This is a genomic window from Streptomyces sp. NPDC006510, assembly GCF_040611955.1.
GTDB lineage: Bacteria > Actinomycetota > Actinomycetes > Streptomycetales > Streptomycetaceae > Streptomyces.
This window is the reverse complement of sequence record NZ_JBEXPH010000039.1, coordinates 1-50,390: the sequence shown is the minus strand read 5'-3', so window position 1 is coordinate 50,390 and position 50,390 is coordinate 1. Positions and strand designations below refer to the sequence as shown.

Here is a 50,390-nt window from a genome sequence, read left to right as displayed (position 1 = left end):
TCCGCCGGTGCTGAATTCGTAGGGATCGGCCACGAGACCGAAGACAATCATGAGTTCGTAGTCCGGTAGCGCGTAGGAACGCTCGCACTGCACAGGCGCCCTCACATACCGGTCCAAGGATCCGACCTGGTTGAAGCTGGTGAACAGCCAGAACAGGTAGTCGTACATCAGCGTGGAGCGCGCATCGGCGTGCAGGGCGAAGAACCCCTTGTCGTGCACGACGGCCTCCGCGAGGATCCGCATTCGCCGGTCCGCGTCGGGCAGTACCTCAGCGACCTCGCGGAAAGCACGCAGCAGCACCGGGGAGAAACTGCCGTCGCGCACCGTGGCCAGGGCGGCGATCCGGTCCTGCTCCGAGGTGTCGTAGACGGACTCGTCGACCAGACCGGTGACGAAAGCCTCGAAGTTCTCCGCGACCGAGGTGATCGCGAAGTCGTCCTCCTGGTCGACGTGCACCACGGTCGGCTCGCCGTGCCTGCCGCACGCGCGGTAGTCGAGGGCGAGCATGTCGTGGCCGGCCGACGGTGTGTCGGCGAAGTAGACACCGATGTCGGGGTACTCCCACATGTCGATCCAGAACCGACTGCCGAACTCACCGCCGAGCGATTGCGGCCTTGTCCGTCCGATGCCTCGGATGCCGGTGATCACGATGTGGTCGTCGGCCCAGGAGGTCGGCTCGGTCATGGGGAAGTGGTCCCGATTCGGAACGCCGCCGTTGTGCGCGGTCATCAGCGCGATGTAGGAGTCGGGCAGTCGGTATCCGCCGAGCTCCTCCTCCATCGACGCGATCAGCTCCTGCGTGGGTGGGGTCTCCTCCACGTACTCCTTCAGCGCGTACGTCGAGTCGTCCCAGAACCCGGCCACGTCGAAGCCCTCGAAATGTCCCACTGTGCCCTCCCAGGCCCGCTCGCCCGACGATCGTACGTTCCGCGCCCAAACGCGATCACAACGGGGCGCCGGCGGTTGCCGCAGTGGCTCATGGGAGACACAGTTGAAGAGGAGCACGCACGAGATCGGAGTGTGCCGTTGTGTCGTTGTCGTTCCGACCGGCTCCGGCCTGTGGACGATCGGGAACACGGTCGCCCGGCGAAGGCGCTGCCGGTAGAGCGACCGGGCAATCGCTCGTGGCCACCGAAGACCACCCGGCGTCACCCATCCGTGGATTCCGCTGGAAGATCCGGTGGAAGCGGTGACAGGGAAACGGCGTGGCCGGGGGCGGCCACAGGAACATCTCCGGCAGTTCTTCGTTTCTCGGCAAATCTGCGAGCGGAGGAGCCATGTCGACCGGAACCCTCATAGCGATCATCGTTGCTGTAGTGGTCGTGCTGTTGGTGTGCGCACTCGTGGCATGGCAGATCGCGCGCAGACGCCATCTGAAGAAACAGTTCGGCCCGGAGTACGAGCGGCTCGTTGAGGAGAAGCAGAGCCGCCCGGCCGCGGAAAACGAACTGCGGGAACGTGAACACCGCCATGACGCGCTGGAGATCAAGCCGCTCTCGGCGGCGGATCAGGAGAAGTACGCCCAGGGCTGGAGCCAGGCGCAGGAGCGGTTCGTCGACCACCCCGACGACGCGGTCCACGAAGCCGACCGCCTCGTGACCGCGCTGATGAGCGAGCGCGGCTATCCGACCAAGGGGTTCGAGCAGCAGGTCAGCGATCTGTCGGTCGAGCACGGCCGCACTCTGCAGAACTACCGGACCGCCCACGAGGTCAGCGACCGCAGCAGCCGTCACCAGGCGTCCACGGAAGAACTACGGGGCGCGATGGTCCACTACCGGGCTCTGTTCGACGAGCTGCTTCACAACGGCGGGCGGCCGCGGGAGTAACGGATGGAGGAAGAGCCATGGCGACGGGACACCGGGACCCCCTCGGGTCCGATGCAGGCAACCTGTCCACAGACGATCTACGCGGCGGGGGCACCTCGGCCCCAGAGGCCCGCGAGGCCGACGAGGCCGCGACCGAAGTTCCACCGACCTTCCCGGGCGAAGCCACCACGCCCGACTCGAGCCAAGGTCCGGGCGGCGAGAACGAGACGCGGCAGGCACCGGCGCCCGCCGCCGCAGGCGAAGAAGGGGATGGGAACGCGCCCCTTCTCGGCGAGGAGCAGGAGGGGTTCCGCAGCCGGTGGCAGCGGATCCAGGGCAACTTCGTGGATGACCCCCGGGAAGCGGTCAGTGCTGCGGACACACTGGTCGCGGAGGTGATGCAGGCACTCGCCCGGACCTTCTCCGACCACAAGCAGGGGCTCGAAGGCCAGTGGCAGCGGGGCGAGGAAGTACCGACCGAGGAATTGCGTGTCGCTCTGCAACGCTACCGGTCGTTCTTCAACCGGTTGCTGAACGCCTGAGCGAACTGCCTGTCCGGCACCTCCCGGGCATCGGCCCGGCCCGATGCCCGGGAACCCGAGAACCTCAGTCGGACCTGACGGTTGGCACTGTCGACCGCCCGCGCTCCCTGTCGCAGCCGCTGTCACAAACTGCCGGGGCATGACGTCCTCATCTGGAGCCTGATCAAGGTTCGTAGCGCTTGGTGACCACAAACGCCGTCCCCTCAAGCGGCGCTCCCACAGGAGTCCCGACCCACTGGGCAAACAGCAGCCACGCTCTACAGCACCGGGCCCGAGCGCCGGCATCCAGCACCCGAACCCTCCGCAGTGGAGATCAGGCCGCTGGACGCCGGGCCGGGGGTCACAGTGGTCCCACTTCGGGCAGTGTCCTGTGGCTGTGAGGCTTCCAGCGGCGCCTGACCTACTTGGAGCAGATCCGGTCGTGAGCGGGCAGCTTGCCGGTGGCGAGGTAGTGGTTGACCTTGTTGTCGACACATGCGTTTTCGTAGAGGCCGTAGATCGCGTGCCGGTTGGCGCCTTTGAGGGTGATGAGCTTGGAGCTGGGCAGCAGGCCGTGCAGGGCGACGGCGCCCTTGTGCGGTGTGCGCGGGTCACCGGTGGCGGACACGATCAGCGCCTTGGCGTCCTGTTTCACCTGGGTGGGGGCTTCATGGGGCCGGTCCCAGAATGCGCACGGACTGATGTTGTTGGTCACCGCGCCGAAGCGCGGGTATGCGGTACGGCTGCGCTCGATGTCCCGCCAGTAGACCTCGGGGTCGCGCGGGGCAGCCCGGTCTCCGCAGATGATCGCGGACTGCACGCTGCCGTGGGGCGAATGCTCACCGGTCATCGCGAGTCGCAGGGTCGCCGCGAACCTGGGCGACAGCCGGGTCGGCTGCCCGGCCGCGGCCTTGTTCAGCACGGACACCTGCTCGCCCAGCGCCGCCCGGGACGTCTCGGTGTCGCTGTCGACGCCGGCGAGCAGGATGAACGGAAGCTGGGTGTCGTCCAGTTGGAAGGTTTCCGGGGCGGTGCCGACGGTCAGCGGGCCGCGCGCGGACGCCCTGATGACGCGGTCGACGGTGGCGAGGACCTGGGCGCGGGTGCGGCCGAGGCCGTAGGTCTCGTGGCGGGCGGCGGCCCAGGTGGCCCAGTCGGCGAGGGCCCGCTCGTTCTCGCCGACGGCCTCCCGGAGCAGGCGGGGGCCGTACTTGCGCGGGTCGATGGCGCCGTCCAGGACCATGCGGTCGGTGCGGCCGGGGAACATCTGGGTGTAGACGGTGCCGAGGTAAGTGCCGTACGAGTAGCCGAAGTAGGAGATCTTCCTCTCGCCGAGCGCACCGCGGATGACGTCCATGTCACGGGCCGTGTTGCGCGTGTTGATGTGCGGCAGCACGTCGGCGTCGGTGGCGCGGCACTTGGCGGCCAGATCCTTCTGGAGGGCGACCTGTCGTTCGAAACTCGCCCGGCTGAGACCGGCCGAGAAGAGATTGGTGCCGACGGACCAGCCGCAGTCCAGCGGGGTGCTGCGGCCGACGAAGCGCGGGTCGAAACCGACGATGTCGTACCGCGGGCCGGCCTCCTTCATCCACGCATGGAATTCGGGCGGGGATTCGAGGGCGGTGCCTCCGGGACCGCCGTTGTTGAGCAGGATCGAGCCGATGCGATGGCGGGTGTCGGCGGCCTTGAGCCGGGATATCGCGACGGTGATCGTACGGCCTCGGGGGGCGGCATAGTCGAGCGGTACGACGACGTCCGCGCACTGCACGCCGGCCTTGTCCAGGTCGCGGCCCATCGTGTCGCCCGGGTCCTTGGCGCAGCTGCCCCAGCCCAGGTGCTGGTTGTAGTAACGGTCGAGTGCGGGCCCTGAGTTCGGTTCGGCGGGGGCCGCCGCGGCCGTGGCGGTGAGGGCCGCGCCGAGGCAAGCGGCGAGGGCGAGGCAGGCGACCGAAGTGCGGCGCACGGACGGGCTGGGGGTGATCACGAAGTCTCCTTGAGCTGCTGGATGTTGCGGTCGGGAGCACCTTCCGCGTGCACCGCATGCGCCGTTGACACCGCAACCCCCGTCAGGGCAGACGCGGCTGCAAACGCCAGTGCGGACCGGACGGGTCGGCATTCGGCAACGGGGGATCTCTTCGACCTGTTCAATGCGTGTTTCACACCATCAGAAGCTAGACGGCACAGCCATCCCCGTTCACTACTGCTATCCCCCCAGCCCCAATGAGGCCACCCCTACCTCCCGTCGCGGCTAGGGCCTGTCCGGCGGATCAGGGTCGGACAGGGCGCGGCGTCCAGTGCGGTGCATTGCAAGGCGCAGGAGCGTCTTAGCCTCGATCCACCGGGTGGTGGTTCGTCCAGTGCCTGGACATGAAAGTGGAGATGCACTCTGAGCTGGGAAAATAGGAGTTCTCTAGGCTTCTACTCAACCAGTTCGGAGGTGCATCTCCGGGATGCATTCTTCCACGCAGCCACGTGCGGTGTCCGCTGTGTTCGATGACCCGAATCTGATTGCGCATGCCGGGCTCGTCCCCGTGATGCGGCTGGCCGAACGGTGTGGGCTGTCGGACCTGGTGACGCAGAAGGTGAAACTGACCAGGACGACGAACGGCTCGGGGGCTGCGGCGGACGCCAAGATCAGCAGCATCGTGGCTGGCATGGCGGCGGGCGCGGACAGCATCGACGGCCTCCACGTGCTGCGGCACGGGGCGATGCCGGCCCTGTTCGCCGGTATCCGCGCCCCGTCCACCCTGGGCACCTTCCTCCGGGCGTTCACCCACGGTCACGCCCTCCAACTCCACGCTGTGCACCGCAGATTCCTGGTCGCGCTGGCCGCGCGCACTCCACTACTGCCCGACTCTGGAGAGAAGGCGTTCATCGATGTCGACTCCACCCACAAACGCGTCTACGGCCGGACCAAGCAGGGCGCCGAGTACGGCCGGTTCAAGGGCATCCGCACCCTGCACCCCCTGATCGCCACCATCTGCACCCCGCACGCACGGCCGGTGATCGCCGGGGTCCGGATGCGCCGCGGCAAAGCGGCAGACTCCCGAGGCGCCCCGAAATTCGTGAGCGAGGCCCTGGCCACCGCCGTCGAGGCCGGCTGCACCGGCATGCGCATCCTGCGGGCCGACTCACAGTTCTACAACGCCCGCGTGATCGCCGCTTGCTACCGGGCCGGAGCCCACTTCTCGATCACCACCGGCATGAACCCCTCCATCAAACGAGCCGTCCACAACATTCCCGACGACGCCTGGCAGCACATCAGTTACCCGACCGCGGTGCCCGACCCCGAGACCGGTGAACCCGTCTCGGACGCCGAAGTGGCCGAGATACCCCAATACACCGCCTTCGCGAGCCGAAAGAAAGAGGAGCGGGTCACCGCGCGCCTGATCGTGCGCCGGGTCCGTGACCTGGCCAAACCCGCCGTCATGGGTGAACAGGGCGAGCTGTTTCCCGTCTGGCGCTACCACCCCTTCTTCACCGACCAGCCCGCCGAGATGCTCCGGGCCGAGCGGGAACACCGGAACCACGCGGTGGTCGAGCAGGTCATCGCGGACACCAAAGCCGGTGCCCTGGCCCACCTGCCGTCCGGGCACTTCCACGCCAACGCAGCCTGGCTGACCCTGTGGGCGATGACCTACAACCTGCTGCGGGCCGCCGGTGCACTGACCTCGCCCTTTCATACCAAGGCCACCACCGCCACTCTCCGCAGCCACCTGGTTCAGGTCCCGGCCCGGATCGCGCGATCCGCACGACGTATCACCCTGCACCTGCCACACAACTGGCCCTGGCATCAAGCCTGGACACACCTCTTCGACACCGTCCACGACCCACCCACACCGGCCTGATCCCCTGACCACCCAGCCCGCCAGGGCCCGACCGGAACAAAACCCGTGGAAAAGCTGGGCAGACCAGCAGACACCACCTGCCCATCAACGACCACCTACCGAAACCAGCTCACACAACGATCAAGAGAGCATCTTCAGAGCACGTCGGTGGATCGAGGCTTAGGTGGGGTCTCCCCTGCTCGAACGGAGTTGAGAGCTTGGGGAAGGAGCTGTTCGGACGTTTCGGCAACGCCGCGAGGTGCCGTGCCAGACGTCGCGGCCCCGGCCCTGATCTGCCGGAGAGGACCGGACGGGACGCGGCACACGGGACGCGCACGGATCACACGGAGCACCGGGCCGGCCCGATGACACCGTCGGTGCCGGTCACCTTTACCGCCTCCCCCCGGTCCGCGGTACGGGCCTGCGCGGCGGTGCAGATCAGCTGCTGTCGGGCGACCTCGGAGAGCGTGGTGACGGGTGTGTTCACCCGGACCAGGACGCCGCTGGGGCCCAGGGTGATTTTCAACTCGACCCGTCCGTAGGGAAGTTCTGTACGCAGACCGCTCGCGACCTCGCTCTTGTTCGGCCCTTCGAAGAGCAGCGTGACCGCCCTGTCGGCCCCTCGCCAGCCCATTTCCGTACCGCCCCAGGAGCCGCTTCCTTCAGGCGGCAGCTCGTAGGGCCGCACGACGGGCATCAGCCGGTTCGCGGACGACGAGGACACGAAGTAGAGCAGTGCGCCCTGTTCGCGTCCCGGCGCCACGTCGACGGTCGCCGGGTCACCGACCTCGACGACATCCGTGGCCCTTATCCCGCACCCGGTCGCCAGCAGGACGAGCGGCAGCAGGGCGCCGAGGGCGCGTACGCCTCTCACGCCCCCTCCAGCGGCAGTTCCACGGTGAACACCGCCCCGCCCCCGGGCCCGCCCGCGGCGCGCACGGTGCCGCCGTGCAGCCGTACGTTCTCCTGGGTGATCGCCAGCCCGAGCCCGCTGCCCGCCGACCGGGTGCGGGCCGCGTCGGCCTTGTAGAACCGGTCGAAGACATGGGGCAGCACGGCGGGATCGATGCCCGGACCGCTGTCCTCGACCTCGGCCAACAGCCACTCCCCCGCGCCCTTCCACGCGGTCCGCAGCCGTACCGTGACGGGCTCCGCACCGTGCCGCAGGGCGTTGCCGACGAGGTTGGCGACGATCACGTCGAAGCGGCGCGGATCGAGCATCGCCCGTATGCCGTCGGGGAGTTCGGTGCGGACGCGGTCCTCCCAGTGCCTGTTCTGCAGGGTCTTGCGGATCGCTTCGGCGACATCGACCTCGTCGAGGTGGAGATCCGCGGCCTTGGCGTCGAAGCGGGAGATCTCCATCAGGTCCTCGACGAGGGTGGCGAGCTTGCCCGTCTCGGCGCTGATCAGCCGGACGGCCGCCGCGGTGTCGGCGTTCAGCTGGGCCGCGTCCTCGTCGAGCACCTCGGTGACGGCGAGCATTCCGGCGAGCGGGGTGCGCAGCTCGTGCGAGACGTCGGAGGCGAAACGTCTGGCCCGCGCCTCCGCCTGTCGGAGCTCCGCCACCGACTCCTGGAGCTTGGTCGACGAATCGTTGAACGTCCGGGCGAGTCCGGCGAGTTCGTCGGAGCCCCGGACCTCGATGCGGGTGTCGAGTTCACCCCGGCCGATGCCCGCGGCGGCCCGCCGCAGGTCGCGTACCGGGCGCAGCACGCTGCGGGCCGCGAGCAGTGCGGGCACCAGTGCGATCAGGAGGGCGGGCACGGCGCCGTCGCGGGCGGCGGTCACCATGGCGTCGACATTGGCCTCCTCGGTGGAGAGCTGCATCACCGCGTAGAGGACGAGCCCGGTGGGTTGGCGTCCGTCGCCCCGGTCGAAGGCGGCGGGCATCCCGACGGTCAGCCAGGGCTCTCCGTTCCTGACGACCCGCTGGAAGGAGCCGTGCGCGTTGCTGCGGGCGGCGGCGTGCAGTTCGGGCGTGATCACGTTCGAGGTGGGGCGGTCCGAGGAGGAGACCCGGATCTTCCCGTACTCGGCGAAGACGACCCAGGGGTGCGGCTTGCCCTCCCTGGCGAGAATCCGGCAGGCCTGTCGCAGCTGTTCCTCGTCCACCGGCAGGGTCACGGCCTGTGCGCCGATCCGGTCGCGGAACTGGTCGACGGCCGTGTCCTGGGCCTGCTTGAGGATGGCGGAGCGGGCCTCGCGGTAGGTGAGGGTGGCGGTGGTGACGGCGCTGATCGCAGCGACCAGGAGGAAGGCCGCGACGAGACGGGTACGCAGTCCGAACCGGGCGCCGAGGAGTCTCATACGAGTGGCCCGAAGCGGTATCCGAAGCCGCGGACGGTCTGGATGTACCGCGGGCTGCCCGCCACGTCCTCGATCTTCTGTCTCAGCCGCCGCACACACGCGTCGACCAGGCGCGCGTCCCCGTGGTAGCTGTGCTCCCAGACGTATTCGAGGAGCTGCTGTCTGCTGAAGACCTGCTCCGGCGAGGCCGACAGGTGGAGCAGCAGTTTCAGCTCGGAGGGTGCGAGCAGGACGCGCTGCCCGGCCTTGGCGACCGAGAGCCCGGCCCGGTCGACGGCCAGTTCGCCGTGGGTCTCGGTGCCGCCGCGTCCCGCGGGTTCGGCGAGCCTGCGCAGTACGGCCCGGATCCTGGCCTCGATCACCTCGGTACGGGCCGGCTTGACGATGTAGTCGTCGGCTCCGGCCTCCAGCCCGACGACCACGTCGAAGTCGTCGCCCCGGGCCGTCAGCATGATGATCGGCAGCTGACTGGTCTCCCGTATCCGGCGGCAGACCTGGACCCCGTTCATCGCGGGGAGCATCAGATCGAGGAGCACCAGATCGGGCCGGAACTCCGCCAGCGCGGCCAGCCCCGCCTCGCCGCTCTCCACGGCGCGCAGTTCATGGCCGCGTCGTCGCAGCCCCAGCTCGACCCCTTCACGTACGGAGGGGTCGTCTTCGATCAGCAACACGCGCGGCATGGCAGCAGTATCCCAGCGATCAAGAAATGGATTCGAACCGGTGAGCGGGTGTGCGCCCGGCGGTTCACGCCCGGCGCAGCCGCGACCGTCCCGCCGCGATCACGGCGCTGACCTCCCGCAGCCGGAACGGCCGCGCCAGCAGCGCCACCGTGAGCAGGAGCACCAAGGAGCCCGCGCCCACCGCCGCGAAGTCCCCGGACCCCGCGCAGCTCCGAGCGGCCAGGTACCCCAGCAGCCCGGCGGGCACAGCTGCCGCCACCAGCCGGAGCTGCGCCCACAGCGTGGGCGAACGCAGCAGTGAGGTCCCGGCCGCGTCGCTGCGGCCGACCCTGCGGTGCAGCACGTACGCGGTGGCGGCGAAGCCCGCGAACAGCGCCACGGAGTAGGCCCCGGCCATTCCCGTCACGGCCCAGCGGACCGGCAGCAGCAGATACGCGGCGGCCGAGAGCCCGGCGTTGAGCGCCGCGATCACCAGATTGAGGAAGAACGGCGTGCGGGTGTCGCTCATCGCGTAGAACGCCCGGGAGAGCACGTACTGCCCGGAGTAGGCGATGAGTCCGGGCGCGAACGCCATCATCATGCCCGCCATCACGGCGATGTCCGCGTCGTCCGTGCGCCCGTATCCGTAGACGGCTCCCATCACCCACGGTGCCAGCGCGAACAGCAGGGCCACCGCGGGCACCACGACCGCCGCGGAGGTGCGCAGGGCGTACGAGACGTCACGCCGCAGGCCCGGCAGGTCGTTGTCGGCCGCCGCCCGGCTCATCCGGGGCATCAGCGCGGTGACGAGCGAAACGGTCACGATGCCGTGCGGCACCACCCACAGCTGATAGGCGTAGCTGTACGCGGTGTAGCCGGCGCCGCCCGCCAGTTCCATGTCCTCGGCGCGCTGGCCGATGGTGGTGGAGAGCCGGGTCACCACCCAGTAGGCGATCTGGTTGGTGAGCACGAGCGTGACCAGCCAGCCGGCCGCGCGCAGCGGCCGGGTGAGGCCGCTGCCCCGCCAGTCGAACCGGGGCCGCCAGCGGAACCCCGCGGCACGCAGCGCGGGCGCCAGGGCGAGCGTCTGGACGACGATCCCGGCCGTCGTGCCCCAGCCGAGCCACTGGGCCTGCGTCGGGGTGAGCGTGCCGTCGGAGCCCGTCGCGATGCCGAGGTAGATCCCGAACACGGCGATGATGACCACGTTGTTGAGGACCGGGGTCCACATCATCGCGCCGAACCGGCCCCGGGCATTCAGTACTTGCCCGAGGAGGGTGAACAGTCCGTAGAAGAGGATCTGCGGCAGGCAGTAGCGGGCCAGGGCGACGGTCATTTCCGCCTGCGCGCCGTGGTAACCGGGGGCGTAGACCGCGACGATCCACGGGGCGGCGAGGACGGTGATGCCGGTGAGGGCGAGGAGGCCGACGGTGCAGACGGTGAGCAGCCGGTCGGTGTACGCGGCTCCGCCGTCGGCGTGGTTCTTCGCCGCACGCACCAGCTCGGGGACGAAGACGGCGTTGAGCGCGCCGCCGATGAGCAGTGTGTAGAGGATGTTGGGCACGGTGTTGGCGACGTTGTACCCGTCGGCCTGGAGCCCGGTGCCGAGCGCGGCGACGACGACCGCCGAGCGTATGAAGCCGGTCGCCCGGGAGACGATGGAGCCGGCCGCCATGACGGCGCCGTTGCGCAGCACCGAGCGGGGCTTGTGGTCGGCGACCGCGGTGGTGGTCGCTCCGGTGGCGGTCATCGGCGGGCCAGGTACGCCCGGAACGCCCGGTACAGCGTGTTGTTCGTGGCTCCGCCCACCGATGTCTCCCACTCTCCGAGCGTCTCGACGACGTGGCCGCCGGTGCCGAGCTTCCAGCGGAGCAGCCCGAAGGGGCGGTCGTCGGGGTCAAGGGTGGAGGGTACCCCGCGCATGTCGTGCACATCGGCGCCGAGCGCATGGGCATCGAGCATCATCCGCCACTGCAGCGCGTTGCTGGGGCGGACCTCCCGGCGGTGGTCGGCGGAGGCTCCGGTCTGGTACCAGACCCGCCGGCCGGTGCTGATCATGGTGTGGGCGGCCAGGATCTCGCCCTGGTGGACCGCGAGGTAGAGCCGCATCCGGCCGGGCTGTTCGGCGTTGAGTACGGCGTACTGCCGCTGGTAATAGGCGAGTGAGCGGCCGAGCCGGAAGCCGTCGCGTTCCTCGGTGATCCGCAGCAGCCGGTGGAACTCCGCGAGTTCGGACTCGCCGCCGATGACGATCCGCACCCCGGCCTTCTCGGCCTTGCGCACGTTGCGGCGCCATTCCTGGTTGAGCCCGGACCACAGGTCGTCCGGGGTCCGCCCGGCGAGCGGCACGTGGAAGACATGGCGCGGCTGCGCGTCGGCGTCCTCGCCGTCGCCGCCGCAGCGGTGCCAGCCGCGGGCCCGGAGCCGTTCGGCGACGGCCGCGCCGAGCGGGTCGACCTCGCTCGCCAGCACGTCGGAGACCTTCCGTCCCGGCCCGGTGGCCGCTTTGAGACGGCCGGTGTCCCAGCGGCGGTACGCCGGTGAGGGACCGATCCGTACGGCGAAGGCGCCGGCCCTGCGCAGATACGCCATGAGCGGGCCGAGCCAGCGGTCGATGTCCGGGTCGGCCCAGTCGGCCACCGGCCCCTCGGGCAGATAGGCGAAGTACTTGCGCGTGCCGGGGAATTGCCGGTAGAGCACCAGGGCTGCTCCGGTCGGTTCGCCGGAGTCGCCGTGCCAGCCGACCGTTTCGGAGGTCCACCGGTCCTTCACCGCGGCCCAGGACGGGTATTGCAGAAAGCTCGCCCCCGGGCGGGTGGACAGGAATGCCCGGTGCTCGGCGGCGGTCAGTTCGCGTATCCGCAGGTCCTGGTCATGACGGCGGTCTCCGGTCGCGAGCAGCGCTGACATGTTCGTGGCCCTCCCTGGTCCGCCCCGCTGTCGGTTCCGCGAGGCCGCACAGGATGCTCACAGCGGTCCGTGACGGAGCCGAGCGGCGTATGTGACCGGACGATGACCGTTGTGCTGCGGTACATGTCACACAGGGTATTTCCCGGTTTTCGGCCGATTTGCGGAACCTATCGTCGGATGAACGCCTCTCCATCTACGAGAAGCAATGCCTTGGAGGTTTTTCCGTTGATCGCTGCACGCCGGCCCGTACGCCGTACCGCTCCCCTCGGCCGCCCGGTCCGGATCACCCTGGTCGCCGGTACCGCGGTGCTCGGTGCCATGCTCACCGCCTGTTCCGGTGCCGCCGCATCGAACTCGGAGTCGGACAAGGGTCAGGCGGCCGCTCCGGCCTCCGGGGCCGAGATCTCGGTGAACCTCCGCGGCAGCCAGGCCGCCCCGGGTACGCCGGTGAAGGTGACGCTCGGCACCGGAAAGCTGAAGACGGTCACGGTGAGCGCGGACGGGGGCGAGGCGCTCACCGGCCGGATATCCGCCGACGGCAGGACGTGGACGTCGGACCGGCCCGCCGCGCCCGGCACCACGTACGCCGTCGAGGCGAAGAACACCGAGGGCGGCGGCGCCAAGGCCGACTTCACCACCGCCACCGCCGACGAGGTCAACAAGCTGGCGCTGGCTCCCGGCAAGAACACCACGGTCGGTGTCGCCCAGCCGCTCTCGATCGTCTTCGACAACCCGGTCAAGGACAAGGCGGCGGTCGAGAAGGCCCTGAAGGTCTCCACCTCGAACAACACCGAGGGCTCCTGGGGCTGGCTGCAGGACTACTCCGGCAAAGACCGGGTCGACTGGCGGCCCAAGGAGTACTGGAAGTCCGGTACGAAGGTCACGCTCGACGCCGATCTCAACGGCATCGACTCGGGCCCGTCCGGCGGCTGGTTCGTACGCGACTACCGGACCACCTTCACGATCGGCGCCGACCAGGTGGTCAAGGTCGACCTCGACCGCCATCGGCTGGCGCTGAAGCGGGACGGGAAGACCGTCATGGACGTGCCCATGTCGGCCGGCACCCCCGGCGGCGAGAAGGCGTCCTGGCGCGGCACCGCCGTACTGATGGCCAAGGAGGGCACGATCAACATGCGCTCCGAGACGGTCGGTCTCGGCGATGCCTACGACAAGATGGTCGACTCGTCGATGCGGCTGACCTGGTCGGGGATGTACGCCCACGCGGCGCCGTGGAACGCGGCCTACTTCGGGGTGGCCAACCACAGTTCGGGCTGTGTCGGGATGAGCGACGCCAACGCCGCCGCGCTCTACCAGCAGGTGCGGGTCGGCGACCCGTTCGAGATCACCGGCGCGGACGCCAAGGGCACGGTCGCGGAGGGCAACGGGTACGGGGCGTGGAACGTGTCGTGGGCCGACTGGCAGGCGAAGAGCGCGCTGTAGCCGGGCCGGGGAGCCGCCGCCCGCCTCGGCCTCCGCCCCGCTGCTGCCCCGCACCTTCGCCGGGGTCCGGCAGTCCGGGGGCGCCCGGCGGAGCGGCACATCCGCGGTACGGCGAAGCTCCACACCACAGTGACCGGAAACAAGGAGAGCGGCACCTTCGTCGCATATCTCTACGACGAAGGGCCGCTCGGCCTCGGCAAGCTGGTCAGCAACGCCCCCTACCTTCCACGGGCGGACGCCGGGCCGACCGTTCCCCGTAGGCCTGGAGCTGTTCTCCACCACCTACGACGTTCCGGCCGGTCACCGTCTCACCCTGGTGATCGACACCGTCGATCCGCGGTACATCGAGCACAACCCGACCGGATCACAGCTGACCTTCTCCTCGTCACCGGCGGACCCGTCGTACGTGTCCGTGCCGTTGCGCGAGAAGTGATCACCGGCTGCTGCCGGGCGGGCACCGCTCTGCCGGGACCGCCTCGCGGCGGGCCCCGCTACTGCACTCCCGGCAGCAGCGTCCCTGGTTCGGCCGGTGCGATCTTCACGGCCTTCATCTTCGGATTGCGCCGTTCCCGCTTGGCCACCCAGGTCGCGAACCAGGAGAGCAGCATGCACATCCCGATGTAGATCGGCGAGATCACCATCACTACGGGGATGAAGGGAAGATCGTAGTCGAGGTTGGACGCGATGAGCTTGCCCGCGTGGAGGAATTCCTCGTAGGTGATCAGATAGCCGAGCGAGGTGTCCTTCAGCGCCACGACCAGCTGGCTGATGATCGTGGGCAGCATGGCGCGCACCGCCTGCGGGGCCAGTACGAACGTGGTGACCTGCGTCTTGCGCAGCCCCAGGGCGTACGCGGCCTCGGACTGGCCGCGCTCCACCGAGACGATCCCGGTACGGAACACCTCGGCGAGCACCGAACCGTTGTACAGGGTCAGACCGGTGACCAGGGCGGGCAGCGGCTGCACCTTCAGCGCCACGAAGATGAAGAAGATCATCACCAGTACGGGCATGGCCCGGAAGAACTCCACCAGCAGCGTAGCGATCCAGCGCACGGGCCGGTGATCGGAGAGCCGGCCGACGGCGAGGACCGCGCCGAGCAGGAGGGAGAGCACCGCGGCGTACGCGAACGCCTTGAGGGTGTTGCCCAGACCGCGCAGCAGCAGTTCCTGAATGCCCTTGTACGTGAAGGGTGTCCACTTGGCGCTGGTGAACTGTTCGGTGTCGAAGAGCAGATAGACGACCCAGCCGAGCAGGGCGAGGATCAGGGCCGTCGAGACGAACCCGTACAGGAGATGGCGTTTGCGGGTCGCCGGGCCCGGGATGTCGTAGAGCGCGGTGGCGGACGGCGCGGTGCGGGTGGTCATCGGGCGACTCCCCAGCGCTTCTCCATCACGTTGAAGAGCGCACTGATGGACAGGGTGATGATCAGGTAGCCGACGGCGATCCAGACGAAGGTCCAGATGATGCTGTAGCCCAGCTCGTTGAGGGTCTTGTAGGTACCGAGCAGCTCGGTGACGCTGAACGCCCCGGCGATCGCCGAGTTCTTGGCGAGGGCGATGAGCGTGGAGCCGATCGGCGGGATCACCGACCGGAACGCCTGGGGCAGCACCACGGCGTTCAGCGTCTGGCCGAAGGTCATGCCGAGGCTGCGGGCCGCCTCGCCCTGTCCCGTCGGCACGGTGTTGATGCCCGAGCGCAGCACCTCGCAGATGAACGCGGAGGTGTAGCAGCCGAGCGCGACGACCGCGAAGACCTCGAAGGGAAGGACCAGGCCGAAGCGCGGCAGCCCGAGCAGGACCGCGAAGAAGAGCAGCGTCAGCGGGGTGTTGCGCAGCACCGTCACCCAGACCGTGCCCAGTACGCGCAGCGAGCCGACGGGGGCCACCCGGCAGGAGGCCATGAAGAAGCCGAGGAGCAGGGCCAGGATCGAGGAGTAGACGGTCAGTTCGACCGTGCCCAGGAAGCCCTTGCCGTAGAGCGCGAAATTCTCGGTGAGTACGTCCATGGTCGATGTCCGCCCTCTCAGGTCGCCGGGTAGCGGTCGATGGGCGGCGGTGTCGGCGCGGGCACTCCGGAGAGACCGAGAGTGGCCTCGAACGCCTTCTTCCAGTTGCCGTTCTTCTCGTTGGCCGCCAGGGCGTCGTCGAGTGCGAACCGCAGCGCGTTGTCGCTGCGCGGGACTCCGATGCCGTACGGCTCCTGGGAGAACGGCTTGCCCACGACCTTCATCTCCTTGGGCGCCTTGGCCGCGAAGCCGAGCAGGATGGCGTCGTCGGTGGTGACGGCGTCGACCTGGTAGGTCAGCAGGTTGTCGACGCAGATCGAGTACGTGTCATAGGCGACCAGGACGGCTTTCGGGTAGTCGGCGGCGATGCGCTGGTACGGGGTCGATCCCGCGGCCGAGCAGACCGTCTTGCCGGCCAGGTCCTGCGGGCCGTTGATGTCGTTCTCGTCGGTGCGGACGAGCAGGCTCTGTCCGGCCATGTAGTAGGGCCCGGCGAAGCCGACGAGCTTCTTGCGCATGTCGTTGATGGTGTAGGTGCCGACGTAGTAGTCGATCTGCCCGTTCTGCAGCGCCGTCTCGCGGTTGGCGGAGGCGATGGTCTTGAAGCGGATCGTCTTCGGGTCGAAGCCGAGCGAGGCCGACATCATCCTGGCGATCTCGATGTCGAAGCCGGAGTAGACACCGGTGGCCGGGTCCTTCTCGCCCAGGTAGGGCTGGTCCTCCTTGGCCCCGACCCGGAGGTAGCCGCGCTTCTTCGCCTTCTCCCAGGTCGGCGAGGCGGGCAGCTGGAAGTTGGTGTCGACCTTGTACACCGGCAGCTGCTCGGGCTTGGGGCCCTTCACCGGCGGGCTGCCCTCCTTGCCGCACGCGGTGGCGAGTACGGCCAGCAGGAGGCCGGCGCAGGCGGCCAGAACTCTTCTCGTACGCAACACGGAGCCCCCCGTCAGTGCTTGAGGATCTTGGACAGGAAGTCCTTGGCGCGGTCGCTCTCCGGATCGGTGAAGAACGCCTCGGGAGTGCGGTCCTCGACGATGCGTCCGTCGGCCATGAAGACCACGCGGTTGGCGGCGGAGCGGGCGAAGCCCATCTCGTGCGTGACGACGACCATGGTCATGCCGTCCCGGGCGAGCTGCTGCATCACCTCCAGCACCTCGTTGATCATCTCCGGGTCGAGCGCCGAGGTGGGCTCGTCGAAGAGCAATGCCTTGGGGTCCATGGCGAGGGCGCGGGCGATGGCCACGCGCTGCTGCTGGCCGCCGGAGAGCTGGGCGGGGTACTTGTCGGCCTGCGCGGCAAGACCGACCCGCTCCAGCAGCTCACGGGAGCGCCGGTCCGCCTCGTCCTTCTTCCGCTTGCGGACCTTGAGCTGGGCGAGCGAGACATTGGCCAGCACGGTCCGGTGCGCGAACAGGTTGAACGACTGGAAGACCATGCCCACTTCGGCCCGGAGCTGGGCCAGCCCCTTCCCCTCCTCGGGGAGGGGTCTGCCGTCGATCGCGATCCGGCCGGACTCGATCGTCTCCAGCCGGTTGATGGTCCGGCAGAGCGTTGATTTGCCGGAGCCGGAGGGGCCGATGACCACCACCACCTCCCCGCGGCCGACGGTGAGATTGATGTCCTGCAGTACGTGCAACTGTCCGTAGTACTTGTTGACGTCCCGCAGCTCGATCAACGGATCGACGGCCATACGCTGCCCTACCCACTTTTCGCTGTGTCGAGGTCAGCGCAAACTATCCAGCCTGAAAAGGGACTTCGTCACCGACACGCACAAATGGGGCATAAGGCTTCTTATTCGGTTGTAGTGAATTAGTTACCCTTCGGCCGACTCCGAGTACACCTGCGAGAGCTCGGGGCTGCCCGCCATCGCCCAGTCCAGTCCGGCCTCCACCACATCGATCTCGCGTCCGGAGGCGAGCCGCACCACGGGCTGCCCGCTCGGCCAGATGCTCCAGACCGCGCCGGGGACGTTCCGCACCAGGACCGTCCCGAGGTACAGCCCCGCGTCATTACCCAGCCAGGGCAGCTCCTCGGGGTCGTCGCGCCAGCGCGGCGGCAACTGGTCGAGCGCCGCCAACGAGGCCGGGCTGTCGTCGAGTTCGAGCCCGCGCTGCCCCGCCCGGACACGCAGCAGCTCGCACTCGGCGAGGAGCTCGGCCACGCCATCGGGATCGGCCGCGACGGCGGCGGCGAGCCCCGCCCCCCGCTCACCGTCGTGACGCTTACGCCAGTTGTCCAAGAAAGGGATGTTCATACCACTCAGGGTCGCATCCCTCCTGTGTTGTGCACCACAGGGCGCGCGGCCTGTCGTTCGAGTGCTGAACCGGAGGTGGGCGCCCGCTCGCGCGCCGCCGCGTGCGCCGTGCACCACCGCCCCGGGCCCGCGCGCCGGGAGGTCTCACGGTTCCGGCAGAAAGTGGTTCCGGTCGAAAAGGGGTGGAGGCGAGGCGATCGGGCTGGTAGCTTCACGATCATGTCCAGCCCCGAGTCCGACAGAGGCTAGCCACCGGTCCGCCGGTGGCTGATCCGCCGAAGAATCGCTCCCGTCGCGCCGAGTACCGGCCCCGGAGCCGATTCCCATCGGCTGCCGCCGCAGGACCACCGCTGTGTGGGCTGCGCTCTTCCCGTCCGCGCTCGTGCACCGCTCCCGATGCGGCCGTGCGCGGACTCTCCCGCTCCGGCGCCTGCCGCGTTGCCGGGTCACGTCCATGAACTCTCCGGACGTTCTTCCGCGTTGCCGCCCGTCATGCCGGGCGGGCGTGGGCCCACACCCCCTGCCTGGTCCATTCGTCTGCCGTCCATGGGGTTCCTTCATGCCATTCGCTGTCTACGCGCTCGGGCTCGCCGTCTTCGCCCAGGGCACCTCTGAATTCATGCTGTCCGGGCTGGTCTCGGACATCGCCGACGATCTGCATGTGTCCATCCCCGCCGCGGGGCTCCTGACCTCGGCCTTCGCGATCGGAATGATCATCGGGGCGCCGCTGATGGCGCTCTTCAGCCGGAACTGGCCGCGCCGCCGCGCACTGCTGTTCTTCCTCTGTGTCTTCAGCGCCGTCCATGTCATCGGCGCGCTCACTCCCGGCTACGGGGTGCTCCTCGCGACCCGGGTCGTCGCGGCGCTGGCCAATGCGGGGTTCTGGGCGGTGGCCCTGGTGACCGCGGTCTCCATGGTCGGGCCCGAGGCACGGGCACGCGCCACTTCGGTGGTGGTCGGGGGTGTCACCGTCGCCTGTGTGGCCGGGGTGCCCGCCGGTGCGGTGCTGGGCGGGCACTGGGGGTGGCGGTCGGCGTTCTGGGCCGTGGCCCTGGTCTGTGTGCCGGCCGTCATCGTGATCGCCAGGACCGTTCCGGCGGGGCGGCCGGAGTCCACTCCCGCTCCCGCGAGCGTCGAGCTGCGGACCCTGGCCGGCCCGCGGCTGCTGCTGACCCTGCTGACGAGCGCCCTGGTGCAGGGGGCGACGTTCTGCGCGTTCTCCTACGTGGAACCCCTCGCCACCCATGTCACCGGGCTCGCCACCGCCTGGGTTCCCGGTCTGCTGGCGCTGTTCGGACTGGGCTCGTTCATCGGCGTCACGGCCGCCGGCCGGCTCGTCGACGCGCGGCCGGTCTCCTTCACCGCGGCCGGTCTGGTGGCGCTGGTGATCGGCTGGACCGGGTTCGCGCTGACCGCGGGCAGTCCGTCCGCGACCATGGCGCTCGTCCTCGTCCAGGGGATGCTGGCGTTCGGCACCGGTACGGCGCTGATCTCGTGGGTGTTCCGGCTGGCGGCCGACGCACCGACCCTGTCCGGCTCGTTCGCCACGGCCGCGTTCAATGTGGGTGCCGCGCTCGGCCCCTGGCTGGGCGGGCTGGCGATCAGTGCGGGGTTCGGCTTCCGGTCGCCGCTGTGGGTGAGCGCCCTGCTGATGGTCCTGGCCCTGGGCTCCGCCGGGGCGGCGCTGGGAATGAACCGTGCCGCCGATCGCGGCCGGGACCGGGACGGCGTCGCCGCGGTCTGACGGACCGGGGTGGATGGAGCCCCGCCCGGCGCTGAACGGGCGGGGCTGTCCTGGTCACAGCAAGCAGCCAGCAAGCGGGATAAGGACAGCTATCACGCTATCGGCCGCCACTGACAACGGGTCCTCAGATGTCGAGGTCCACGACCACCGGGGCATGGTCGGACGCGCCCTTGCCCTTGCGCTCCTCGCGGTCCACATAGCTGTCCTTGACCGCCGCGGCGAAGGGCGCGTTGCCGTAGACCAGGTCGATCCGCATGCCCTTGTTCTTCGGGAAGCGCAGCTCCCGGTAGTCCCAGAAGGTGTACGGGCGGTCGTACTTGAGCGGGCGCGGCAGGATGTCCGACAGCCCTTCCTCGCGCAGCGCGGCGAGGGCGGCACGCTCGGCGGGGGTGACATGCGTGGCGCCCTCGAACAGGGCCGGATCCCAGACGTCCTCGTCGGTCGGGGCCACGTTGAAGTCGCCCAGGACCGCGAACGGCTGCGAGCCCGCGGCGTCCGCGGCGACGGCCTTCTGCAGGGCCTCGAACCAGCGCAGCTTGTACGCGTAGTGCGCGTGCTCGACCTCGCGGCCGTTGGGCACGTAGACCGACCAGACGCGGACCGGGCCGCAGGTCGCGGAGATCGCCCGCGGCTCCTGCACCCCGTCGTAATCGGGACCGTCGGGCAGTCCCTGGACCACGTCGGACAGGCCGGCCCGGGAGACCAGCGCCACGCCGTTCCACCGGCCGGTGGCGTTGACCGCGGACTCGTAGCCGAGCTCGCGGAGCGCGTCCGCCGGGAACTGTTCGGCGGTGCACTTGGTCTCCTGGATGCACAGCACATCCGTGCCGGTGCTCTCCAGCCAGGTCAGCAGCCTCGGGAGCCGGGCGGTGATCGAATTGACGTTCCAAGTGGCGATGCGCATGTACGTAAACCTAACGTCTGGCACTGACAGTCGCCGGACCGGCGCCGGTCACAGTCCGGTCGAGTCCCCCGGGGACAGCCGGCCGTGGTCGGTGCCGCCGAGGCTGCCGATCTGGTTGTCGTAGATCGGGCGGGCGAGATCGGTGAGCAGCGCGTCGTGGATGTCGATGGCCCGCCGCGGCTTCACCTCGCGTACGTAGTCGATGACCTCGGAGATCTTGTTCCAGGGAGCCATCACCGGGAGCATCAGGGTGTCCACCGGCCGGTCGGGGACGGTGAGCGCGTCGCCCGGGTGGAAGAGCGAACCGTCCACCAGGAAGCCGATGTTGGTGATCCTCGGGATGTCCGGGTGGATCACCGCGTGCAGCTCGCCGTGCACCTGTACGTCGAAGCCCGCCGCGACGAAGGTGTCGCCGTGGCCGACGGTGTGGACACGGCCGGGGAAGGCCGCGGAGAGCCGGTCCGCGACGCTGCGCAGGGTCCAGATCTCGGCGGCCGGATTGGCTTCCATGCCCGCGCGCAGCCGCCCCTCGTCGAAGTGGTCGGGGTGCTCGTGCGTCACCAGCATCGCGTCGGCGCCGACGGCGGCGTCCTGCTCGGAGAAGCCGCCGGGGTCGATGACGAGCGTCCGCCCGTCCTTCTCCAGCCGGATGCAGGAGTGTGTCTTCTTGGTCAGTGTCAGGTGCATGGGGTTCACGGCGTCCATGGCTCCCATCCTGCTACGGGCGGGGCCTCGTTTCCTCCTGGATCACCTTCTGGGCGACCGAGAAGGCTGCACCGGCGGCGGGCACTCCGCAGTACACGGCGGTCTGCATCAGCACCTCCTTGATCTCGGCCGGGGTGAGGCCGTTGCGCAGGGCGGCCCTGACATGTGCGGCCAGGCTCTCCAGATGGCCGGAGACGACCAGCGCGGTGAGCGTGACACAGCTGCGGGTACGGCGGTCCAGGTTCTCCCGGGTCCACACCTCGCCCCAGGCGTAGCGGGTGACCAGCTCCTGGAAGTCCTCGGTGAAGTCGTCGGAGTCGGCCAGGGCCCGGTCCACATGGGCGTCGCCCAGCACCTCGCGGCGCACCTTCAGGCCGGGCTCGTACGGGTCGGGGCGTCCGGTGATCCCGGGCCGGGGCTGCGGGGTGGCGGCGGTGATCTCCGCGACGGGCAGCACGGGCGCGGAGAGCTGCGGGGTGGAGGGCGGGACGGGGATGGCGGCGAGGGTGTCCTGCCAGGCCGTGGAGAAGTGGGTGAGCAGCAGATCGGTGACGGCTCCGGGCTGCTCGACCGGGGCGAGGTGGGAGGCGGCGGGCACGAGGGCGAGCCGGGCGTCCGGTATGCCCGCGACCAGGATGCGGGCGTCGCCCGGTCCGGTGACCCGGTCCTCGGCGCCGACCAGGACGAGCGTCGGGGCGGTGATGCGGCCGAGTTCGCCGCGTACGTCGAAGGCGGCGAGGGCCTCGCAGGCGGCGATGTAGCAGCCGGGGTCGGTGGTGCGGACCATCTGGACGGCCCAGTCGACGATGGCCGGCTGGGCGGCGGCGAACCCGGGGGTGAACCAGCGCTCGGGTGCGGTGCGTGCCATCGGCTCCAGACCGTTGGTGCGCACGACCACCCCGCGCTGGCGGAATTCGTCGGCGCTGCCGAACCGGGGCGAGGCGGCGACCAGGGCCAGCGAGGCGACCCGGCGCGGGTGGCGCAGTGCGAGGTCGGCGCCGATCGCGCCGCCGATGGAGCAGCCCGCGTACCCGAAGCGCTGGACGCCGACGCCGTCGAGGGTGGCGAGCAGCCGGTCGGAGAGATCGGCGATGGCGGTGGCGGGGTGGGCGGGGGCGCCGCCGTGGCCCGGGAGGTCGTAGCGGAAGACTCTCCAGTGCTGGGTGAGCTCCGGTATCTGCCGGTCCCACATGTGCCATGAAGTACCGAGCGAAGGCCCCAGGACCAGGATCGGTGCGTCTTCTGGCCCGTCAAAGCGGTATTGCAGGGTTTCAGTCGTCGTCTCACTCACCCGCTCACGCTCCCATATCGCACGAGATCTCACATCGCCGGGGGAACCTAGCCGCAATACTGGTAACTTAGGGGCAATCCGGTCTTTGTTGTTGGTATGCCAAGAGCGGGTCAGCTGAAGTCGTTTGGTGTGCGGTTGTCGGACCGGGTCGCGGTCGGGGTGCTGACGCAAACGTTTCCTCGGTCGCTTGTGGACGAGGTGTTGGCGGAGACGGGCCGGGTGCAGCAGCGGAACCGGTTGTTGCCGGCCCGGTTGGTGGTCTACTTCGTGCTGGCGATGTGCCTGTTCTCGGGGCAGAGCTATGAGGAGGTCGCCCGGCTGCTGACAGCGGGTTTGCAGGGTGCGCGGTGTTGGCGTGCGTCGTGGGTGGTGCCGAGTTCGGCGGTGATCTGGAAGGCCGGGTCCCGGTTGGGTGTGGCGCCGCTGCGGGAGTTGTTCGCGCGGGTGTGCCGTCCGGTTGCCACATCGGCCACGCAGGGCGCCTTCTACCGCGACTGGCGGCTGACTGCGATCGACGGCACCACGTTCGACCTGCCTGACACGAAGGCGAACGTGGATGCCTTCGGCCGTCCGCCTCGCTCCGGGCGGGGTGAACAGGACGTCGGATGTCCGCAGTTGCGCATGGTCGGCCTGGTGGAGTGCGGCACCCATGCCGTCTTCGACGCCGCGATCGGAGCTCTGCGCGCCGGAGAGCAGACTCCGGCCCGGACGGTCCTGGTGTCCCTGCGGCCCGGGATGCTGCTGCTGGCCGACCGTGGCTTCTACGGCGTGGACCTGTGGCGCAAAGCCGCGGCAACCGGGGCGGACCTGCTGTGGCGCGTCCGCAAAGACCTCGTGCTCCCCGTGGTCGAGCAGTTGTCGGACGGCGCACTACAGACCGACCACGCGCCCCGGCCATCACCCTCGTCGGCGCCACCCAACCGAAACGAGTCAAACGCACACCAAAGCACTAAGTTTCCGATATTGAACCTAGCCTCTCCGTTTCGGTTGGGGTGATGAGGCGTCGCCGAGGGGGCCACTATCGGGTGGCCGATGCGATTCGGTGCTCGGGCATGGCGGAGTCCCGGCGCGGTGGTCGGTTCTCCGGGGTCCTTCGGTTCGTGACAGGCAGGGGTTTGCGGTCAGCCGGCGGGGCGGGGCAGTGTTGCGAGGCGGTCGAAGGCAAGGTCGACCATGCCGGTCAGCTCGGCGACCTCGGCGCCGTCGCGCAGTGTCCCGTTCCGGTCCGGGGCGGGGTGCCAGACCTGCTCAGGCAGGGTCCGGGTCGCGTGGCGGACCAGCTCGGTGACCGCGTACCGGGAAACGCGGGTCCAGGCCGTGCTCGCGCAAGGTTCGGATGTGGGTGAGGAAGGCTTTCGCGGATCCGGCGCTGTCGACGCGGACCAGGATCGCGGTGCTGTGCCGGTGAGCGTCGGGGATGTGTGCGAGGGCGTCGTCCAGCACCGCGATGTGATCGGTGGCGGTGTTGGCTCCGGGGTTGCCGGGCCGCAGCCGGCCGGACACGGCCTCGCCGGTGTTCGCGAGGAAACACAGCAGTGGATGGAAGCCGAAGCCGCCCTTGTGGGCGGGCGTGGCTTGTTCCTTTTTCGAGTGGCAGGTGATCAGCGTGGCGTCGAGGTCCAGGACCAGGCCGGAGAGTTCGCGTCCGCCGGACCGGACAGCGGGTGTGCCCTCGCCGATCTCGGCGGTCTGCATCCAGGCGACTTCCCGGGCTGAAGCGCGGGCCGCTCGCAGCGGAGCGAGTGAAGGCTCGTCGGTGTCGGCGAGCAACCGCCGGGCCGTGGGCGTGGAGCGACCGGGCCGAACACCGCGCCCTGCCATGAACTGTGGGACATGGCACGGTGGTTCGTCGGGCCGCTGTTGCCCGCTTCGTCGCGGAGCGCAAGCGGCTGGACGACCGACGGGTCCTCAACGGGATCGTGTGGAAATTCCGCACCCGTGTCCGGCGGTGGGCCATGAAGTGGCGCGTTCGAGGGGATGCTCCGGGCCCCGCCCAGGCGCGGGCCGACGTGGCCGGGGACATCGACCGGCCGGCGTCGGTCGGCTCCGCCGTCGCCCGTGCGGTCTGCGCCGGGCCCGGTCGTTCTCCCTTCACCTGCGTGGCGCCGTGAGGGTCGGTTCGGTACGGCGATCCCTTGGGCGTGCTCGCCGGAACTGCGACTGGCGGTGCGGATCAGCGAAGGATCACGGTGACCGTGTCGTCGTCGAGTTCGGCCGAAACCCGGAGGGCGTCCGCGTCCGCAGCGACCGGCGCGGCAGGCGTGCGAGCTCGCTCGCCACCTCGCCGCCCCGTCTGTGATGCGCTCGGAGGCCGCTGCGTGAGAGTTCGGTGGAGGACGAGTTCGCCATTCCGCCACGATCTTGCCCAAAGCCCTTCTAAGATCGCTGGCAAGGCGGTTCTCCGCATCTCTATGTACTCCCTCACGAGCAGGACATCAGGCCCTTCTGAACGCTGAGAGCAGGGGATGAAATCTACGAATGAACAAGCGAAGGGAGCCGCGCCCGAGCCGCGTCGGCGGAGGCCGGGCATGCCCGGTCGCCGCACCGTTGGCTGCCTGGCCGCGCTCGCCTTGGGAATCGGTAGTGGCTCGTTAGCCGTGGCGCCCGTGGCGCACTCGCAGGCGGGGGACGGGTCGGTGACGGTCCGGGTGATCCGGGCCGTGGACAACACCGGAGTGTGGACCCCCGCGCTGGAACCGGGCATCGCGGGCGTCAAGGTGACCCTCACCGGCGACACCGGGACGGGCATCGAGGGGGTCACGGCGGCCGACGGCACCGTGACACTGACTCCGGCTGCGGACAGCGCCACCAGCGGCAAGTACCGGGTGCAGGTGGTGAATCCGAAGCCGGGTGTGCTGTTCCCGGCCTTCGCCTCGCGCCAGGGACTGGACGGTGCGCCCAACCAGTTGAGCAGCAATGAGGAGTTCGTCGACCTCTCCAACGAGAAGAACGTGGCGTACACCACCGGGCTGTGGAGTCCGGCTGACTACTGCCAGAAGAACGCACCGCTGGTGACGACCTGTCAGCCCGCCACGCGCGAGGGCGGGACCCAGCGCACGCTGGTCTCCTTTCCGTACGGCGCACGCGGTCAGGACGGTGTCGACGTCAACGTCACGAACGTCGCCACCAACGCGGAGACCGGCACTCTCTTCGGCATCGCGTGGAACAAGGCCGACAAGCGGGTGTTCTCCTCCGCGCTGGCCAAGCGCACCACGGACTACGGTCCGGGCGGCGCCGGGGGGATCTACGTGACCGACCGCGCGCAGAAGAAGACCACCCTGTTCACCGTCGTCCCGGACGCGGGGACGACGGCACACGGCCAGGGCACTGACGACGCCTTCCTCACCGTGCCCGGCAAGGAGAGCCTGGGCGGCATCAAGATCACCGATGACGGCAGGGACCTGTTCGTCGTCAACCTCAACAACCGCAAGCTCTACCGCTATGACGCCACGGTGGCGACCGCGGCGGCGCCGAAGACCGTCGCCGCCATCCCGGATCCGGGCTGTCCGGCGGCGGTGGACTGGCGCCCGTTCGGCCTCGGTCTGCATGACGGCGTCGGCTACGTCGGCGGGGTGTGCTCCGGCGAGTCCACCGGGAAGGTGACGGACCTGCGTGCGGTGGTCATGCCCTTCGACCTCGCCACCGGAGCGTTCCGGAAGCCGGTGCTGGACCAGCCGCTGGACTACCCGCGCCAGTCCACGGTCGGCGGGCCCCCGTGCGACGGCGCGGGCTGGTTCCCCTGGACCAACACCTTCCCGACCGCGCAGAACGGCCAGGCCTGCCGGAGCTATCTGGCCCAACCCGAACCGGAGTTGGGCGAGATCGACTTCGAGGCCGACGGTTCCATGCTGCTGGCCTTCCGCGACCGCTTCGCCGACCGGGCCCCGGCCGCCCCCACGCCCACCTCGGCCGCCAGCGTTTTGGCCGGCGGTGACCTGAACAAGGCGTGCCTGACGGGCGAGTTGTACGTGATGGACACCAACAACGGCTGCGGGCTCACCCCCCGGGGCACCCGCTTCTTCGACACCAGCCGGATGGGCTCCCACCACAACGCGTCCTTCGCGGGCATGGCGCTCTCCAAGGTCGAGGACACCATCGCGACCGCCGGCTTCGACCCCAACAGCACCGCCTTCGGGTACGGCACCGCCTTCGTCAAGCGCGACGGCAAGCAGGACCCGAACTCCGGCCTGCGCCTCAACCCACCGGGAAGCATCGCCCCGTTCGGCAAGGGCGCCTCGATGGGCGACCTGGAGGTGCTCTGCGACCAGGCCCCGCTCCAGATCGGCAACCGGGTCTGGTACGACCCCGAGCGCAAGGGCATCCAGAACCCGGGCCAGCGCCCGGTCGTGGGCGCGACCGTCGCCCTGTACGACGAGTCGGGCAAGCTCGTGGGGACGACCGGGACGACGGCGCGTGGCGAGTACTACTTCGACGACTCCAATGTCACCGGTGGCCTCCAGCCGAGGACCAAGTACACCATCCGCCTCGACAAACCGGCCGACTACGCCAAGGGCGGCCCGCTCTACCAGTGGGTGCCCACGGACGCGGATGTCGGCGACAACCACTTCATCGACTCCAAGGGCATCGTCCCGCGCGACGCAAAATTCCCGGAGCGGGCGCTGACCACCGGCGGGCCCGGAGAGAACGACCACACCTACGACTTCGGCTTCCGGCAACAGGAGGGCGTGCTGCGCCTGGTCAAGCACGACCAGGACGGCAGAGCGCTGGCCCGGGCGAAATTCCAGCTGTGGAAGGAGACGAACGGCTCCGACGAGCTGCAGACCACCGGGGCGGAGCCGGACACGAAGGTCGGCAAGCCCTGCATGACCGGGACCGACGGCATCTGCCGCGGGACCGGCGCACCGGGCACGTACTACTGGCAGGAGGTCAGCCCGCCCGCGGGTTACGCCGCACCGGACGTGACCGTGTTCGGGCCGCTGGTGCTGACCTCCGACAATCTCGACGACGGGGTCTCGGTGACAGCGGTCAACCGACGGCTTCCCACCACCGAGCCGACGCCGAAACCGACGACGCCGGTACCGGACACACCAGGCAAACCGGGTTCGCCGGGGGCTCCGGGTGCACCGGGCGCACCGGGTGCACCCGGCCACACACCCAACTCGGGCCTGGCTTCCACCGGCATGAGCCAGGTGGTTTCGCTGGCCCTGGCCGGCTGCGCCGCGCTCACAGTCCTCGGTGCGGCACTGGTCGTACTGATGCGCAGGCGAAGGGCACAGCACCGCTAGCCCCGGAGCGGGGCGACCGGCACCGGTGACCGTCCGGGCCGGCTCGGGCGGGTTCGCGGACCAGCGGTTCGCGAACCCGCCCTCCTGTGTGACCGACCGATGAGAGAAGGCGACCGCATGGCTCGGAAGAGGAAGACCGACGGCCGTACGCCGCGTCGGGCCCTCTGGTTGAGAACACTGATCGCGATCACGGCGTGCGGCGCCGCAGTGGGCGGCCTGGCCGCCTACCGGACCTACTCCGACGACACCACCACCGAGCGGCCGGTGACAATGGAGGAGGCGTCCAGGCTGGCGCTGTCGCGGCTGAATCTGTACCAGGCCAGTCCCGTGGCGGTCACCCTGACCGCCACCGAGGGCGGCGGAGTGGTGGTGCGGGTCAAGGGAGTCGTGGACTACCGAACCCACCGGGCCGTGGGGAGCTACCAAGTCACCGGATCCTCCGGCACTTCCGGGCCCGCCACCGGGCAGCTCGACCACGGGCTGATCGTCTGGGACACCGGCGGCCTCGGCCTGGCCCCCGTGCCCAAGGGCGACAACAGACCGGCCTGGCAGCAGGCCGAGCACATCCCGCGCTCGGGCTGGTCCGCGCGCTCCTACACGACCGATCCCCTGGACGCCGGGCTCCAGTTGCTGATCGGGCTCGGCGCGGACCGCCCCGACAACCCGCTGTTGCTCGCACAGTCCGGGGCTCGCCGGCTGGCGCGTGATCGCATCGACGGCCGCAGCTACGACCGGTTCGCCGGGCCACGCGCCCAGGGCGCCACGCCCGGTGCGGGTCCCGACGGCGGACGGTCACCGCTGACGTACTGGGTCGACGATGACGGCGGCCTGCGACGGGTGACGATGCGGATGCCGGGCCTGGGGACTCCGACCACCGTGGAGTTCTCCGGGCGCGAGGGCCGCGCGAAGCTCCCCGAGGCGCCGTGGGGCACCGGCTGACATCTCGGTGCCGATGCGCCCCGGCTTCCGCGGTTGCCGACGGCCCTCCTCGCCCCATCCTTCGGGGCGGCACGGTGAACGGGGACCGAGTCCACCGCAGCGCCATGCTCAGCGTGAGTGCGGCACGGCGTCCACGTCCTTCGGGAGCGGATACGCGGCGGCGTCGACGACCCCCGGCAGGCCGGTCGCCGGGCTGCCCGGGGCCGTCGGGTCCGGCATGGACGGCTGGGCGGGTGGGACCGGTACCTGGCTGAACGGGACGCCGGGCGGCGCCTGCACCGGCGCGGTCCGGCCGGTGGGCAGCGCGCCCCGGCCGCGGGTGCCGCAGCCCGCGCGACCCTCCAGGCCGTTCGGGCTCTGGGTGTCGGGCCGGTTGCCCGCGAAACAGTTGCCGGGGTCGGCCGAGGCCAGCACGAGGTCGATGCCGTTGCCGGTGGCGCGGTTGCCTTCGACGCGATTGCCGCTCGCCGGATGCCCCGGCGGGTCGGTGACGACCACTCCGGCCGCCCGGTTGCCCCGGACCAGGTTGCGCTGGACGCGGTTCGCGGTGCCGCCGCCGATGCCGATGCCGATGCCGAAGCCCCCGTCCGCCTGCTCGGGCGTGTCGGTGGCGTTGTTGTCGGCGACCACATTGCCCGCGATCACCGCGCCGTGCTGCGGGGCGAGGGCCTCCAGGTCGTTGGAGTTGACCGTGATGCCGACCCGGTTGCGGGCGACGCGATTGCCCAGCACCGACAGGTTGTCCGAGGCATTGGTCAGTTCGATGCCGACCGCGTTGCGTTCCACGGTGTTGCCGCGGACGACGGTGCCGCAGGGCTTGCACTGGCCGACGTAGATACCGGAGTCGGCGTGCCCGGAGGCGTAGGAGTCCTCGATCACGCCGTCGCGCGCGTCAAAGGCGTAGATGCCGTACAGGCCGTTGTTGTATGCCGTGACCCGGGTCGCGCGGAAGCCCCGGACGGCAGGGAAGCGGGTGGTGTCCAGCGGGTCGTAGGCGGAGCCGCCGGCGCCGCGCTGCTGCAACCGCTCGTCTGTGACGCCGGTGAACAGCACGCCGTTGGCGAGGTAGCCGTGCACGGTGAGGTTCTCGACCACCGAGCCGGCGCCGGTCACGGTGATGCCGTTGGCCAGACGCACACCGCCGTCGAAGACCACCTTGTTGCGGTCCGTTCCGCGCAGCACCAAGCGGGGCTTGGTGACGCGCACGCTCTCCCGGTACACGCCCGGGCCGATGAGCACCGTCTCGCCCTCACGAGCGGCGTCCACCGCCTGCTGCACCGAGGGGAAATCCTGCGGAACGCGCAGCACACTCCCCGCCGGATGCCGCGCATCGTCGGACGTCGCCCCCGTACCGGAGCATCCGGTGGCAGCCAACGCGGCCGAGACGACCAGCACCGACAGACGCAGCGCCGCCCGGAACACCGCCGTCGGGACTGCCGGGCGGTTCAACAGGCGTTCTGCAGACAGGGTTTGCATGGCAGATGTTTTATCGTCTCCAATAGGCCTATGCCCACCGAACAGGGAAATGCGCAGGATCCACCCCAACCCGCGGCAACCGGTTTCGGGCGGCGTCGGGCACTGCTCGCAGCCGGCGCGGTGCTCGCCGCCGGGGTCGGCGCGGCAGCCGACGAACTGGCGAGAGACGACCGGACAGCCGACCGTGCCACCACCGGCGCCCCGCCGACCGAGGCCGCGATTCCCTTCCACGGCGCCCGACAGGCAGGTGTTACGGCGCCCCAGCAACCGGCGACGCACCTGCTCTCCTTCGACCTCCCCCGGACCTCGGCCGCCGCCGACCGGAAGGCCCTTCGCAGCGTCCTCGGCGCGCTGACCAGCACGCTCGCCACCGCAGCCTCCGACGCACCGCCGGACCCGCGGCTCCAAGGCGGTGGCGCGACCCGGCTCGCCTCCCTGGTCGGCATCGGCCCCGCTCTCGCCGCTCGGCTCGACCTCAACGTCCCCTCCTCACTGGCGGAGTTGCCGCCGTTCCCCGGCGACCGCCTCGACCCACGCCGCAGCAACGGCGATCTTCTGGTCCAACTGTGCGCAGCCGACCGCTGGACGCTCACCGTCGTTGCCGAACTCGTCGGCCGGGCCGCACACGCCGCCGGCGCCGTGCCGCGCTGGACCCAGTCCGGCTTCCTGCCCCACACGGCCCCGGGCACCACCCCGCGCAACTTGTTCGGCTCCAAGGACGGCACCGCCAACCCCGATCACGCGGCGGCCGAGCAGTGGGTCTGGGGCCCACCCGGAGCCCACGGGAACGGCACCGTTCTGGTCTACCGCAGGATCCGCATGGACGTCACCGGCTTCGCGGCTCTCTCCGAGGGCCGGCGCGACCGGGTGATCGGCCGCCGTGCCCGCGACGGCGTCGCCCTCAGTGGCACCGCCGAGCATGACGAGCCGGACATCTACGCCAAGAACCCCGACGGTTCCTACGTCATCCCCGCCACCGCCCATGTGCGTCTCGCCAGCCCCCGCTTCGACGGCGGTGCCCGTATGCTCCGCCGCAGTTACAGCTACGACGACGGCCCGACCGACCGCGGCCTTCTCTTCTGTGCCTTCATGCGCGACTCCGCCCAGTTCACCCGCGTCCAGAACCGCCTGGCCGCCCGCGACGCCCTCAACCCGTTCCTCCAGCACCGGGCCTCGGCCGTGGCCTACGTCCTGCCCGGCGCCGCATCCGCCGGGACTCTCGGCGAACAGCTCTGGACATGAAGCCCGCCCCGCTCCCTCCGCCCGGAAATGCCCCGGAACAGCGAGTCAGAGGTGGGACTCGCCTGGGAGGAGTCGGGAGCTGGGCCGGATTTCGGCACGCTGCGTCAGCAGAGCCGGGCGAGGGCGCCCGCCAGACATCCTTCCTGGTCAGGCGCCCTTAAAGGCTGTCCCGCAGTGATCAACCGGCTTTGAAGGTCAGGGTTGGGGCACTCATGTTCAGCCTGACCATCCCGCGAGGGCGAGGTTATGGAGGCAGGCGATGCCAAGCATGGCGTGGTGCACGCCGTCGCCTTTCAAGCGGCAGTCGCGAAGGTTCTTCCCGCTCTTCATGCGGGCGAAGGTGTGCTCCACCCTGGCGCGGACCTCCACGGACGGCAGGCCGGGCGCGCCCCCTGTTGCGGGAGAGCGCCCGGCCCGGACCGTGCGGTTACCGGACGTCGTAGGCGCGGGTGATGGTCTGGGTGACCGCGTTGCCGTTGGCGTCGGTGAAGGTGGCCTTCGTCGTGACCTGCTTGCCGGCGGCGCCGGTGTGGTCGAGGACGGCCGTCCACCTGCCGTCGTGCTGCTCGGTCGGCGCCTTGGTCCAGGTGGCGCCGCCGTCGTAGGAGTAGGACAGCGAGGCCGCCGTGATCGCGCCCGGGGTGTACCCGGCGTGGCCCTCTACCGACAGGCCGACCCTGATGCCGCTCTGCGCCGGCAGGGTGTTCATGCCGTCCACCGGCAGGTCGTACGCCGGGAAGAGGATCGGCAGGCCGCGGGAGTAGACGTCCGGCTCCAGGTGGGAGCGGAAGCTCCAGGTGGTGGTGACGGCGTTGGAGCGCAGCCAGTTCCGGTCCGAGGAGGGGATCTTCTCCAGGTTCTGGGTGAGCTCGTACGCGGAGTCCTCGTCCGGCACCTTGAACACGTCGTACGGCCAGGCGCTGCGGGCGATCTGCTCACCGTTGCGCTTCAGCACCAGGTTGCCGAGGTCGCCGAACGACCCGCCGTAGGACCAGTGGTCGCCGGAGGCGTCGAGCCAGAGCGCGGTCTGGATGCCGATCAGGTTGCCCTGCCGCTCGGCGGCCAGCATCAGGTTGCCGTCGGCGTCGCGTGGTGCGGCCGGCCGCAGGGGGCCGCCGTACCACTCCTCGGCACGCCGCTCTCCGGCCCGGTAGGTGCGCTCTTGGTCTTCCATGAACGCGGCGAACGGGAAGCTGGTCATCGCGGCGTGGTACCAGGCGTCGTCGCCGGTCGTGTAGTAGGCGGTGCGGGTACCGGGCACATGGACCGTGCCGAACGGGCTCACGGGGACGTAGGCTCCGCTGCTCCCGGAGGGGCGGATGAACATCGCGTCGATGTAGTCGCCCTCCTTGCCCATGGCGTTCCACTTCTCGGTGACCTGGGCCAGCTTGGAGTCCTTGGGCTGGTAGACCTGGTCGGAGTGCAGCGGACCCCGGGTCGGGAACGAGAGGTTGTAGACGTAGGACGAGCCGCCCTGGGAACCGCTCGCGCGCCAGATGGGCCGGAACTCGAAGGTACCGTTCTTGGCGCGTCCGTCGACGTCCGCGTAGAACTTCTGGACAGCGCTGCCGGCCATCAGCGATCCGGATGTCTGCCAGGTGTCGTCCCAGGTGCGGGAGTAGCTGAACGTGGTGTTGTTCACCTTCGAGGGGCGGTCGGTGTCCAGGCTCAGCCGGTGGGCCTTGCGGGCGTCGAGGACGACGGTGGTGTCATGGGTGACCCGCAGCTGCGGGTTCGCGATGTAGGCGACCGACTCGGGCGTGTTCTCCTCGTCGTAGCCCCCCACGAAGCTGCTGAGGGCGTAGTCGCCCGGACGCACGCTGTACGTCTGGTCGGTCGCGCCGTTGTTGTAGCGGCGCTCGCCCTTGTCGGTGTCGAGGCTGACCAGGTCCAGGGAGGACGCGCCGGTCGCCGGCTTGCCGTTGCGGTCGATGACCTCGACCCGGAGGGTGACCGTCTCCGGCTGGACGTAGAGCGTGACGGGCACCGAGACGTGCACATCGCCGCCGGTGGCCATGAGACGGCCGGTGACGGCGCCGTACTGGGCGTCCTTCAGACGGGCGGTGGGGTCGATCCGCAGCGGAACCTGGGCGGTGGCCCCCGCGGGGATCCTCACCTTGCCCTCCTCCAGCTTGACGATGCCGGAGTTGACGTCGCTGCCGTCGTTGCCGTGCACACCGCTGACCTTCAGGTTCAGAGTGAGGTCGCTGCCGCTGGTGTTGGTGAACGGCACCTGCACCGTGGTGCGGTCCGAGGCGTCCTGCGGCCAGTTGTAACTGCCGCCCTGGACGGCGGGCGCGGAGAGCACCTTCTGGTGCACCGCCGCGACCACGTCGAGGACACCGGCCCCTGTCTCGTCGGCGCCGGCGACCTTGCCGTCGGTGCGGGCCGAGGAGACCAGGGCGGCCTTGATCTGCTGCGCGGTCCAGTCCGGGTGGGCCTGGCGGACGATGGCTGCGGCGCCCGCGACGTGCGGGGTGGCCATGGAGGTGCCGGACATCGTCCGGTAGGCGTAGACGCCGCGACCGCCCGCGTTGGCCGCCGAGATATCGACGCCGGGGGCGGCGATCTCGGGCTTGAGGGTGTGGGTGACGGCCACGGGACCGCGGCTGGAGAACCACGCGGTGGTGTCGTCACGGTCGACGGCGCCGACGGTCAGCACGCCGGGCGCGCAGCCGGGCGAGGAGACGGTCTCGGTGCCCGAGCCGGCGTTGCCCGCGGCGACGACGAACATGGTGTGCGTGTTCTGCGAGAGCTGCTGCGCGGCCTGGGCCAGCGGGTCGGCGCAGTCGCCGATCGCGGGGCTGCCCAGGCTCATGGAGACGACATCGGCCTGCTGGTCGACGGCCCACTGCATGCCCGCGATGATCCAGGAGCTTTCGCCGTAGCCTCTGTCGTTGAGGACCTTGCCGATGAGCAGGGAGGTCTCGGGGGCGACGCCCTTCTTGCGGCCGTCGCTGGCTGCTCCGGAGCCGCCGACCGTGGAGGCAGTGTGGGTGCCGTGACCCTGCCGGTCGTTGGTGGTGTTGGAGTCCGTGAAGTTCTTGGCCGCGGCGACCCGGCTCACCAGGTCCGGGTGCTCGGCGTCCACGCCCGTGTCCAGCACGGCGACCTTGGTGCCCTTGCCGTCGTAGCCCTCGGCCCACGCCTCCGGCGCGTGCACCTGCTTGGTGGACCGGTCCAGCGTGGCCTTGACCTTGCTGTCCAGCCACAGCTTCTTCAACGTGGAGGCAGAACGTGAGCGGGTGTTGGTGATGTCCTGCCAGAAAGTGGCGGCGGTGTCCTTGCCGGCCTTGAGCGCGACGCCGTCCACAGCCGGGAGGCTCAGGCCCCGCTTCGCCCCGCGCGGGGCCGCCGGTGCGCTTTCGGCGACGTTCACACCGTTCTGGTACGTGGCGATGAGCGGCAGTGTGTCGGTGTGGGCGTCGTCGTATCCCTGGCGGATGAGTCCGGTGACGTTGAACAGCTGCTCGTCGACCTTGCCCTCGGCGATCGCCCCGGAGGCGTCCTCCGGGTAGACGTAGAGGTCCTTGCCCTTCTGATAGGTCTGGACCATGGGCCGTGTGCCGTCCTCACGGGGCAGCACGGCCGCCGAGCTGCGGCCCGAAGCGTCCGTGGTCACCAGCACCTTGTCGCCGGTGACGAGCGTGACCGACACCTGCTTGCCGCCTGCTGCCGTGGCCCCGCTGCCGACGACGGGCCGCTTCCCCGAGGCACCGTCAGGCGGCGCATCAGCCGCCCCGGACGGCGTGACCGCAGTGACGGCCAGGACGGCGGCGGTCGCCGCGCCCAAGGCTATACGCGTTGTGGAGCGCATGAATCTCCCTACTCGAGGCCGTGAACATCCCGTGCTGCGGCTGCAGCCTGGCAGACATCCGGATGACGCAGGGGCGCCGTGCGTGGCGGGTTTCCCGCATGTCGGTTTCCCGACACACGGTCACATCCATTCGCTCGTCGGCCCGGCGGGGCTGTGCGCCCCGGAGACTCCCGGGCCATCAGGCCGAGGACGCCGTGGACGCCGAGAAGGCCGAGGAGATCGGCAGAGATCCGAGGAGTCCGCGGAGAAGGTCAGAGCCAGCCGGCGCGTGCGGCGTGCCAACCGAGTTGCAGGCGTGAGTCCGCTCCGGCAAGGTCCATCAGCCGGCGGGTCCGTCGCTCCACGGTGCGTATGGAGAGGCCGAGTTGGGAGGCCGCCCGCCGGTCGGAGATCCCCGCCAGCAGCAGGGCGAGGACCTCCAGCTCGCCCTTGGTCGGCTGCCGATCGGCCGCCGCCTCCACGCGCACTCCCGTGGGGGTGGTGTACAGCGGCCGGGCCTGGGCCCACTCCTTCTCGAAGAGATGGACCAGGGCCGTCAGCAAGCCGCTGCGGTGCACCACGATGGCGCTCGGCTCGCCGCCGGAGTCCGCCACGTCCAGGGGCACCATGGCACGCTCCCGGTCCGACACGACCATCTTCAGCGGCAGCGATTCGACCAGGCGAAGTGCGAGACCTGCCGCGATGGCCGGCCTCAGATCCTGCGCCACGTCGGAACCGTCGAGATAGTTCTTGGCGGCCACCACCCGGAAGTCGACTCCGCGGTCCAGCGCGGAATTCTCCGACATGTCGGCTTCCTCGCGCGGCACCGCGATGGGCTCGCCGACGAGGAAGACCAGCAACTCCCGCTGGGCCCCGCGCTGCAGTTGGTGGAACCGGTGCGCGACCTGCTCCACGCCGACCACCACCTCGACGACGCTGCCCGCAGGGTGCGCGGCGGTACTGCGGTACTGCTCGGTCAGCATCGAGAACGCGGTCTCGGCCCGGTGCAGTGCGTTGCGCTGCTCGACGAGGAACGGGGCCAGGGCGACCGAGGGGGGCGTCAGCCGGTAGCGGGCGGGCTGGTGGCCGGCCCCGCGGTCGGCCGGGTCGGGCGCCCCGCTCCCGGCCTCGGTGGCGACCGCCACCAGGCCGCGTGCGGTCAGGTCGAGCAGGATGCGGGTGGTCTCGTCCTGCTCGATTCCGGTCTGCCGGGCGAGGTCCCGCGCGTAGGCTGTCGGGCGGGCCAGCAGTGCGGTGTAGACGGCCTCTTCGGCCGGTCCCAGTCCCAATGCCTGCAGCATCCAGCTCCCCCTCGGGCGGCCGCCGTGTCCGGACCTCGGCGCAGCTCGGGTGGACCGAGCAGACGATTCCCAGCCGAACCGTATCCCAACGTCAGCACGCCGCCATCGGCCGCTGCCTGTTGTACGCGTCACCCGGGACACCCGGTACGGTCTCCCGGGCGCACCGGCCGCACGCCCTGCGCGCAGTTCCGGTCGCGCGCACGGCACGTCGTCCGGCGGGGCGCGGCCCTCCCGCGGCCGGGCCTGCCTAACGTACGGGGAGTACACCGCCTGCCCGGGAGGTCCCGTGCCCCATCCGCGTACGAAGAAAGTCGCGCGTCCCTTCGAGTCCATCGAACCACCGCGCAACACCGAGGTAATGATCCTCGTGGTGTCGGTGACCTTCGTGGTGATGCTCCTCGGCGCCCTGTCCGAGTCGCCGGTGTGGCTTCTCGGGCTCCTTGTGTTCCTGCCGGGGACGGCGTCCGCGCTGTGCACCGTACGCCAGACGAAGTTCGTGTCCGCGTGGACCTTTCTCGTGGTTGTCGTCACCGTGCTGGTCCGGCACGGTGACGGGCGGTCGTGGCTCGACCGGCTCCTCATGATGCTGCTCACCCTCGCCCTGGGGGTGGCCTCCGTCTACGCCTGCCACCGTCGTATCCACCGCGAGAACGAGATGCTGCGGCTGCGCTCCACCGCCGCGGCAATGCAGCGCCACATCCTGCGCCCGCTGCCCATGCTCACCGACGAGGTCCTGGTCGACGGCCTGTACGAGCCCGTCCAGGAGGACCGGCTCGTCGGCGGCGACATCTACGACGTCGTGGCCTCCCCGTGGGGAACCCGGGTGCTGATCGGCGATGTCCAGGGCAAGGGCCTGCCCGCGGTCGGCGCCGCGTTCGCCGTCATCGGCGCCTTCCGTGAGGCGGCGCACCGGGAGCCCACCCTGACCGCGCTCGTCGACGCCCTCGATGCCTCGGTCGTACGGCACAACTCCTACGCCGCACAGACCGGCGACGACGAACGGTTCGTCACCGCTCTCATCGCCAACATCGACGCGCACGACGAGGTACAGGTCATCAACTGCGGGCACGTTCCACCGCAGTTGCTGCACCACAACACCGTCACCACACCGGCCCTCGACTCCGGCGTCCCCCTCGGTCTCGCCGAACTCTCCGCCGAACCCGCGACCGTCGACTGGTTCGCCTTCCCGTCCGGCGCGACGCTGCTGCTGACCACCGACGGGCTCACCGAGACCCGCGATGCCGACGGCACGTTCTACCCCGTCACCGAACGCCTCACCGAGCGCGTATCCCTCTCCCCCACCGAACTGCCGCACGCCCTCTACGACGACGCGCGCGCGTTCGCGGGACATGACGGCCAGCACGACGACGTCGCGATCCTTTCCGTCCGACGGTCACCGTTCCGCTGAGGGCGGCACGGCGCGCCGCATGCCACCGGCCGTCGCGCCCGCCCGCGCACGGGACCTCGCCACGGACCCGGCAGAGCGCTGGAAGCCGGGCACCGGGGCTGTGCCGTCCTGCCCCTGACACCCTGCTCGCCCCTATGTCAGGGAGGCCTGACGGGTCGCGAAGTCCGCGAACCAGGCCAGCATTTCAGGATGCGTGATGGCACCCTCGGCGCTCACCTCGGCGACCCGATCCCCCTGGAGGATGCGTTTGACGGGAACCTCCAGCTTCTTCCCGGTCAGCGTCCGCGGCACGGCCCCGATCGGAACGATGACGTCCGGCACGTGCCGAGGCGAGATGTTCTGCCTGATCGACGTGGCGATGCTGTTCCGGAGCTCGTCGTCGAGGACCGTGCCCTCGTCGAGGACCACGAACAGTGGCATGAAGTACCGGCCGTCCCGCAGTTCGACACCGACGACGAGACTGTCGGAGATCTGCGGAAGCCGCTCGACGACGGCGTAGATGTCCGCGGAACCCATCCGGACACCCATGCGGTTGAGTGTCGAGTCCGAGCGCCCTGCCACCACGACCGACAGGTCGGGGTCGACTGTGACCCAGTCGCCGTGCCGCCAAACTCCTGGATATACGTCGAAGTAACTCTGCAGATAGCGCCGGTTGTCAGGGTCGCCGACGAAGCACAAGGGCATAGAGGGCATCGGCGCCGTCACCACCAGCTCTCCCTGGTCCCCGACGAGCGGCTGCCCCGAGGGATCCCAGGCGGCGAGGGCGACTCCCAGGGCGGGGCACTGGATCCGGTTCGCACGCACGGGCAGCAGTGCGGAGCCGCCGGCGAGAACGGAGCAGATGTCGGTCCCGCCACAGATCGACTGAAGCCATGCATCCGGGGCGAGACGGTCGTAGACCCAGCGCCAGGTGCTCCCGGGCAGTGACGATCCTGTCTGCAGGATGGATCGCACCGCGCTCAGGTCCACCTCGCCCGCCGGGTGTGCGTCCGCCTTCTCCAGGGCGACGAGGTAGGCCGCCCCCACGCCGACCACCGTCGCACCGGTCTGCTGGGCAACCCTCCAGACGCCGTTGACGTCGGGGCAGGTGGGGCTGCCGTCGTACAGGACGAGCGTGGACCCGTGCAGCAGGCCCCCGACCATGAAGTTCCACACCATCCAGCTGGTGGACGTGTGGAAGAAGTAGCGGTCGTCACCGCGCAGGTCGACGCCGAGTCCGAGGGCCTTGAGCAATTCGACGACGATGCCGCCGTGGCCCTGCACAATGCCTTTCGGTACGCCCGTGGTGCCGGATGACCACAGGATCCACAGGGGGTGGTCGAAGGGGACGTCGGCGAATTCGAGTTCCGCCTGCACGCCCACCAGTTCGGACCACGCGTGCTGCTCCACGGTGGGCCGCTGCGACCACGACGGTCCGGCCGAGGACGTGTAGAGGTGGTCGACCGCGAGCAGGTGCCGGACAGTGGGCAGCCCGTCCACCAGCTCGGCGACCACCGGACGTCGGTCGAACTCCTTCCCCCCGTAGTGGTAGCCATCGGCCGCGACCAGAACCGTCGGCCGTGCCTGCCGCAGCCGCGCGAGCACGCTGGATGTGCCGAAGTCCTGCGAGCACACCGTCCACACCGCGCCGACGGCGGCGCCGGCCAGCAGCGCGACCACGGCGTGCGAGGTGTTCGGAAGGTAGCCGGCGATGCGGTCACCCGGCCGCACGCCCAGGTCCCGGAGGGACGCGGCGACCGCCGCGACCTCGCGTCTCAGCTGCTCCCACGACGTCTCCACCGGTTCGCCGCCCTCGGACACACTGATCAGGGCGGGCCGCGCGGGGGTGGCACGGGCGAAACATCGCTCGGCGAAGTTCAGCCGCGCCCCCGGGAACCAGGATGCCCCGGGCATCGACGGGTCGGCGAGCACCTCCTCGTAGCCGCTGACGGCGTCGAGGCCGTAGAACTCCCATACCGCCGACCAGAAGGCCGGCACGTCGGCGGTGCTCCACCGCCACAGCTCCGGGTAGTCGGAGAAGGACAGTCCACGCACCCCGCTCAGCCAGCGCATGAAGCCGGCGATGTTGGAACTTTCGGCCGCCGAGCGGCTCGGGGACCACAACAGATCGATGTCGGTGTTCATCGGCGCCTCCAGGGGCGGGATCGTGCGGGAAGCGCGGCAGGGTGTCGGACGGACGCGTCGGACGGCACTCAGCCGAGCTCGCGGATGAACTCTTCCGCCCGGGGCCATGCGCCGTGGCCGGATGCGGGGTTGAGGTGTCCGACCGGGCCGAGATCCACGAGACGGCTCCCCCAGGCCCTGGCGAGATCGGCGGTGCGACGGAAGTCGGCCAGGGGGTCGTTCGTGCCCGCCGCGACGATGCTGGGGAAGGGCAAGGGCGTCCGCGGCACGGGCAGCCAGCCGTTTTCCCGCAGGGCCTGAGGCGTGGGGTACCCCTCGGGAAGCGGCGTGCCGAAGTCCGGTGGCGCCGCCAGCAGCGCGCCCTTGATCGGACGCCGGTGCCGTTGTGCCCAGTGCGCGGTTGTCATGACTCCGGCGCTGTGGGCGACCAGTACGACTGGACCGGAGATCTCCGACAGTACGTCGTCCAGGGCGGTGACCTGAGCGATGCGGCTCAGCCGGTCGCTCGTCAACGGCGCAACGGTACGGGCATCGGCGATCCTGTCACTGAGGATGGTCTGCCAGTGGTCCGGTACGTGATCGCGCAGTCCGGGAACGATGACGACCGTCGGCGATGCGGTGGGACTCATGTCGACACCTTCGGGTTCGTGGGAATGACGACGGGAAGCAGGCCCAGGCGGCGTAGATCGTGCTCGTAGCGGATCCTGCCGATGACGAAGGCCACGCCGCTGAGGGCCGCGACCCAGGGGACCAGGCGCAGTGCGCCGAGCAGGCCCAGGTGGTCCGCGAGCATGCCCGTCACCGCGGGTCCCGGGGCGAGCCCGAGCAGGCTGTTGGCCAGGGTGAGCGTGGCCATGGCCGTCGCCGCGACGGCGGCAGGGGTCAGATTCGCCACCATGGCGGCCGCCGGGCCGGCCGTGGCGTTGGACAGCAGGGTCCCGACGCCGATCAGCAGCAGTTGCGGCGGGCCGACCGGCAGTTGGAATCCGACCGTCAGCAGCGCGAGGGATCCGAGACTGCAGATGATCGCGACGGTCCACTTCCGGGCGCCGTTCCTCCGGCTGAGGCGGTCGGTGACGAACCCGGACAGGATCATGCCTGTCCCCGTGATCAATGCGAAGGCCCCGGCGACCACACCGGCCTTCGCGGTAGGCATGGCGTAGTAACGGTTGAGGAAGCTGGGCATCCAGGCGAGCAGGGCCATCGCGATGAACATCTGCAGCCCGCTGCCGATGTAGGCGCAGAGCACGGAGACCGAGGAGAACAGCCGCGGCAGCAGGGTCCGGATCGGGGCCGGTTCGCCGGACCCGCCGCTGCCTCCGCCGGCACCTGGACCCAGTTTCCTTTCCTTGACCACCATTCCGTAGATCGCGGCCATGACCAGTCCGGCGATCCCCATGACGCCGAACGCCCAACGCCAGCCGAGATGTTGGGCGACGACGCCACCGATCGACACGCCCAGCACGGATCCGAAGGCGCCTCCCGCGATGAACGCGCCGGAGAGGGTGGCCCGCAGGGTGACGGGAAAGACACTGAGGACCACCGCGATGCCGACACTCCCGTAGGCCGCCTCGCCGACACCGACCATGAACCGCCCCAGGAACATCTGGTCGTAGCTCGCGGCGACGGCGCAGCCCAGGGTCGCCAGACTCCACACCGTCGCGGCGATGACCAGGCTCTTGACCCGGCCCCAGCGGTCCGCCAGAAGGGACAGGGGGAAGGTGAGCACACCCACCATCAGGGCGACGATGCCGCTGAGCGAGCCCAACTGGGCATCGGCCAGCAGCCATTCCGCCTTCAGTAGAGGAAAGACCGCGTTGAGGACCTGCCGCGACATGTAGTCGATCAGCAGGAGCCCGAAACTCAGCGCGAACACCAGCCGGGCATACCCACGCGACACAGTGGGCATGGCGTGAGACGTGCCCGGCACGAGCGTGCCGGCCGTGTGAACTCCCATTGGCGCCACCTTCTCGTCTCTGGTCGGGGCTCAGAAGGGCCTGTCGCCGACGATTCCGGCGCGCTCCATCTTGCGGACGGCGGGCCAGTAGTCCTGGACGGCGTAGTGCTGTGTGGAGCGGTTGTCCCAGATGGCGAAGCTGTTCCTCTGCCAGCGCCAGCGCACCTGGTACTCGGGGACGGCCGCCTGGCTGATCAGGTAGTTCAGGAGGTTGTTCGCCCCGGGCGCGTGATCCTGGCCGAAGCGCACGTTCTCGGGTGTATGGAAGTTGACGAAGTGTGTGGTGAAGGCGTTGACGAAGAGGATCTGCTCGCCGGTCTCCGGGTGGGTGCGCACCACCGGGTGCTCCGGGTCCGGGTACCGGGCCTTCAGCTGGTGGCGCTGTTCCATGGGCATGACCGCGCCGAAGGTCGCCTCGATGCTGTGCCGGGCGCGCAGATCCGCGATCTGCGTCCTGATGTGCTCCGGCAGCCTGCGGTAGGCCTCGGCCATGTCGACCCAGACCGTGTCTCCGCCCACCTCGGGCGTTTCCACGCAGCGCAGTACGGCCCCCATGGGCGGGCACTCGCGCCAGGTCCCGTCGCAGTGGAGCGCGTTCTCGTAGTGCTCGGGCCTGCTGTCCAGGTCCTTGTAGATGCGGACCAGTCCGGGGTGGTCCGGATCGCTGCCGACCACCGGGTGGTCCTCCAGCGGGCCGAAGCGCGAGGCGATGGCGACGTGTTCGGCGCGCGTGATGTCCTGGTCCCGCAGGAAAAGGACCTTGTACTTCAGCAGCAGTTCCTTGACCTCGGCGAACAGGTCGTCGTCGCGCGAGGCGTCGCCGAGGTTCACTCCGAAGAGCTCGGCGCCGATGGTGCAGGTCAGCGGCTCGGCCTTGATCGATGTACGGAGGACGCCCGGGCGTACCAGGGCGGGCGCGGCTTCTTTCGGGTGGACGCTCTGGGGCATGTGCTCACTCCTGGGGGTGATGTGCGAGGCACGGTGTGTTCGAAGGTGCCGGGCACGGCGTGTTCGAAGGTGCGTGGCACGGAGTGTTCAGAGGACGAAGACCGAAGATCCCGTGGTCCGTCCCGCTTCCAGGTCGCGGTGTGCCTGTACCGCGTCCTGGAGGGCGTAGCGCTGATTGATCTGGATCTTGATACGTCCGGACGCGACGTGCTCGAACAGCTCGCCCGCCAGGGCGTCCCGCTCGCCGGCCTCCGCGATGTAGTCGGCCAGCGCGGGCCGGGTCACGAACAGCGAGCCGTGGATGGCGAGTTGCATGGCGTCGAGGGGCGGCACACCGGAGGCCGTGCCAAAGCACACCAGCAGGCCGCGGCGCCGCAACGAGGCCATGGACCCGGCGACGGTGTCCTTGCCGACGCTGTCGAAGACAACGGGAACGCCGGCGCCCCCGGTCAGCTCCCGCACCCGCGCGGCCACGTCTTCGCGCCGGTAGTAGATGATGTGTTCGCAGCCGTGTGCGCGGGCGATCTCGGCCTTCTCCTCGCTGGAGACCGTGCCGATCACGGTGATTCCGAGCAGCTTCGCCCACTGGCAGACGATCAGGCCGACGCCCCCCGCCGCCGCGTGGAGCAGCACGGTGTCGCCGGACTTCAGCGGGTGGATCCGGCGCATCAGATAGGCGGAGGTGAGGCCGCGCATGGTCATCGCGGCGGCGGTCTCGCAGCTGATCCCGTCCGGCAGCCTGATCAGCGACCCGGCGGGCATGACCCGCTCGGTGCCGTAGGCCCCCAGCGGACTGCCGGTGTAGGTGACGCGGTCGCCCTCGGCGACATGCGTCACCCCCTCGCCCACTGCCTCGACGACACCGGAGGCCTCGACGCCGAGCCCCGCGGGCAGCGGAGCCGGGTACAGACCGGAGCGGAAGTAGGTGTCGGCGAAGTTGAGTCCGACGGCGACGTGCCTGATCCGTACTTCCCCCGGTCCCGGATCGCCGACGGTGACCTCCTCCCACCGCATGACTTCGGGGCCGCCGGTCTCATGGAAGCGAATGGCGTGTGCCACAGGTTGCTCCGTTTGCTCGTGTGTGGACACGGCGGTCGCGGGCCGACCCGGATCGGCCGGGCGGATGCGCGATCGGCCCCGGGACCGCCGCTGGTGGGGAGGGGTCAGCTCTTGACGTCGCGCAGCATGAAGCCGCGCAGGCCGGGGCGGCGGTTGGGCACCATGCCGAGCTGGGCCAGGGTCTCGTCGACGTCCGCGTACCGTTCGCCGAGCTTGTAGATCCTCTTCGCTTCCGGCCCGGTGGCGATCTCGCGGCCGAGCGCGTCGGCGATCTGAACCATCTGCTCGACCTGCTTCACGGAGGACATCCGCTCGCCCTTGCGCCGCCACAGGTTGTCCTCGTTACCCACCCGTACGTGCGTGCCCAGGGCGATGCCGATCGCGTTCATCGGTGCCACCGCGCGCATGGAGGCCTCGATGGTGAGCACGGCACCGTCCGGGACGCGGCGGATGAACTCGATCAGGTCGGCCGGATGCCGGCCGGCGAACCCGCCGCCGATGGCGACGTAGTTGAGCACCAGTGGCCCGGTGTGGATGCCCTTGCGGATGAGCCGCTCCACGGTCTCCAGCTGTGCCATGTTGGCGAGTTGGAAGTGCGGCTGGATGCCGTTGGCTCGGAGCCGTTCGAGGTGCTCCAGGTAGAAGTCCGGTCCTGCCTCGACCACCATGTCCCGGTATGCCTTGTAGTAAGCCGGCTTGGCCATCGAGGTGCCCTCGATGTCCTCGTCGTCGAAGAGCTCGACGATGTTCATCTGGTTGGTGTTGATCGCGATCGTCACCTGGTCCGGGCTGGGGGTGATCTCTGCCAGCAGGTGGCGGGTGTCGTAGCTCAGCCACTTGGCATCGGCGCCCTCGTCCTCGGGGGCGAAGGAGATCGATCCACCGATCTGGAGGACCATGTCCGGTACGGCTTCGCGCAGCCGGGCCATCAGCTCGTTGAACATGGACATGCGCTTGGAGCCATGACCGTCCAGCTCGCGCACATGGATGTGCAGCACGGTGGCGCCGGCGTTGTAGCAGTCGACCGCCGCCTGTACGTGCTCGTCCATGGTGAGGGGGAGGTCGTCGGCGTCACCGGGCAGCCACTCCGGCCCGTAGGGGGCCGCCTGGATCACCAGCTTCTCCTGGTTCTCCGGATACAGGGAGTCGTCGAGGAAGTGCATGGTCCATCTCCTTTGTCGGACGGGTCTTCGCTCGCCGCGCGCATCGCTGCCCGCGATGCGGGGCCCGAAGGGCCGGGCGAGGGATGGAGTGGGCTCGGGGGCCGGGTTCCCGGACCGCTCGGCGGCTGGGATACGGTCAGCGAGCCGGGAGGGAGCACACGGCTGCGGCAGGGTTTCCGCTTGTCCTTGTGGGGCCGTCGGTGTCCCCTGCGGTAATGCAACGTTAAGGGCGGGTTACGCGCCGCGCTTTCCCCTGGGTGACAACTGACTTATCACTTGGGGACAGGCCGTGCCCCTGCCGGCGCAGCCCCGGACCGGACACGACCCGGGCGGTGGTCGCGCCGGCCTCCGGCTCCTGATCGCCGGTGATCACTCCTTGCCGGCGTGCTGCCGGCCGACCCTCCCGCTGCGCCACTCCCTGGGACTGCTGCCGAACTGCTCACGGAACCAGCGGGAGAAGCCGCTCGGCCCGGAGAATCCCAGCAGCCCGGAGATCTCCGTCAACGAGCGGCGCGGGTTCGCCACGAGCTGCTCCGCGAGCTCGGTACGCGTCGCGTTGAGGAGGGAGGAGAACGTCTCGCCCGAAGCCGCCAGGTACCGGTGGACGGTTCTCCGGTCGACGCCGAGGCTGGACGCGACCTGCTCGATCGAACAGCGGCCGCTCGGCAGCAGGACCTCGATCAACTCGCGCACCCGGTCCGGTACGGTCGTGTCCCTCGAAACCGCGATGGAGTCGAAATACTGTCGCGCGTAGTTCCGGAGCAGCGGGTCCGACATCGTATTGGGAGTGTCGAGGTCATTTGTACAGAAAACGATCCCGGTGAATTCCCGATCGAATTCCACTACCGGACCGAAGATGTTCCGGTGGGTACCGAGGTCTCCTGGAGCACCGTGTGTGAAACACACGGAGACGGGCTGCCACCGCGCACCGAGGAAGGTGCGGAGAACTCCATGGAAGGCGCCCACGGCCAGCTCCGTGGCCTGCCGGGCCGCCATGGCCTCACCCAGCTCCAGGCCCACCTTGAGGGTGGTCACACCGTTCGCCTCGGTGAGTCGACTGCGGAGCATTTCGTTGCACATGTAGCCATGTCGTATAAGTAGCCCGAGCGCGCTGCGGACATCGGGCTCCTCGCGGATGACCAGGCTGATGGGCCCGAGGTTGGCGAAGCGGCGGCGTTCGGCGAGGAGCAGGCCGAAGTCCTCGCGGTGCGAGGCGACCGCCGAGAGTTCGAGCAGCTGCGTCACGGCCACGCCGGAGATCCATCTGTCCTGGACCGCCAGGCCCACGGGGTCCAGACCCACGCTCTTCATCAGCGCCTGCGGGTCGATACCGAGGGACTGGCTGAGCTCGACGTAGCCGTTCAGCGCTGCGTTGCGGACCAGTGGCTTCAAGGGCGCGCTCCAAGGCTCTGTCCCCAAATGGTAAGTACGGTGTCACGTCAAGTAAAGCGATGCGCCAGGCCCTGACCTAGCGTTGCACCACCGCGATGGAGCCCGTCTCCCGGATTCGGCGTCCCGGCCGGTCGGAAATCCTGCGGAGAACACCATGGCAAATACTCCGACCACTGACCAGACCTCTGGAAAAGTGGCACGGAATTCTGTGCAGATCAATAACTTGCGGCGGAATGGTCCGATTCAGATCCACGGGATTCTTCCGTGCGGAAAGGAGAAGAGTCGTGCATGCGATCCCGGGTCCCTCGGCCGACGAAAAGGCGCACACGATTCCGACCGGACGGACGCATGACCCGAGTGGGGCCACCATGACGAGCGTGATCAATGTGCTGCGCCGGCCCTGCACGGGGCCGGCCGTGTGGAGGGGTCCGGACCTGGCGGACTCCACCGAGTGGGTCCTGCGAATCTCGCCGGCACAGACCGACGAACTCGGGGCGGCCCTGCGGTCGGTGCGCGAGCGGGGCGTTCCGCTCCTGAAGGTGACCGCCGACGACTTTCCGCTGCCGACCCTTGCAGGCGAACTGGCAGGGCTCACCGACGTATTGGAGAACGGACGGGGCTTCGTACTCGTCAGACGCATTCCGGTCGAGCAGTACGGCGAGGCGGCGGCGAGCACCATCTTCTGGGGACTGGGCCAGCACCTGGGCGTCCCGGTGTCGCAGAACGCCGCGGGCCATATGCTCGGTCACGCCCGGGACACCGGCGGCACCATGGCCGACCCCGCGACGCGCGGCTATCAGACGCGGGCGAGGCTGCCGTTCCACACCGACGGTTCCGATGTCCTGGGGCTGCTGTGTCTGCGAGCGGCGCGCACCGGCGCGCGCACCGCCGTCGTCAGCTCGGCGGCGGTCTACAACGCCGTGCTGGAGCGGCGGCCGAAGCTGGTCGAGCGCCTGTACCGGACACATCTCCTCGACCGTCGGGAGGAGCAGCTTCCCGGTGAACCCCCGTACTCCGCGGTGCCGTTCGCTTCCTGGGACGGGGGGAAGCTCAGCATGCGATACAACCGCTGCTACCTGGAGTCCGCACAGCGCTTCCCCGATGTTCCCCGTTTGCAGCCGTCGGACGTGGAGCTGTTCGACCTCATCGACGAACTGGCCGAGTCCCGGGAGTTCCGGCTCGACATCGATTTCGAGGCCGGTGACCTGCTGCTGCTCAACAACCACGCGGTTCTTCATTCCCGCACGGAGTACGAGGACTTCGCCGAGCCCGAGCTGAAGCGCCACGTGCTGCGGCTGTGGCTGGCCCTGCGGCAGGGACGCGACCTGCCGCCGGACTTCTGGGGGGATCCGCACAGCGCGGTGGACCGTCCCGGCCGCGGCGGGATCACCCCCCGCGACGTGATCGCGACGCAGAACCCGGCGGTCCGCTGCGGCTCTCGCAGCCATGGGTGACCGCCACCAGCTCCGACCGAAGGGGAAACCGCATGAACAACCTCGCCTCACTCCTGGCGGAATCCGCCTGGGCCGATGGCGGCCACATCGCCATTCGCCAGGACGAGATCGCCCTCAGCTATGCCCAACTGAACGATGCCTGCGCCCGGTTCGCCACCCTGTTGCGGGACAGGGGCATCCGGCCGGGTGATCGTGTGGCGTTGGTCATGCCCAACGTCACCCACTTCCCCGTCGCGTACTACGGAATCCTCCGCGCGGGCGCCGTGGTGGTGCCGTTGAATCCACTGCTGAAAGCCCGTGAAACAGCGCACGCCCTCCGGGACTCCGGAGCCCGCGTCGTGGTGACGTTCCCGCTGTTCGCGGACGAGGTCGCGACGGCCGCCGCCGAGGTCGGGGCCGTATGCCTGGTCACGGCCCCGGCGGCATTCGACGACCTGCTGCGGGCCACCGAACCGATGCCCGAGATCACCGACCGGGCAGCGGACGACGCCGCCGTGATCCTCTACACCTCGGGAACGACGGGGACCCCGAAGGGCGCCGAACTGACCCACCGCAACCTGATGACCAACGCGGTCGCCACGGTCGAGACGCTGCTCCACGTCGGGCCGGACGACGTACTCTTCGGCGGCCTGCCCCTGTTCCACGCGTTCGGGCAGACCTGCGCCCTCAACACGGCTGTCGCCGCGGGCGCCACCCTGAGTCTGCTGCCACGGTTCGAGCCGACGAAGGCGCTGGAGATCCTTCACCGGGACGGGGCCACCGTCTTTCTGGGCGTTCCCACGATGTTCACGGCCCTGCTCCAGGCCGGGATCCCCGACGGTCATGACCTTTCACGGCTGCACCTGGCCGTGTCCGGCGGCGCTTCCCTGCCGGTCGAGGTGCTCCACGGATTCGAGCGGGAATTCGGCGTCACCGTGCTGGAGGGCTACGGGCTCTCGGAGACCTCTCCGGTCGCCTCGTTCAATCCTCCGGACCGGCCACGCAAGTCCGGCTCGATCGGGGTGCCCATCCGCGGGGTCGAGTTGAGGCTCGTCGCGGACGACGGCACCACGGCCGGGCCGGGCGAAGTCGGTGAGATCGTGATCCGCGGCGAGAACGTCATGAAGGGCTACTGGAACCGCCCCGGGGCCACCGCGGAAGCCTTCCGCGACGGATGGTTCCACAGCGGGGATCTCGCCCGGGTCGACGAGGACGGCTACTACTTCATCGTCGGCCGGAAGAAGGACCTCATCATCCGAGGTGGATACAACGTCTACCCGCGCGAGATCGAGGAGGTGCTCTACGAACACCCTGCCGTCGCCGAGGCGGCAGTGGTCGGTGTGCCGCACCGGGTGCACGGGGAGGAGGTGGCCGCGGTGGTGACACTCCGGGACGGTGCGCGGACCACCGCCGATCAGCTGCGCGACTACGTCAGACAACGGGTGGCCGCCTACAAGTACCCACGGATCGTCACCTTCGCCGACGCGCTCCCCAAGGGGGCCACGGGCAAGATCCTCAAGCGTGAAATCGTCGTCCAGCACCAGGAGTTCGAGGACTGAACCGGTCCGCTCCGGGAGACCCGGCCACCCGAACCAGGGTCACAGATATTTAGGTTAGGCTAAGCTAAATATCTGTGAACGGGGTGGGACAGACATGGGACCGGTCGGCACGGAGCTCGCGGACCCGGATCCGTCCACCGGATCGCTCGGGCTGCCGGAGGAACTGCGGGGCAGCGCGGTCGTCATCAAGTTCGGCGGCAACGCCATGGTGGACGCGCGCCTGCAACGGGCGTTCGCCCGGGACGTCGTGGAGCTGTGGCACACGGGCCTGCGCCCGGTCGTCGTACACGGAGGCGGGCCGCAGATCAGCGCGATGCTCGACCGCCTCGGCCTGGAATCCCGCTTCGAGGCGGGCCTGCGGGTGACCACGCCGGAGACCATGGAGGTGGTGCGCATGGTGCTGAGCGGCCGGGTCCAGCGGGAACTGGTCGGCCACATCAACGCCCACGGTCCCTACGCCGTGGGCATGACCGGTGAGGACGCGCACACGATGACGGCGGTGCGGCGGCCGGCCCGGGTGGACGGCCGGCCGGTGGACATCGGTCTCGTCGGCGACATCGTGGATGTGAACCCGGGCATGGTGCGCACCCTCCTGGAGCAGGGGCACATCCCGGTGGTCTCCCCCGTGGCACGCGGCGCGGACGGACAGGTCTACAACGTCAACGCCGATCTCGCGGCGTCGGCCCTGGCCGTGGCCCTCGACGCCGAACGGCTGGTGATGCTCACCGATGTGGCGGGGCTGTACGCGGACTGGCCGCACAGCACCGAGGTGATCGAGCACCTGACGGCCGATGCGCTGGACGGGCTGCTGCCGGGGCTGGCGGACGGGATGCTGCCGAAGATGGAAGGCTGCCTGCGGGCCGTCCGCGGCGGCGTGCGCAAGGCGCACATGCTCGACGGCCGCGTGCCGCACGCGGTGCTGCGCGGCGTCCTCGGCGGGACCGGCCCCGGCACCACCGTGGTTCCCGGCAACGGTCC

Annotated in this window: 39 protein-coding genes and 2 pseudogenes; 14 read left to right on the top strand and 27 right to left on the bottom strand. The window is 69.7% G+C overall.

Annotation, left to right across the window (positions count from 1 at the left end; genetic code table 11):
- On the bottom strand, positions 1-888 hold an 888-nt coding region (locus tag ABZY11_RS15190), incomplete at its 3' end, for an SMI1/KNR4 family protein (RefSeq protein WP_356479568.1).
- 389 nt (positions 889-1,277) lie between these two features.
- Here ABZY11_RS15190 and ABZY11_RS15185 point away from each other — a divergent pair.
- Together ABZY11_RS15185 and ABZY11_RS15180 are read left to right on the top strand one after the other, a co-directional pair.
- Positions 1,278-1,826 (top strand): hypothetical protein, encoded by a 549-nt coding sequence (locus ABZY11_RS15185; protein ID WP_356479567.1) that lies wholly within the window; start codon positions 1,278-1,280, stop codon positions 1,824-1,826.
- A gap of 17 nt (positions 1,827-1,843) precedes the next feature.
- The gene (locus ABZY11_RS15180) at positions 1,844-2,347 is read left to right on the top strand and encodes a hypothetical protein (protein WP_356479566.1); all 504 of its coding nucleotides are present in this window, start codon (positions 1,844-1,846) and stop codon (positions 2,345-2,347) included.
- Between the two features lie 400 nt (positions 2,348-2,747).
- Here ABZY11_RS15180 and ABZY11_RS15175 read toward each other — a convergent pair whose 3' ends face one another.
- Entirely contained in the window at positions 2,748-4,310 is a 1,563-nt protein-coding gene (locus ABZY11_RS15175; protein ID WP_356479565.1) for an alpha/beta hydrolase, read from the bottom strand.
- Between the two features lie 466 nt (positions 4,311-4,776).
- On the opposite strand from ABZY11_RS15175, the gene ABZY11_RS15170 reads away from it, so the two are divergent.
- A complete protein-coding gene (locus ABZY11_RS15170) occupies positions 4,777-6,174 on the top strand; it encodes an IS1380 family transposase (protein WP_356479564.1) in 1,398 nt (465 codons plus the stop codon).
- Between the two features lie 319 nt (positions 6,175-6,493).
- Here ABZY11_RS15170 and ABZY11_RS15165 read toward each other — a convergent pair whose 3' ends face one another.
- From ABZY11_RS15165 to ABZY11_RS15145, 5 genes are all read right to left on the bottom strand, one after another.
- A complete protein-coding gene (locus tag ABZY11_RS15165; protein WP_356479563.1) occupies positions 6,494-7,027 on the bottom strand; it encodes a hypothetical protein in 534 nt (177 codons plus the stop codon).
- The gene (locus tag ABZY11_RS15160) at positions 7,024-8,460 is read right to left on the bottom strand and encodes a HAMP domain-containing sensor histidine kinase (RefSeq protein WP_356479562.1); all 1,437 of its coding nucleotides are present in this window, start codon (positions 8,458-8,460) and stop codon (positions 7,024-7,026) included. Before ABZY11_RS15160 ends, ABZY11_RS15165 begins: the two co-directional genes overlap by 4 nt.
- A complete protein-coding gene (locus tag ABZY11_RS15155) occupies positions 8,457-9,140 on the bottom strand; it encodes a response regulator transcription factor (RefSeq protein ID WP_356479561.1) in 684 nt (227 codons plus the stop codon). Before ABZY11_RS15155 ends, ABZY11_RS15160 begins: the two co-directional genes overlap by 4 nt.
- Positions 9,141-9,204: 64 nt before the next feature.
- Entirely contained in the window at positions 9,205-10,869 is a 1,665-nt protein-coding gene (gene murJ / locus ABZY11_RS15150) for a murein biosynthesis integral membrane protein MurJ (protein WP_356479560.1), read from the bottom strand.
- On the bottom strand, positions 10,866-12,029 hold the full coding sequence (locus ABZY11_RS15145; protein ID WP_356479559.1) for a peptidoglycan bridge formation glycyltransferase FemA/FemB family protein: 1,164 nt from the start codon (positions 12,027-12,029) through the stop codon (positions 10,866-10,868). The genes murJ and ABZY11_RS15145 overlap by 4 nt, the downstream gene beginning before the upstream one ends.
- 225 nt (positions 12,030-12,254) lie before the next feature.
- Between ABZY11_RS15145 and ABZY11_RS15140 the strand changes: the two genes are divergently transcribed.
- Both ABZY11_RS15140 and ABZY11_RS15135 read left to right on the top strand, forming a co-directional pair.
- A complete protein-coding gene (locus ABZY11_RS15140) occupies positions 12,255-13,469 on the top strand; it encodes an Ig-like domain-containing protein (protein WP_356479558.1) in 1,215 nt (404 codons plus the stop codon).
- A 13-nt stretch (positions 13,470-13,482) separates the two neighbouring features.
- A pseudogene (locus ABZY11_RS15135) lies at positions 13,483-13,902 on the top strand (CocE/NonD family hydrolase C-terminal non-catalytic domain-containing protein); the annotation flags it as partial.
- Between the two features lie 58 nt (positions 13,903-13,960).
- On the opposite strand, the gene ABZY11_RS15130 reads toward ABZY11_RS15135, so the two are convergent.
- From ABZY11_RS15130 to ABZY11_RS15110, 5 genes are all read right to left on the bottom strand, one after another.
- On the bottom strand, positions 13,961-14,833 hold the full coding sequence (locus ABZY11_RS15130) for an amino acid ABC transporter permease (protein ID WP_356479557.1): 873 nt from the start codon (positions 14,831-14,833) through the stop codon (positions 13,961-13,963).
- Positions 14,830-15,474, bottom strand: coding sequence for an amino acid ABC transporter permease (locus tag ABZY11_RS15125; RefSeq protein ID WP_356479556.1), 645 nt, complete (start codon positions 15,472-15,474; stop codon positions 14,830-14,832). The genes ABZY11_RS15130 and ABZY11_RS15125 overlap by 4 nt, the downstream gene beginning before the upstream one ends.
- A 17-nt stretch (positions 15,475-15,491) precedes the next feature.
- Positions 15,492-16,403 carry a glutamate ABC transporter substrate-binding protein gene (locus ABZY11_RS15120; protein ID WP_356479570.1) on the bottom strand — a complete coding sequence of 304 codons (912 nt, stop codon included), beginning with the start codon at positions 16,401-16,403 and terminating at the stop codon, positions 15,492-15,494.
- Between the two features lie 14 nt (positions 16,404-16,417).
- Positions 16,418-17,161, bottom strand: coding sequence for an amino acid ABC transporter ATP-binding protein (locus ABZY11_RS15115; RefSeq protein WP_356479555.1), 744 nt, complete (start codon positions 17,159-17,161; stop codon positions 16,418-16,420).
- Between the two features lie 123 nt (positions 17,162-17,284).
- Complete coding sequence (locus tag ABZY11_RS15110) at positions 17,285-17,725, bottom strand: DUF6278 family protein (RefSeq protein ID WP_356479554.1); 441 nt, start codon at positions 17,723-17,725, stop codon at positions 17,285-17,287.
- Positions 17,726-18,284: 559 nt separating this feature from the next.
- On the opposite strand from ABZY11_RS15110, the gene ABZY11_RS15105 reads away from it, so the two are divergent.
- Positions 18,285-19,469, top strand: a complete 1,185-nt coding sequence (locus ABZY11_RS15105) for a Cmx/CmrA family chloramphenicol efflux MFS transporter (protein ID WP_356479553.1) — start codon at positions 18,285-18,287, stop codon at positions 19,467-19,469.
- A 124-nt stretch (positions 19,470-19,593) separates the two neighbouring features.
- Here the strand turns inward: ABZY11_RS15105 and ABZY11_RS15100 are convergent, their stop codons facing one another.
- The 3 genes from ABZY11_RS15100 to pcaC are packed head-to-tail and all read right to left on the bottom strand — an operon-like array spanning position 19,594 to position 22,369.
- Positions 19,594-20,373, bottom strand: a complete 780-nt coding sequence (locus ABZY11_RS15100; protein ID WP_356479552.1) for an exodeoxyribonuclease III — start codon at positions 20,371-20,373, stop codon at positions 19,594-19,596.
- Positions 20,374-20,421: 48 nt separating this feature from the next.
- Positions 20,422-21,078: an MBL fold metallo-hydrolase gene (locus ABZY11_RS15095; protein WP_356479551.1), complete on the bottom strand. Its 657-nt coding sequence runs from the start codon at positions 21,076-21,078 to the stop codon at positions 20,422-20,424.
- 13 nt (positions 21,079-21,091) lie between these two features.
- Positions 21,092-22,369, bottom strand: a complete 1,278-nt coding sequence (pcaC, locus tag ABZY11_RS15090; protein WP_356479550.1) for a 4-carboxymuconolactone decarboxylase — start codon at positions 22,367-22,369, stop codon at positions 21,092-21,094.
- Between the two features lie 189 nt (positions 22,370-22,558).
- On the opposite strand from pcaC, the gene ABZY11_RS15085 reads away from it, so the two are divergent.
- Entirely contained in the window at positions 22,559-23,365 is an 807-nt protein-coding gene (locus ABZY11_RS15085; protein WP_356479549.1) for an IS4 family transposase, read from the top strand.
- A 252-nt stretch (positions 23,366-23,617) separates the two neighbouring features.
- Here the strand turns inward: ABZY11_RS15085 and ABZY11_RS15080 are convergent, their stop codons facing one another.
- Positions 23,618-24,064 (bottom strand): transposase, encoded by a 447-nt coding sequence (locus ABZY11_RS15080; RefSeq protein ID WP_356479548.1) that lies wholly within the window; start codon positions 24,062-24,064, stop codon positions 23,618-23,620.
- 911 nt (positions 24,065-24,975) lie between these two features.
- On the opposite strand from ABZY11_RS15080, the gene ABZY11_RS15075 reads away from it, so the two are divergent.
- Complete coding sequence (locus ABZY11_RS15075; protein ID WP_356479547.1) at positions 24,976-27,615, top strand: SdrD B-like domain-containing protein; 2,640 nt, start codon at positions 24,976-24,978, stop codon at positions 27,613-27,615.
- A gap of 117 nt (positions 27,616-27,732) precedes the next feature.
- A complete protein-coding gene (locus ABZY11_RS15070; protein WP_356479546.1) occupies positions 27,733-28,554 on the top strand; it encodes a hypothetical protein in 822 nt (273 codons plus the stop codon).
- Positions 28,555-28,662: 108 nt separating this feature from the next.
- Here ABZY11_RS15070 and ABZY11_RS15065 read toward each other — a convergent pair whose 3' ends face one another.
- The gene (locus ABZY11_RS15065) at positions 28,663-30,030 is read right to left on the bottom strand and encodes a right-handed parallel beta-helix repeat-containing protein (RefSeq protein WP_356479545.1); all 1,368 of its coding nucleotides are present in this window, start codon (positions 30,028-30,030) and stop codon (positions 28,663-28,665) included.
- Between the two features lie 30 nt (positions 30,031-30,060).
- Between ABZY11_RS15065 and ABZY11_RS15060 the strand changes: the two genes are divergently transcribed.
- Positions 30,061-31,272 (top strand): Dyp-type peroxidase, encoded by a 1,212-nt coding sequence (locus ABZY11_RS15060; protein WP_356479544.1) that lies wholly within the window; start codon positions 30,061-30,063, stop codon positions 31,270-31,272.
- A gap of 216 nt (positions 31,273-31,488) precedes the next feature.
- On the opposite strand, the pseudogene ABZY11_RS15055 reads toward ABZY11_RS15060, so the two are convergent.
- The 3 genes and pseudogenes from ABZY11_RS15055 to ABZY11_RS15045 form a co-directional block, all read right to left on the bottom strand.
- Positions 31,489-31,638 (bottom strand): annotated as a pseudogene (locus ABZY11_RS15055) (IS5/IS1182 family transposase); the annotation flags it as partial.
- 61 nt (positions 31,639-31,699) lie between these two features.
- Entirely contained in the window at positions 31,700-35,089 is a 3,390-nt protein-coding gene (locus ABZY11_RS15050) for a S8 family serine peptidase (protein WP_356479543.1), read from the bottom strand.
- A 251-nt stretch (positions 35,090-35,340) separates the two neighbouring features.
- Positions 35,341-36,369 carry a helix-turn-helix domain-containing protein gene (locus ABZY11_RS15045; RefSeq protein ID WP_356479542.1) on the bottom strand — a complete coding sequence of 343 codons (1,029 nt, stop codon included), beginning with the start codon at positions 36,367-36,369 and terminating at the stop codon, positions 35,341-35,343.
- Positions 36,370-36,655: 286 nt separating this feature from the next.
- Here ABZY11_RS15045 and ABZY11_RS15040 point away from each other — a divergent pair, with 286 nt between their 5' ends.
- Positions 36,656-37,777, top strand: a complete 1,122-nt coding sequence (locus ABZY11_RS15040) for a PP2C family protein-serine/threonine phosphatase (protein WP_356479541.1) — start codon at positions 36,656-36,658, stop codon at positions 37,775-37,777.
- Between the two features lie 132 nt (positions 37,778-37,909).
- Here the strand turns inward: ABZY11_RS15040 and ABZY11_RS15035 are convergent, their stop codons facing one another.
- The 7 genes from ABZY11_RS15035 to ABZY11_RS15005 all read right to left on the bottom strand — a co-directional run bounded on the left by ABZY11_RS15035 (position 37,910) and on the right by ABZY11_RS15005 (position 46,420).
- On the bottom strand, positions 37,910-39,901 hold the full coding sequence (locus ABZY11_RS15035; RefSeq protein WP_356479540.1) for an acetoacetate--CoA ligase: 1,992 nt from the start codon (positions 39,899-39,901) through the stop codon (positions 37,910-37,912).
- Positions 39,902-39,969: 68 nt separating this feature from the next.
- Entirely contained in the window at positions 39,970-40,530 is a 561-nt protein-coding gene (locus tag ABZY11_RS15030; protein ID WP_356479539.1) for an alpha/beta hydrolase, read from the bottom strand.
- On the bottom strand, positions 40,527-41,810 hold the full coding sequence (locus ABZY11_RS15025) for an MFS transporter (protein ID WP_356479538.1): 1,284 nt from the start codon (positions 41,808-41,810) through the stop codon (positions 40,527-40,529). Before ABZY11_RS15025 ends, ABZY11_RS15030 begins: the two co-directional genes overlap by 4 nt.
- Before the next feature lie 78 nt (positions 41,811-41,888).
- Positions 41,889-42,806: a TauD/TfdA family dioxygenase gene (locus ABZY11_RS15020; protein WP_356479537.1), complete on the bottom strand. Its 918-nt coding sequence runs from the start codon at positions 42,804-42,806 to the stop codon at positions 41,889-41,891.
- Positions 42,807-42,893: 87 nt separating this feature from the next.
- Positions 42,894-43,865 carry a quinone oxidoreductase gene (locus ABZY11_RS15015; protein ID WP_356479536.1) on the bottom strand — a complete coding sequence of 324 codons (972 nt, stop codon included), beginning with the start codon at positions 43,863-43,865 and terminating at the stop codon, positions 42,894-42,896.
- Between the two features lie 104 nt (positions 43,866-43,969).
- Positions 43,970-45,028, bottom strand: a complete 1,059-nt coding sequence (locus tag ABZY11_RS15010; RefSeq protein WP_356479535.1) for a 3-keto-5-aminohexanoate cleavage protein — start codon at positions 45,026-45,028, stop codon at positions 43,970-43,972.
- A 369-nt stretch (positions 45,029-45,397) separates the two neighbouring features.
- On the bottom strand, positions 45,398-46,420 hold the full coding sequence (locus tag ABZY11_RS15005; protein WP_356479534.1) for an AraC family transcriptional regulator: 1,023 nt from the start codon (positions 46,418-46,420) through the stop codon (positions 45,398-45,400).
- Positions 46,421-46,788: 368 nt separating this feature from the next.
- Here ABZY11_RS15005 and ABZY11_RS15000 point away from each other — a divergent pair, with 368 nt between their 5' ends.
- The 3 genes from ABZY11_RS15000 to argB form a co-directional block, all read left to right on the top strand.
- The gene (locus tag ABZY11_RS15000; protein ID WP_356479533.1) at positions 46,789-47,874 is read left to right on the top strand and encodes a TauD/TfdA family dioxygenase; all 1,086 of its coding nucleotides are present in this window, start codon (positions 46,789-46,791) and stop codon (positions 47,872-47,874) included.
- Between the two features lie 32 nt (positions 47,875-47,906).
- A complete protein-coding gene (locus ABZY11_RS14995; protein ID WP_356479532.1) occupies positions 47,907-49,412 on the top strand; it encodes a long-chain fatty acid--CoA ligase in 1,506 nt (501 codons plus the stop codon).
- Positions 49,413-49,617: 205 nt separating this feature from the next.
- On the top strand, positions 49,618-50,390 hold a 773-nt coding region (gene argB, locus ABZY11_RS14990), incomplete at its 3' end, for an acetylglutamate kinase (protein WP_356479569.1).

Bases quoted from the DNA above. Each gene is read 5' to 3' on its own strand.
- ABZY11_RS15185 (WP_356479567.1), top strand. From the start codon at position 1,278: ATGTCGACCGGAACCCTCATAGCGATCATCGTTGCTGTAGTGGTCGTG.
- ABZY11_RS15180 (WP_356479566.1), top strand. From the start codon at position 1,844: ATGGCGACGGGACACCGGGACCCCCTCGGGTCCGATGCAGGCAACCTG.
- ABZY11_RS15170 (WP_356479564.1), top strand. From the start codon at position 4,777: ATGCATTCTTCCACGCAGCCACGTGCGGTGTCCGCTGTGTTCGATGAC.
- ABZY11_RS15160 (WP_356479562.1), bottom strand. From the start codon at position 8,460: ATGAGACTCCTCGGCGCCCGGTTCGGACTGCGTACCCGTCTCGTCGCG.
- ABZY11_RS15155 (WP_356479561.1), bottom strand. From the start codon at position 9,140: ATGCCGCGCGTGTTGCTGATCGAAGACGACCCCTCCGTACGTGAAGGG.
- murJ (WP_356479560.1), bottom strand. From the start codon at position 10,869: ATGACCGCCACCGGAGCGACCACCACCGCGGTCGCCGACCACAAGCCC.
- ABZY11_RS15145 (WP_356479559.1), bottom strand. From the start codon at position 12,029: ATGTCAGCGCTGCTCGCGACCGGAGACCGCCGTCATGACCAGGACCTG.
- ABZY11_RS15130 (WP_356479557.1), bottom strand. From the start codon at position 14,833: ATGACCACCCGCACCGCGCCGTCCGCCACCGCGCTCTACGACATCCCG.
- ABZY11_RS15125 (WP_356479556.1), bottom strand. From the start codon at position 15,474: ATGGACGTACTCACCGAGAATTTCGCGCTCTACGGCAAGGGCTTCCTG.
- ABZY11_RS15115 (WP_356479555.1), bottom strand. From the start codon at position 17,161: ATGGCCGTCGATCCGTTGATCGAGCTGCGGGACGTCAACAAGTACTAC.
- ABZY11_RS15110 (WP_356479554.1), bottom strand. From the start codon at position 17,725: ATGAACATCCCTTTCTTGGACAACTGGCGTAAGCGTCACGACGGTGAG.
- ABZY11_RS15105 (WP_356479553.1), top strand. From the start codon at position 18,285: ATGCCATTCGCTGTCTACGCGCTCGGGCTCGCCGTCTTCGCCCAGGGC.
- ABZY11_RS15100 (WP_356479552.1), bottom strand. From the start codon at position 20,373: ATGCGCATCGCCACTTGGAACGTCAATTCGATCACCGCCCGGCTCCCG.
- ABZY11_RS15095 (WP_356479551.1), bottom strand. From the start codon at position 21,078: ATGGACGCCGTGAACCCCATGCACCTGACACTGACCAAGAAGACACAC.
- ABZY11_RS15080 (WP_356479548.1), bottom strand. From the start codon at position 24,064: ATGCAGACCGCCGAGATCGGCGAGGGCACACCCGCTGTCCGGTCCGGC.
- ABZY11_RS15070 (WP_356479546.1), top strand. From the start codon at position 27,733: ATGGCTCGGAAGAGGAAGACCGACGGCCGTACGCCGCGTCGGGCCCTC.
- ABZY11_RS15065 (WP_356479545.1), bottom strand. From the start codon at position 30,030: ATGCAAACCCTGTCTGCAGAACGCCTGTTGAACCGCCCGGCAGTCCCG.
- ABZY11_RS15060 (WP_356479544.1), top strand. From the start codon at position 30,061: ATGCCCACCGAACAGGGAAATGCGCAGGATCCACCCCAACCCGCGGCA.
- ABZY11_RS15050 (WP_356479543.1), bottom strand. From the start codon at position 35,089: ATGCGCTCCACAACGCGTATAGCCTTGGGCGCGGCGACCGCCGCCGTC.
- ABZY11_RS15045 (WP_356479542.1), bottom strand. From the start codon at position 36,369: ATGCTGCAGGCATTGGGACTGGGACCGGCCGAAGAGGCCGTCTACACC.
- ABZY11_RS15035 (WP_356479540.1), bottom strand. From the start codon at position 39,901: ATGAACACCGACATCGATCTGTTGTGGTCCCCGAGCCGCTCGGCGGCC.
- ABZY11_RS15030 (WP_356479539.1), bottom strand. From the start codon at position 40,530: ATGAGTCCCACCGCATCGCCGACGGTCGTCATCGTTCCCGGACTGCGC.
- ABZY11_RS15025 (WP_356479538.1), bottom strand. From the start codon at position 41,810: ATGCCCACTGTGTCGCGTGGGTATGCCCGGCTGGTGTTCGCGCTGAGT.
- ABZY11_RS15020 (WP_356479537.1), bottom strand. From the start codon at position 42,806: ATGCCCCAGAGCGTCCACCCGAAAGAAGCCGCGCCCGCCCTGGTACGC.
- ABZY11_RS15010 (WP_356479535.1), bottom strand. From the start codon at position 45,028: ATGCACTTCCTCGACGACTCCCTGTATCCGGAGAACCAGGAGAAGCTG.
- ABZY11_RS15000 (WP_356479533.1), top strand. From the start codon at position 46,789: ATGACGAGCGTGATCAATGTGCTGCGCCGGCCCTGCACGGGGCCGGCC.
- ABZY11_RS14995 (WP_356479532.1), top strand. From the start codon at position 47,907: ATGAACAACCTCGCCTCACTCCTGGCGGAATCCGCCTGGGCCGATGGC.